General features: G+C 67.4%; 45 protein-coding genes and 1 pseudogene (1 of these 46 running past the window's edge). 30 read left to right on the forward strand and 16 right to left on the reverse strand.

Annotated elements, in window-relative coordinates:
* Both R5H19_RS06455 and R5H19_RS06460 read right to left on the reverse strand, forming a co-directional pair.
* Positions 1-220, reverse strand: a pseudogene (locus tag R5H19_RS06455) (energy transducer TonB); the annotation flags it as partial.
* A gap of 49 nt (positions 221-269) precedes the next feature.
* A complete protein-coding gene (locus R5H19_RS06460) occupies positions 270-1,553 on the reverse strand; it encodes an acetyl-CoA C-acetyltransferase (RefSeq protein ID WP_318158169.1) in 1,284 nt (427 codons plus the stop codon).
* A gap of 114 nt (positions 1,554-1,667) precedes the next feature.
* Between R5H19_RS06460 and R5H19_RS06465 the strand changes: the two genes are divergently transcribed.
* Both R5H19_RS06465 and R5H19_RS06470 read left to right on the forward strand, forming a co-directional pair.
* On the forward strand, positions 1,668-2,807 hold the full coding sequence (locus tag R5H19_RS06465; RefSeq protein WP_318158170.1) for a hypothetical protein: 1,140 nt from the start codon (positions 1,668-1,670) through the stop codon (positions 2,805-2,807).
* Positions 2,808-2,905: 98 nt separating this feature from the next.
* The gene (locus tag R5H19_RS06470; RefSeq protein ID WP_318158171.1) at positions 2,906-5,377 is read left to right on the forward strand and encodes an EAL domain-containing protein; all 2,472 of its coding nucleotides are present in this window, start codon (positions 2,906-2,908) and stop codon (positions 5,375-5,377) included.
* Positions 5,378-5,458: 81 nt separating this feature from the next.
* Here R5H19_RS06470 and R5H19_RS06475 read toward each other — a convergent pair whose 3' ends face one another.
* On the reverse strand, positions 5,459-5,923 hold the full coding sequence (locus tag R5H19_RS06475) for a GNAT family N-acetyltransferase (RefSeq protein WP_318158172.1): 465 nt from the start codon (positions 5,921-5,923) through the stop codon (positions 5,459-5,461).
* 170 nt (positions 5,924-6,093) lie between these two features.
* Here R5H19_RS06475 and R5H19_RS06480 point away from each other — a divergent pair, with 170 nt between their 5' ends.
* Positions 6,094-14,739, forward strand: coding sequence for a glucoamylase family protein (locus tag R5H19_RS06480; protein WP_318158173.1), 8,646 nt, complete (start codon positions 6,094-6,096; stop codon positions 14,737-14,739).
* 30 nt (positions 14,740-14,769) lie between these two features.
* On the opposite strand, the gene R5H19_RS06485 is transcribed toward R5H19_RS06480, so the two are convergent.
* Positions 14,770-15,777, reverse strand: a complete 1,008-nt coding sequence (locus R5H19_RS06485; RefSeq protein WP_318158174.1) for an integron integrase — start codon at positions 15,775-15,777, stop codon at positions 14,770-14,772.
* 1,004 nt (positions 15,778-16,781) lie between these two features.
* On the opposite strand from R5H19_RS06485, the gene R5H19_RS06490 reads away from it, so the two are divergent.
* Complete coding sequence (locus R5H19_RS06490; protein WP_318158175.1) at positions 16,782-17,213, forward strand: hypothetical protein; 432 nt, start codon at positions 16,782-16,784, stop codon at positions 17,211-17,213.
* 537 nt (positions 17,214-17,750) lie between these two features.
* On the opposite strand, the gene R5H19_RS06495 is transcribed toward R5H19_RS06490, so the two are convergent.
* Positions 17,751-17,936, reverse strand: coding sequence for a hypothetical protein (locus R5H19_RS06495; protein ID WP_318158176.1), 186 nt, complete (start codon positions 17,934-17,936; stop codon positions 17,751-17,753).
* A gap of 42 nt (positions 17,937-17,978) precedes the next feature.
* Between R5H19_RS06495 and R5H19_RS06500 the strand changes: the two genes are divergently transcribed.
* The 8 genes from R5H19_RS06500 (at position 17,979) to R5H19_RS06535 (ending at position 23,318) form a co-directional block, all read left to right on the forward strand.
* The gene (locus R5H19_RS06500) at positions 17,979-18,239 is read left to right on the forward strand and encodes a hypothetical protein (RefSeq protein WP_318158177.1); all 261 of its coding nucleotides are present in this window, start codon (positions 17,979-17,981) and stop codon (positions 18,237-18,239) included.
* 1,012 nt (positions 18,240-19,251) lie between these two features.
* The gene (locus R5H19_RS06505; protein ID WP_318158178.1) at positions 19,252-19,617 is read left to right on the forward strand and encodes a hypothetical protein; all 366 of its coding nucleotides are present in this window, start codon (positions 19,252-19,254) and stop codon (positions 19,615-19,617) included.
* A 71-nt stretch (positions 19,618-19,688) separates the two neighbouring features.
* The gene (locus tag R5H19_RS06510) at positions 19,689-20,126 is read left to right on the forward strand and encodes a hypothetical protein (RefSeq protein WP_318158179.1); all 438 of its coding nucleotides are present in this window, start codon (positions 19,689-19,691) and stop codon (positions 20,124-20,126) included.
* Positions 20,127-20,447: 321 nt separating this feature from the next.
* The gene (locus R5H19_RS06515; protein WP_318158180.1) at positions 20,448-20,738 is read left to right on the forward strand and encodes a hypothetical protein; all 291 of its coding nucleotides are present in this window, start codon (positions 20,448-20,450) and stop codon (positions 20,736-20,738) included.
* 54 nt (positions 20,739-20,792) lie between these two features.
* Entirely contained in the window at positions 20,793-21,101 is a 309-nt protein-coding gene (locus R5H19_RS06520; RefSeq protein WP_318158181.1) for a hypothetical protein, read from the forward strand.
* A gap of 55 nt (positions 21,102-21,156) precedes the next feature.
* A complete protein-coding gene (locus tag R5H19_RS06525) occupies positions 21,157-21,447 on the forward strand; it encodes a hypothetical protein (protein ID WP_318158180.1) in 291 nt (96 codons plus the stop codon).
* A 177-nt stretch (positions 21,448-21,624) separates the two neighbouring features.
* Positions 21,625-22,407 carry a hypothetical protein gene (locus R5H19_RS06530; protein ID WP_155950232.1) on the forward strand — a complete coding sequence of 261 codons (783 nt, stop codon included), beginning with the start codon at positions 21,625-21,627 and terminating at the stop codon, positions 22,405-22,407.
* Positions 22,408-22,889: 482 nt separating this feature from the next.
* The gene (locus tag R5H19_RS06535; RefSeq protein ID WP_318158184.1) at positions 22,890-23,318 is read left to right on the forward strand and encodes a DUF4431 domain-containing protein; all 429 of its coding nucleotides are present in this window, start codon (positions 22,890-22,892) and stop codon (positions 23,316-23,318) included.
* A gap of 691 nt (positions 23,319-24,009) precedes the next feature.
* Here R5H19_RS06535 and R5H19_RS06540 read toward each other — a convergent pair.
* On the reverse strand, positions 24,010-25,524 hold the full coding sequence (locus R5H19_RS06540; protein WP_318158185.1) for an IS1182 family transposase: 1,515 nt from the start codon (positions 25,522-25,524) through the stop codon (positions 24,010-24,012).
* A gap of 1,117 nt (positions 25,525-26,641) precedes the next feature.
* Between R5H19_RS06540 and R5H19_RS06545 the strand changes: the two genes are divergently transcribed.
* The 8 genes from R5H19_RS06545 to tkt all read left to right on the forward strand — a co-directional run bounded on the left by R5H19_RS06545 (position 26,642) and on the right by tkt (position 36,558).
* Positions 26,642-27,028, forward strand: coding sequence for a cupin domain-containing protein (locus R5H19_RS06545; RefSeq protein WP_318158186.1), 387 nt, complete (start codon positions 26,642-26,644; stop codon positions 27,026-27,028).
* The gene (locus R5H19_RS06550; protein ID WP_318158187.1) at positions 27,025-27,618 is read left to right on the forward strand and encodes a GNAT family N-acetyltransferase; all 594 of its coding nucleotides are present in this window, start codon (positions 27,025-27,027) and stop codon (positions 27,616-27,618) included. The genes R5H19_RS06545 and R5H19_RS06550 overlap by 4 nt, the downstream gene beginning before the upstream one ends.
* 170 nt (positions 27,619-27,788) lie before the next feature.
* Positions 27,789-29,195 (forward strand): glucose-6-phosphate dehydrogenase, encoded by a 1,407-nt coding sequence (gene zwf, locus R5H19_RS06555; protein WP_318158188.1) that lies wholly within the window; start codon positions 27,789-27,791, stop codon positions 29,193-29,195.
* Complete coding sequence (locus tag R5H19_RS06560; RefSeq protein WP_318158189.1) at positions 29,189-29,905, forward strand: HAD family hydrolase; 717 nt, start codon at positions 29,189-29,191, stop codon at positions 29,903-29,905. The genes zwf and R5H19_RS06560 overlap by 7 nt, the downstream gene beginning before the upstream one ends.
* Positions 29,906-29,943: 38 nt before the next feature.
* Positions 29,944-31,038 carry a transaldolase gene (gene tal, locus R5H19_RS06565; RefSeq protein ID WP_318158190.1) on the forward strand — a complete coding sequence of 365 codons (1,095 nt, stop codon included), beginning with the start codon at positions 29,944-29,946 and terminating at the stop codon, positions 31,036-31,038.
* On the forward strand, positions 31,035-32,669 hold the full coding sequence (pgi, locus tag R5H19_RS06570; protein WP_318158191.1) for a glucose-6-phosphate isomerase: 1,635 nt from the start codon (positions 31,035-31,037) through the stop codon (positions 32,667-32,669). Before tal ends, pgi begins: the two co-directional genes overlap by 4 nt.
* 133 nt (positions 32,670-32,802) lie before the next feature.
* Complete coding sequence (gene pgm, locus R5H19_RS06575; protein WP_318158192.1) at positions 32,803-34,449, forward strand: phosphoglucomutase (alpha-D-glucose-1,6-bisphosphate-dependent); 1,647 nt, start codon at positions 32,803-32,805, stop codon at positions 34,447-34,449.
* A gap of 48 nt (positions 34,450-34,497) precedes the next feature.
* Positions 34,498-36,558 (forward strand): transketolase, encoded by a 2,061-nt coding sequence (tkt, locus tag R5H19_RS06580; protein WP_318158193.1) that lies wholly within the window; start codon positions 34,498-34,500, stop codon positions 36,556-36,558.
* Between the two features lie 90 nt (positions 36,559-36,648).
* Here tkt and R5H19_RS06585 read toward each other — a convergent pair whose 3' ends face one another.
* The gene (locus tag R5H19_RS06585; protein WP_318158194.1) at positions 36,649-37,404 is read right to left on the reverse strand and encodes a Bax inhibitor-1/YccA family protein; all 756 of its coding nucleotides are present in this window, start codon (positions 37,402-37,404) and stop codon (positions 36,649-36,651) included.
* A gap of 122 nt (positions 37,405-37,526) precedes the next feature.
* Here R5H19_RS06585 and hemC point away from each other — a divergent pair, with 122 nt between their 5' ends.
* Positions 37,527-38,444 (forward strand): hydroxymethylbilane synthase, encoded by a 918-nt coding sequence (hemC, locus tag R5H19_RS06590; RefSeq protein WP_318158195.1) that lies wholly within the window; start codon positions 37,527-37,529, stop codon positions 38,442-38,444.
* A gap of 151 nt (positions 38,445-38,595) precedes the next feature.
* On the opposite strand, the gene R5H19_RS06595 is transcribed toward hemC, so the two are convergent.
* On the reverse strand, positions 38,596-39,405 hold the full coding sequence (locus R5H19_RS06595) for a DUF481 domain-containing protein (RefSeq protein ID WP_318158196.1): 810 nt from the start codon (positions 39,403-39,405) through the stop codon (positions 38,596-38,598).
* A gap of 97 nt (positions 39,406-39,502) precedes the next feature.
* Positions 39,503-40,405: a hypothetical protein gene (locus tag R5H19_RS06600; protein WP_318158197.1), complete on the reverse strand. Its 903-nt coding sequence runs from the start codon at positions 40,403-40,405 to the stop codon at positions 39,503-39,505.
* A 107-nt stretch (positions 40,406-40,512) separates the two neighbouring features.
* On the opposite strand from R5H19_RS06600, the gene R5H19_RS06605 reads away from it, so the two are divergent.
* Complete coding sequence (locus tag R5H19_RS06605; RefSeq protein ID WP_318158198.1) at positions 40,513-41,496, forward strand: YafY family protein; 984 nt, start codon at positions 40,513-40,515, stop codon at positions 41,494-41,496.
* Positions 41,497-41,506: 10 nt separating this feature from the next.
* Positions 41,507-42,427: a patatin-like phospholipase family protein gene (locus R5H19_RS06610; RefSeq protein WP_318158199.1), complete on the forward strand. Its 921-nt coding sequence runs from the start codon at positions 41,507-41,509 to the stop codon at positions 42,425-42,427.
* 10 nt (positions 42,428-42,437) lie between these two features.
* Here R5H19_RS06610 and R5H19_RS06615 read toward each other — a convergent pair whose 3' ends face one another.
* From R5H19_RS06615 to ugpC, 5 genes are all read right to left on the reverse strand, one after another.
* Positions 42,438-42,806 (reverse strand): DUF488 domain-containing protein, encoded by a 369-nt coding sequence (locus tag R5H19_RS06615; RefSeq protein ID WP_318158200.1) that lies wholly within the window; start codon positions 42,804-42,806, stop codon positions 42,438-42,440.
* 64 nt (positions 42,807-42,870) lie between these two features.
* Complete coding sequence (locus R5H19_RS06620; protein WP_318158201.1) at positions 42,871-43,587, reverse strand: glycosyltransferase; 717 nt, start codon at positions 43,585-43,587, stop codon at positions 42,871-42,873.
* Between the two features lie 221 nt (positions 43,588-43,808).
* A complete protein-coding gene (locus R5H19_RS06625) occupies positions 43,809-44,678 on the reverse strand; it encodes a ParB/RepB/Spo0J family partition protein (RefSeq protein WP_318158202.1) in 870 nt (289 codons plus the stop codon).
* 3 nt (positions 44,679-44,681) lie between these two features.
* On the reverse strand, positions 44,682-45,560 hold the full coding sequence (locus tag R5H19_RS06630) for a ParA family protein (protein WP_318158203.1): 879 nt from the start codon (positions 45,558-45,560) through the stop codon (positions 44,682-44,684).
* Positions 45,561-45,628: 68 nt separating this feature from the next.
* The gene (gene ugpC / locus R5H19_RS06635) at positions 45,629-46,720 is read right to left on the reverse strand and encodes a sn-glycerol-3-phosphate ABC transporter ATP-binding protein UgpC (RefSeq protein ID WP_318158204.1); all 1,092 of its coding nucleotides are present in this window, start codon (positions 46,718-46,720) and stop codon (positions 45,629-45,631) included.
* A 134-nt stretch (positions 46,721-46,854) separates the two neighbouring features.
* Between ugpC and R5H19_RS06640 the strand changes: the two genes are divergently transcribed.
* Positions 46,855-48,210, forward strand: a complete 1,356-nt coding sequence (locus R5H19_RS06640; protein WP_318158205.1) for a GH1 family beta-glucosidase — start codon at positions 46,855-46,857, stop codon at positions 48,208-48,210.
* A gap of 45 nt (positions 48,211-48,255) precedes the next feature.
* On the opposite strand, the gene rsmG is transcribed toward R5H19_RS06640, so the two are convergent.
* Both rsmG and R5H19_RS06650 read right to left on the reverse strand, forming a co-directional pair.
* Positions 48,256-48,885 (reverse strand): 16S rRNA (guanine(527)-N(7))-methyltransferase RsmG, encoded by a 630-nt coding sequence (rsmG, locus tag R5H19_RS06645; RefSeq protein WP_318158206.1) that lies wholly within the window; start codon positions 48,883-48,885, stop codon positions 48,256-48,258.
* Positions 48,886-49,033: 148 nt separating this feature from the next.
* Entirely contained in the window at positions 49,034-49,483 is a 450-nt protein-coding gene (locus R5H19_RS06650; protein ID WP_318158207.1) for an SPFH domain-containing protein, read from the reverse strand.
* Positions 49,484-49,884: 401 nt separating this feature from the next.
* Here R5H19_RS06650 and R5H19_RS06655 point away from each other — a divergent pair, with 401 nt between their 5' ends.
* The 6 genes from R5H19_RS06655 to R5H19_RS06680 all read left to right on the forward strand — a co-directional run.
* On the forward strand, positions 49,885-50,895 hold the full coding sequence (locus R5H19_RS06655; protein ID WP_318158208.1) for a LacI family DNA-binding transcriptional regulator: 1,011 nt from the start codon (positions 49,885-49,887) through the stop codon (positions 50,893-50,895).
* Positions 50,896-51,066: 171 nt separating this feature from the next.
* The gene (locus R5H19_RS06660; protein WP_318158209.1) at positions 51,067-53,889 is read left to right on the forward strand and encodes a TonB-dependent receptor; all 2,823 of its coding nucleotides are present in this window, start codon (positions 51,067-51,069) and stop codon (positions 53,887-53,889) included.
* A 134-nt stretch (positions 53,890-54,023) separates the two neighbouring features.
* Positions 54,024-55,484 carry a glucoamylase family protein gene (locus tag R5H19_RS06665; RefSeq protein WP_318158210.1) on the forward strand — a complete coding sequence of 487 codons (1,461 nt, stop codon included), beginning with the start codon at positions 54,024-54,026 and terminating at the stop codon, positions 55,482-55,484.
* Positions 55,481-56,794: a sugar ABC transporter substrate-binding protein gene (locus tag R5H19_RS06670; RefSeq protein WP_318158211.1), complete on the forward strand. Its 1,314-nt coding sequence runs from the start codon at positions 55,481-55,483 to the stop codon at positions 56,792-56,794. The genes R5H19_RS06665 and R5H19_RS06670 overlap by 4 nt, the downstream gene beginning before the upstream one ends.
* Complete coding sequence (locus R5H19_RS06675; RefSeq protein ID WP_318158212.1) at positions 56,791-57,669, forward strand: sugar ABC transporter permease; 879 nt, start codon at positions 56,791-56,793, stop codon at positions 57,667-57,669. Before R5H19_RS06670 ends, R5H19_RS06675 begins: the two co-directional genes overlap by 4 nt.
* Positions 57,666-57,671, forward strand: the 5' end (the start) of a protein-coding gene (locus R5H19_RS06680; protein WP_318158213.1) for a carbohydrate ABC transporter permease. The gene runs 816 nt beyond the window's last position; only the first 6 of its 822 coding nucleotides appear in the window; its start codon is at positions 57,666-57,668; its stop codon lies off the right edge, out of view. Before R5H19_RS06675 ends, R5H19_RS06680 begins: the two co-directional genes overlap by 4 nt.

Below are 57,671 nucleotides of genomic sequence, written 5' to 3' on the forward strand. Positions count from 1 at the left end.
CCGGCGGCGGCACGCGCCTCGCCGGTGCCGTGCGCGCGGGGCCGTGCGGGCGGCGCGGGGCAGGGCGGGCGCGCATCGCGGTCGGCGTGTCGACCTGCGCGGTGTAGCGCGCCGGCGGGCCGGGCCAGGCACCGGTCTGCGTGCTGAGCCAGCCGGTGCCGGCGACGCCGATGGCCAGCGCGAGCAGGCTGAGCGTGGTGGTGGTGCGCAGGCGAAGCATGGCGGCCTTTATGCGCCTTGCCGGGCGAATCGCGGCTGAAGCCGCTCCGTCACCGCTCGAGGATGGCGGTGACGCCCATGCCGCCGGCGGTGCAGATCGAGATCAGCCCGCGGCCGGAGCCCTTCTGCTCCAGCAGCTTCGCCAGCGTGGCGACGATGCGCGCGCCGGTGGCGGCGAACGGGTGGCCGACGGCGAGGCTGGAACCGTGCACATTGAGCTTGTCCGGATCGATGCTGCCCAGCGGCGCATCCAGGCCGAGCCGCTGCTTGCAGTAGTCGGCCGACTCCCACGCACGCAGCGTGCACAGCACCTGCGCCGCGAACGCCTCGTGGATCTCGTAGTAGTCGAAGTCCTGCAGGCTCAGCCCGTGGCGCGCCAGCATGCGCGGCACCGCGATGGTCGGCGCCATCAGCAGGCCTTCGCCGTGCACGAAATCCACCGCCGCAACTTCGGCGTCGCGCAGGTACGCCTGCACCTTCAGGCCGCGCTGCGCGGCCCACGCGTCGCTGCCCAGCAGCACCGCCGCGGCGCCGTCGGACAAACCGGTGGAATTGCCGGCGGTCAGCGTGCCGTGGCCGGAGCTCTTGTCGAACGCCGGCTTCAGCGCGGCGAGGTTTTCCAGCGTGGTGTCCGGGCGCAGGAAACCGTCGCGCTTGAGGCCGCGGAACGGCACCAGCAAATCCTCGAAGAAGCCGGCCTCGTAGGCGGCGGCCAGCTTGTGGTGGCTGTCCAGCGCCAGCCGGTCCTGCGCCTCGCGGCTGATGTGCCACGTCCTGGCCATCTGCTCGCAGTGGTCGCCCATCGACTTGCCGGTGCGCGGCTCGGCCACGCCGGGGAACGACGGCTTCAGTTCGCGCAGCGAGAAGCCGCGCAACGCGGTGCGCAGCTTGTCCAGCGGGGTCCTGGCGCGGTTCATCGCCAGCAGGCGCTTGCGCAGGCGGGTGCCGTAGACGATCGGCACGTCGGAGGTGGTATCCGAGCCGCCGGCGATGCCGGCCTCGATCTGCCCGGCGGCGATCTTGTTGGCGATGATGATGGTGTTGTCGAGCGAAGTGCCGCAGGCGCGCGCGGTGGTGATGCCCGGGGTGGTCGGCGCCAACCCGGAGCTGAGCAGCGCCTCGCGCGCCAGGTTCCAGTCCGACGCGTGCTTGATCACCGCGCCCATCGCCACTTCGCCCAGCTCCACGCCATGCAGCCCGAAGCGCTCGACCAGCGTGCCGAGCACCTTCACCGACATGCCGAAGTTGCCGACGTCGGCGTAGGCCGTGTTGTTGCGGCAGAACGGGATGCGCACACCGCCGATCACCCCGACGCGTCTCTGCGTGTTTTCCATGCTCGGAACAGTCCACCACTCAAGTCCGTCAAGGCTAACCCGCCATGCCGCGCGGCGAAAGCCCAAAAGCCTGAATGGTAGAATTGACACTCTTTGTCCGATGGATCGCCACCCGTGGAAGCACAAACACTGTCCGCCCTGCCCGTGGTGCTGGCGTTGGAACCGGTCGCGGGCGAAACGCCGCGAATGACCCTGAGTCGCGACGAGGCCGCCGAACTGGTCGCCCTGGTCGCCGCCGACCTGCATGCGCTGGTGCCGCAGGTCGACGCCGCCCGGCTGGCACTGGCCGGCGCGCTGTTCGACCAGGTCGAGCTGCTGCGACCCGGCTTCCCGGTATGGGCCACGCTGGACGAGCTGGCCCGGCGCGTGCCGCGTGCCCACCTGGAGAACGTGGTGGCGTTCGGCAGCCACGACGGCCACATGCCGGCGCAGCCGCTGGAACCGTCGCCGACGTACGCCGAGGGTCCGATGCGGCTGCTGCCGATGAGCCTGCTGGCGCCGGCGGAACGGGCCGAGGAACTGTCCGAGCAACTGGAGATCCAGCTGGTCGGCCGCGGCGAGGCCGGCACGCGGACCGCCGACTGGCTGATGCGCACGCTCGGCATCCGGCTGGAGCACGTGCGCTATCTCAGCCGCAACGACCTGCTGGCGCTGACCTGCGTGCAGTACGAACACGTCAATCTGGCGCCGCTGTGGGCGCTGCTGGAAGCGGCGCTGCTGACCCCGTACCGCGAGGAGGCGACGATGAGCACGCGCGGGCTGGGCCTGCGCTACGCCGAGGGCAAGGTGCTGGCGCAGTCGCCGTCGCACTGGCTGGCCGCGCAGACCGGCGACGACACGGCGCGCGCGCACGGTTTCGCCGGCATCGTGTTCGAACTGCGCCAGTACGCCGCGCTGCTCGATGCGCATCGGCTGCCGCTGCAGCTGCAGCCGGACCCGGCGCGGCAGACGTCGGCGGCCGATGGCTACCTGCTGGAAACCCTGGCCGCGGTCGAGCCCGGCTTCGACGCGCCGACGCTGTTCGCGCACGAGGCGCCCGGCCTCGGCGTGGTGGCGGTCACCGTGGCCCAGCGCGGCGACGGCGGGCATGCCCGCGCGCTGGCGCACGGCTACCCGCTGCAGCCGCAGGCGCTGGGGCCGCTGCTGGCCCGGCTCGCCGACCATTACGGCATCGCCGCCGAACTGCACGCCGCCGGCCGGATCGTGCTGGACGGCGACGGCCGGCTCGGCGCCCCGGCGACCGCATTGCACTGACCCGTCGGCCGGCCGGCGCTGCCGCCGCTGGGCAGCGGCGGCAACTCGGCGCATGATGACGAGGCGCCGACAGGGGGCGCTCTGCTGACGGAATGACCATGCGGCCGCTCAAGCCTGCCGAGGTATCGCCATCACTTCCGGGCGAAGCCGACTGGCCCGCGCGGGTGGCGCACGGTACGCCCGCGCTGCTGGCCTACCTCGACCTCGAACAGCGCTTCCGTTTCGCCAACGACACCCATCGCCGCTGGCTCGGCATCGACCCGCAGCAGCTGATCGGCCAGCGCCTGGTCGACGTGGTCGGCCGGCGCAACCACGCGCTGGCCGGCGCGGCGCTGGCGCGCGCCTACGCCGGCCACCCGGCCAGCTACGAGGGCGAGCTGTACGACGGCAACGCCCAACGCTACGCGCACGGCAACTTCCAGCCCGACTTCGACGCCGAGGGCCGTGTCCGCGGCATCTTCACCGCGCTGGTCGACATCACCGAACGACGCGCCCTGGAACTGCAGCTGCACGAGAGCGAGCAGCGCTTCTTCGCCGCGTTCCAGCATGCCGCGATCGGCATGGCGCTGACCCGTCCGGACGGCCATTTCCTGCGCGTCAACGCGGCGGTCTGCCAGATGCTCGGCTACCGCGAGGAGGAACTGCTGCAGCTGGACGTCGCCGGCGTCACCCATCCGGACGACCTGGCGGCCGACGCGGAACTGATGGCGCAGCTGCTGGCCGGCCAGCGCGAGTCGTACCAGCTGGAGAAGCGCAATTTCCACAAGGACGGCCGTGTGGTGCACATCCAGCTCAGCGTGTCGCTGGTGCGCGACGCGTCGGGCGCGCCGCTGTACTTCGTCTCGCAAGTGCAGGACATCAGCCAGCGCAAGGCGTTCGAGGACGCGCTGCACCGCGAGCGCGAACTGGCCGAAGTGACCCTGCGCTCGATCGGCGACGCGGTGATCACCACCGATCCGCAGCTGCGCATCACCTCGCTCAACCCGATCGCCGAGGCGATGACCGGCTGGACCGCGCTGGAAGCACAGGGCCGGCCGATCGAGGAGATCTTCCAGCTGTTCGACGCGCGGCGCGGCCACCCGGTGGCGAACCCGCTGCGCGCGGCGATCGAGCACAACACCATCGTCGACCTCGCCGGCAAGGCGCTGCTGCGCCACCGCCACGGCTTCGACACGCCGGTGGAGGATTCCTCCGCGCCGATCCACGACCACGCCGGCAACGTGATCGGCGGCGTGCTGGTGTTCCACGACGTCAGCGAGACCCGCGCGCTGGCGCTGAAGATGATCCACCTGACCCAGCACGACACGCTCACCGGCCTGCCCAACCGCAGCCAGCTGCACCAGCAGATCGGCCAGGCGATCGCCACCGCGGGCCGGCGCCAGCAGCGCGCCGCGCTGCTCTACCTCGACATCGACAACTTCAAGCAGGTCAACGCGCTGCATGGCCACGGCGCCGGCGACCGCGTGCTGCGCGCGGTCGCCGGCCAGCTGCAGGGCTGCCTGTCCGGCGACGAGCTGCTCAACCGCTACGGCGGCGACGAGTTCGTGGTACTGCTGCCGCACCTGGAAAGCGTGGGCGAGGCAGCCAGCCTGTGCCAGGTGCTGATCAACCACGGCGAGCAGACCCGCGTCGACGGCCTGCCCGGACTCGACCTGCACTTCAGCATCGGCATCAGCGTGTACCCGGACGACGCGACCGCGCCGGACGACCTGCTGCAGCATGCGGAAACCGCGCTGGTCGCGGTGAAGGCGCAGGGTCTGCACGGCTACCGCTTCTTCACCGCGTCGATGAGCGAACGGGCGCGGGCGCGCCGGCGGATCGAGACCGCGCTGCGCCAGGCGCTGCCGCGGCACGAACTGGAACTGCACTACCAATCCAAGGTGGACGCGCACAGCGGCCGCATCGTCGGCGCCGAGGCGCTGCTGCGCTGGCAGGCGAACGGGCGCGAGCCGTACGTGCCGGACCAGTTCATCCCGGTCGCCGAGGACACCGGGCTGATCCTGCCGATCGGCGCCTGGGTGCTGCGCCAGGCCTGCCGCCAGGCGCGGCAGTGGCTGCACGCCGGCCACCGGATCCCGCTGTCGGTGAACGTGTCGCCGCTGCAGTTCCAGCACGCCGAGTTCTGCAACTGGCTGGACGAGGTGCTGGACGAAAGCGGCCTGGAAGCCGACCTGCTCGAACTGGAACTGACCGAGCGCATGGTGATGTCCGGCGGCGACGCCACCACCGGATTGCTGCAGCGGATCAAGCGCCGCGGCGTGCGGCTGTCGCTGGACGACTTCGGCACCGGCTACTGCAGCCTGTCCTACCTGAAGCATTTCCCGATCGACGCGCTGAAGATCGACCGCGTGTTCGTGCGCGACATCACCAGCGACCGCGACACCGCCACCATCACCAGCGCGATCATCGCGATGGCACGCAGCCTCGGCAAGCAAGTGATCGCCGAAGGCGTGGAGACACGCGCGCAGGGCGCCTTCCTGCGCCACGCCGGCTGCTCGCAGCTGCAAGGCTTCCTGTACGGCGCGCCGATGCCGGCGACGGAGTTCAGCAAGCTGCTCGAATCCGCCTGAGCACACCTGCACCTGTAGGGCGGGCACCGCCCGCCGGCTCTTGCCCCGCGCTACGCCACGACACGGCGGGCAATGCCCGCCCTACGCAGCGGGCTCGGCCAGCAGCGCCTCGTACATGAAGTAGTGGCAGCGCTGCATGCCGAGCCCCTCGTAGGTCGCCTGCGCGCGCTGGTTCTCGGTCTCCACGTACAGACGCAGGCCGACCGCGCCGGCGGCCGCCGCGCGACGCGCCACTTCGGCGTACAGCGCGCGGAACGCGCCGCCGCGACGCGCCGCGGGAACCACGTACACGCTCTGGATCCACCAGAAATCGCCGCCGCGCCAGTCGCTCCATTCGTAGGTCACCAGCAGGCAGCCGAGTGCGGCGCCGTCGCGCTCGGCCACCAGGTAGAAGCCGCGCCGCGGCTGCTCGAACACGCCGCGCACGCCGCGTTCCAGCGTCGCCGGATCGAGCTGCCTGTGCTCGGTTTCCCGGGCCATCGCCGCGTTCCAGGCGACCAGGTCGGATACGTCGGCGAGAGTGGCGGCGCGGATCTGCAGTGGCACGGCGTGGCTCCGGTAGGGGCGGGCGCCCATCGTAGCGCGCGCCATCTTCACATGCCGCCGCGTAGGGTCGGAGCGAGCCGGCGGTCGCAGCCTTCACTCGGGTTCCCGCCGGCGCTGCGCCCGCATGGATGCCTCGTGGCCGATCCCGCGAGGCCCAAGGAAAACCGCTTTTGAACATCGGCAACTTGCTCGACCTGCTCAAGCTGCGAAGGCTGAATGCGTTCCGCCGGCGCCGCGCCGCCGCCCGCACGCAGCCGGAGCAGGAGCCGGCGCTGCGCGCGGAGCTGTTCAGCGCCGAGCAGATGGAACGGCACGGCCGCGCCCTGGCCGGGCAGCACCGGATCGACCCGCGGATCGGCGCGGATTCGCTGCTGACGCGGCTGGCCGACAACGAGGCGGTGCTTGCCCACACCTGCGAGCGGCTGACCGCCGCCTCCCGCAAGCGGCTGCGGATCACCCCGGCCGCCGAGTGGCTGCTGGACAACTTCTACCTGGTCGAGGAGCAGACCCGGATCGCCCGCCGGCACCTGCCCAAGGGCTACAGCCGCGAACTGCCGCGCCTGGCCAGCGGTCCGTCGGCCGGGCTGCCGCGGGTCTACGACATCGCGCTGGAAATCATCTCGCACGGCGACGGCCGGGTCGACACGCACATCCTGCAGCGCTTCATCGACGCCTACCAGGAAGTGACGCCGCTGAAGCTGGGCGAACTGTGGGCGATCCCGATCATGCTGCGGCTGGCACTGATCGAGAACCTGCGCCGCGTGGCCGCGCGGGTGATGGCGGATTGGCGCCATCGCGGCAACGCCGCGCGCTGGGCCGACAGCATGACCGCCACCGCCGGGCGCGAACCGAACTCGGTGGTGCTGGTGGTGGCCGACATGGCGCGCTCGGATCCGCCGATGAACAGCCCGTTCGTGGCCGAGATGGCGCGCCGGCTGCAGGGCCAGAGCCCGGCGCTGGCGCTGCCGCTGAGCTGGATCGAGCAGCGCCTGGCCGCGTCGGGGCGGAGCATCGAACACCTGGTGCAGCTGGAAGCGCAGCAACAGGCGGCCAACCAGGTCTCGATCAGCAACAGCATCGGCAGCCTGCGCACGCTGTCGGCGATCGACTGGCGCGACTTCGTCGAGCACTGCAGCCTGGTCGAGCAATGCCTGCGCGGGGACCCGACCGGCGTCTATGCGGCGATGGATTTCGCCACCCGCGACCGCTATCGCCACGTGGTCGAGGCGATCGCGCGCCGGCACCGGCTGACCGAGCTGCAGGTGGCCGCGGCGGCGATCGCACTGAGCCAGGCCGCGGCGCCCACCGACTGCAGCGTGCCGTTGCCGCAGCACGTGGGCTACTACCTGATCGACCGCGGCCGGCGCCGGCTGGAACAGCAGCTGGGCCTGCGCCCGCCGCTGCGCGAGCGTCTGCGCCGCGGCTTCGACCGCGCACCGCTGCCGATCTACCTGGGCCTGCTGGCGCTGCTCACGTTCGCCTTCGCGCAACCGCTGGTCGCCACCGCCGCGCACGACCGCTGGCCGACCTGGGCGCTGATCGCGCTGGCGGTTCCCGCCGCGATCCTGGCCAGTCAGCTGGGGCTGAGCCTGCTCAACTGGATCGCCACGCTGTCGATCGCGCCGCAACAGCTGCCGCGCATGGACTACTCGCACGGCATCCCGGCCGCCGCGCGTACCCTGGTGGCGATCCCCAGCCTGATCGCCAGCGTGCAGGACGTCGAGGAACTGACCGAAGCGCTGGAAGTGCGCTTTCTCGGCAACCGCGACGAGCACCTGCACTTCGCCCTGCTCACCGACTTCGCCGATGCCGACCACCAGACCCTGCCCGGCGACGATGCGCTGCTGCGCCTGGCGCAGCGGCGCATCGAGGCGCTCAACGAGCGCTACGCCAGCGCCAAGGCCGACCGCTTCTTCCTGTTCCACCGGCCGCGCCGCTGGAATCCGGGCGAACAATGCTGGATGGGCCACGAGCGCAAGCGCGGCAAGCTGGCCGACCTCAACGCGCTGCTGCGCGGCAGCGCGCACGACCGCTTCATGCTGATCGTGGGCGACATCGCGGCGCTTGGTCCGGTGCAGTACGTGATCACCCTGGACACCGACACCGAGCTGCCGCGCGACGCGGCGCAGGCCTTCGTCGGCACCATCGACCACCCGCTCAACCGCGCCGTGTACGACCCGGAGCAGCGGCGCGTGGTCAGTGGCTACGCGATCCTGCAGCCACGCGTCGGCATCAGCCTGCCCAGCACCGCGCGCTCGCGCTACGCGCAGCTGTACGGCAGCGACGCCGGCATCGATCCGTATACGCAGATGGTTTCGGACGTCTACCAGGACGTGTTCGGCGAAGGCTCGTTCATCGGCAAGGGCATCTACGCGATCGACCCGTTCGAGCGCACCCTGGACGGCCGCTTTCCCGAGAACCGCATCCTCAGCCACGACCTCGTCGAAGGTTGCCACGCGCGCTCGGGCCTGCTCAGCGACGTGCAGCTGTTCGAGACCTACCCGGCCCGCTACGGCGCCGACGTGAAGCGCCGCCATCGCTGGATCCGCGGCGACTGGCAGCTGCTGCCGTGGCTGCTGCCGTGGGCGCCGACCGCGCACGCCGGCTGGCGCCGCAACGCGCTGACCGCGCTGTCGCGCTGGAAGATCCTCGACAACCTGCGCCGCAGCCTGGTGCCGGTGGCGGTGCTGGCGCTGCTGGTGGTTGGCTGGCTGGCGATCACGCCGGTGCTCTCGTGGACCGTGGCGGTGCTGTCGATGGTGCTGCTGCCGCCGCTGCTGTCGGCGTTGCTGGAACTGGTGCAGAAACCGCGCGAGGTGCAGCTCGACCAGCACCTGCGGGCCGGTTTCCAGGCCGGCATGCAGCATCTGGCGCGGATGGCGCTGGGGCTGGCGTGGTTGCCGCACGAGGCGCTGTACCACCTCGACGCGATCGTGCGCACGCTGTGGCGGATGACGGTCAGCCAGCGCCACCTGCTGCAATGGCAGACCTCCAGCGAGGTCGAGCGGCGCAGCGGCAACGCGCCGGTCGCACTGTGGCGACTGATGTGGATCAGCCCGGCGCTGGCGCTGCTGCTGGGCGTGGCACTGGTGCTGCAGCGGCCGTCGGCACTGTGGCTGGCGCTGCCGCTGTTGCTGCTGTGGCTGGGCTCACCCGCGCTCGCGTGGTGGATCAGCCAGCCGCGCACCCCGGACACGTTTGCGCCGAATGCGGCGCAGCGGCGTTTCCTGCGCACGCTGGCACGGCAGACCTGGGCCTTCTTCGACGTCCACGTCGACGCGGCCGAGCACTGGTTGCCGCCGGACAACCTGCAGGAGCAGCCCGGCCCGACGGTCGCCCACCGCACCTCGCCCACCAACATCGGCATGGCGCTGCTGGCGAACCTGGCCGCGCACGACTTCGGTTTCCTCGGCAGCGGCCGCCTGCTCGAACGCACCCGCCACACGCTCGCCACGATGCAACAGCTGCCGCGCCATCGCGGCCACTTCTACAACTGGTACGACACGCAGAGCCTGCAGCCGCTGGCACCGCTGTACGTGTCGGCGGTGGACAGCGGCAACCTCGCCGGCCACCTGCTGACCCTGCGCCCCGGGCTGGAGGAACTGCCCGATCAGCCGGTGTTCCGGCCGTGCGTGCTGGACGGCCTGCGCGACACGCTGGCGCTGCTGCGTGACACGCTCGACGCCGACGCCGCACGCGCACTGGACCCGCTCGAGCAGCAACTGCGCGAAAGCGTGGCCGCGCCGCCGGCCCGTCCCGGCGCGGCCAGCACGCTGCTGCGGCAGCTGCGCGGGCACGCGCAGGCACTGCTGCCGCGGCTGGACACCGAGCCCGGCAGCGACGCGCGCTTCTGGCTCGACGCGCTGCTGGCGCAGTGCGAAGAGCTGTGCGCCGAGGCCGCCGCGTTCGAGCTCGATCCGCCGGCGGACGACCAGGCGGCCGGCTTCAGCGGCATGCCCACGCTGCGCCAGCTGGCGCGGATCGAGCCGCTGGCGTGGCCGGCCGAGGCCGACGCCGAAGGCGTGCGCGAACGCGCCCGCGCACGCCTTGCCACGATCGAGCAGCTGGCGCAGCTGGCCGGCGAACTGGCGCTGGTGGACTATCGCTTCCTGTACGACAGCACGCGCGACCTGCTGGCGATCGGCTACAACGCGGACCAGCGCCGGCTCGACGCCGGCTACTACGACCTGCTGGCGTCGGAGGCGCGGCTGGCCAGCTTCGTCGGCATCGCCCAGGGCCAGCTGCCGCAGGAGAACTGGTTCGCGCTGGGCCGCCTGCTCACCACCGTCGGCGGCGAACCGGTGCTGCTGTCGTGGACCGGCTCGATGTTCGAGTACCTGATGCCGCTGCTGGTGATGCCCGGCTACGAGGGCACCTTGCTCGACCAGACCTGCCGCGCCGCGGTGGCGCGGCAGATCGAATACGGCAGCCAGCTCGGCGTGCCGTGGGGCGTGTCCGAATCGGGCTACAACATGCTGGACGCGCACTTCACCTACCAGTACCGCGCATTCGGCGTGCCCGGGCTGGGCCTGAAGCGTGGCCTCGGCGACGACGTGGTGGTGGCGCCGTACGCCAGCGCGCTGGCGCTGATGGTGGCGCCGGCAGCGGCCACGCGGAACCTGCAGCGGCTGGCCGAGGCCGGTGCGCGCGGCCGCTACGGCCTGTACGAGGCGATCGACTACACCCCGGCACGGCTGCCGCTGGGCCAGGACTCGGCACTGGTGCGCCAGTTCATGACGCATCACCAGGGCATGAGCCTGCTGGCGCTGGGCCACGCGCTGCTGGACCGGCCGATGCAGCGGCGCTTCGAATCCGACCCGCAGTTCCAGGCCACCGCGCTGCTGCTGCAGGAACGGGTGCCGCGGACGGCGGCCGAATACCTGCACGCCTCCGGCTTCCCCGAATCGGACGGCAGCCCGCGCCCGGCCGAGGCGCGGCTGCGCGTGTTCGCCGACCCGAACCGCCCGCGCCCGGCCGTGCAACTGCTCTCCAACGGCCACTACCACGTGATGCTCTCCAGCGCCGGCGGCGGCTACAGCCGGCGCGGCGAGATCGCGCTGACGCGCTGGCGCGAAGACATCACGCGCGATCCCTGGGGCATGTTCTGCTACCTGCGCGACGTCGCCAGCGGCGAATACTGGTCCACCGCGTACCAGCCCACGCGGAGGAAGACCGAGCAATTCGAGGCGATCTTCTCCGACGCGCGCGCCGAGTTCCGCGTGCGCGAACGCGAGTTCGACGCGCACACCGAGATCGTGGTGTCGCCGGAAGACGACATCGAGCTGCGCCGCACCCGCATCACCAACCGCAGCCGCCTGCGTCGCACGATCGAGCTGACCAGCTACGCCGAAGTGGTGCTGGCGCCGCCGGCCGCCGATACAGCGCACCCGGCCTTCAGCAAGCTGTTCGTGCAGACCGAGCTGGTGCCGGCGCTGCAGGCAATCGTGTGCACGCGCCGGCCGCGCGCCGCCGGCGAGCACGTGCCGTGGATGTTCCACCTGCTGGCAGTGCACGACGCCGACATCGACGCGATCTCCTACGAGACCGATCGCGCCCGCTTCATCGGTCGCGGCCGCAGCACGGCCGAGCCGCAGGCGCTCGACCGCGAGCAGGCGCAGCTGTCCGACAGCGCCGGCCCGGTGCTCGACCCGATCGTGGCGATCCGCTGCCGCATCACGCTGGAGCCGGAGCAGTCGGCCACCATCGACTTCGTCACCGGCTACGCCGAGCAGCGCGACGGCTGCCTGCAGCTGATCGGCAAGTACCGCGACCGTCACCTCGCCGACCGCGTGTTCGACCTGGCCTGGACGCACAGCCAGGTGCTGCTGCGCCAGCTCAACGCCAGCCTCGCCGATGCGCAGCTGTACGAGCACATGGCCACCGGCATTTTGTTCCCGAACGCCAGCCTGCGCGCCGAGCCGGCGGTACTGCGCGGCAACCGGCGCGGCCAGTCCGGGCTGTGGGGGCAGGCGATCTCCGGCGACCTGCCGATCGTGCTGCTGCAGATCGCCAGCCCGTCGCGGATCGAACTGGTGCGCCAGCTGGTGCAGGCACACGCGTACTGGCGGCAGAAGGGGTTGGCGGTGGACCTGGTGATCTGGAACGAGGACCGCGCCGGCTACCGGCAGGAACTGCACGACCTGATCATGGGCCTGATCGCCTCCGGCAGCGAAGCCAGCCTGCTCGACCGCCCCGGCGGCATTTTCGTGCGGCCGGGGCAGCAGCTGTCCGGCGAGGACCGGCTGGTGGTGCTGGCCAGCGCGCGGATCATCCTCAACGACGGTCGCGGCAGCCTGGCCGAGCAGATCGGCCGGCGCCAGGTGGAAACCCACGCGGCGCGCTTCGAGCCGAGCCGGCCCCGGCGCATCGCCAGCGCCACGCTCGCCACCAGCGCCAGCGCCCCGGCGACGCTGCAGCTGGCCAACCCGCACGGCGGCTTCAGCGCCGACGGCCGCGAGTACGTGATCACCCAGACCGCCGGCGACAGCACGCCGGCGCCATGGTGCAACGTGCTGGCCAACCCGCAGTTCGGCACGGTGATCTCCGACAGCGGCAGCGCCTACAGCTGGGCCGAGAACGCGCACGAGTTCCGGCTCAGCCCGTGGCACAACGACCCGGTCGCCGACGACGGCGGCGAGGCGCTGTACCTGCGCGACGAGGAAACCGGCCAGGTGTGGTCGCCGACGCCGCTGCCGTGCCGCGGCAGCGGCAGCTACGTCACCCGCCACGGCTTCGGCTACAGCGTGTTCGAGCACCACGAGGACGGCATCCACTCCGAGCTGTGGGTCTACGTGGCGCCGGACGCGCCGGTGAAATTCTCGGTGCTGAAACTGCGCAACGACTCCGGAGCGCCGCGCCGGCTCAGCGTCACCGGCTACGTCGAATGGCTGCTCGGCGACCTGCGCGAGAAAACCGCGATGCACGTGGTCACCGAATCGGACCCGGCCAGTGGCGCGCTGTTCGCGCGCAACGCGTACAACACCGAGTTCCCGAACCGGGTGGCGTTCTTCGACGTGGACGACCCCGCGCGCGGCATCGACGGCGACCGTGGCGAATTCCTCGGCCGCAACGGCAGCATGCGCGCGCCGGCCGGGCTGGGCCGCGCGCAGCTGTCCGGCCGGCTCGGCGCCGGGCTGGACCCCTGCGCGGCGCTGCAGTCGCTGGTGAACCTGGACGACGGCGGGCAGCACCAGCTGATCTTCCGCCTCGGCGTGGGCCGCGACGCCACCGAGGCCGCGGCGCTGGTGCAGCGCTTCCGCGGCAGCGGCAGCGCCGCCGACGCGCTGGAGCGGGTACGCGCGCACTGGGCGCGCACGCTGGGCGCGGTGCAGGTACACACGCCGGAACCGGCGCTCGACGTGCTCGCCAACGGCTGGCTGCTGTACCAGACCATCGCCTGCCGGCTGTGGGCGCGCAGCGGCTACTACCAGTCCGGCGGCGCGTTCGGCTTCCGCGACCAGCTGCAGGATTCGATGGCGACCGTGCACGCCGCGCCGGAACTGGCGCGCGCGCAGCTGCTGCTGAGCGCCGCGCACCAGTTCCCCGAGGGCGACGTGCAGCACTGGTGGCACCCGCCGCTGGACCGCGGCGTGCGCACTACCTGTTCCGACGACTACCTGTGGCTGCCGCTGGCCACCGCGCACTACGTGCTGGCCAGTGGCGATCGCGGCGTGCTGGACGAAGACGTCGGCTACATCGAGGGCCGCGCGCTGCACGAGGGCGAGGAGTCGTACTACGACCTGCCGCAACCCTCGGCCCTGCGCGAAACGCTGTACCGGCACGGCGTGCGCGCGATCGAGCGCAGCCTCGCCCGGCGCGGCGCGCACGGCCTGCCGCTGATCGGCGGCGGCGACTGGAACGACGGCATGAACCGGGTCGGCGAACAGGGTCGCGGCGAAAGCGTGTGGCTGGGCTTCTTCAGTGCCAGGGTGCTGGCCCGCTTCGCCGAAGTGGCCCGGCTGCACGACGACGCGGCGTTTGCGCAACGCTGCGACGAGGAAATCGCGAAGCTGCGCAGCGCGCTGGAACAACACGGCTGGGACGGCGCCTGGTACCGCCGCGCCTACTTCGACGACGGCACCCCGCTCGGTTCCAGCGGCAACGACGAATGCCGCATCGACTCGATCGCGCAGAGCTGGTCGGTGCTGTCAGGCATCGCTTCGCCGGAACGCCGGCAGCAGGCGATGGATGCACTGGACACGCACCTGGTGCGCCGCGACGCCGGCCTGGTGCAACTGCTGCGGCCGCCGTTCGACAAGTCCGCGCTCGACCCCGGCTACATCAAGGGCTACCTGCCCGGCGTGCGCGAGAACGGCGGCCAGTACACGCATGCGGCGATCTGGGCCACCATGGCGTTCGCCGAACTGGGCGACAGCGCGCGCGCGTGGGAACTGCTGCGCATGATCAACCCGGTCAACCACGGCCTCGACGCCGCGCAGATGGACGTCTACAAGGTCGAACCCTACGTGGTCAGCGCCGACGTCTACGCGGTCGCGCCGCACGTCGGCCGCGGCGGCTGGAGCTGGTACACCGGTTCCGCCGGCTGGATGTACCGGCTGATCGTGGAATCGCTGCTCGGCCTGCACCTGGAAGCCGGCAAGCTGCGCTTCGCGCCGGTGCTGCCGCCGGAGTGGGAAGGCTTCTCCGTCGACTATCGCCAGCACGGCACGCTGTACCGCATCCGCCTGCGCCAGAGCGACGCCGGCACGCCGAGCACGCTGTGGCTGGACGGCGAAGTGCAGCCCGACGGCCGCATTCCGCTGGCCGACGACGGGGCGGAGCACAGCGTGGAGCTCAACTGGCCGCGCCGTGCATGAGAAACCAGTCCTGGCTGCACGACCCTGTCCTCAGCGATCCAGCGGGCTGACTACGCCGTGCCCGCCGCGGTTGAGCACGTGGGTATAAATCTGGGTGGTGGCGACATCCTTGTGGCCGAGCAGTTCCTGGATGGTGCGGATGTCCTGTCCCGCCTCAAGCAGATGGGTGGCAAACGAATGGCGCAGGGTATGACAGGTGGCGGGCTTGACGATGCCGGCACGATCGCGTGCTGCCTTGATCGCGCGCTGCAGGCGTGACTCGTCCACATGATGGCGACGTTCCACCCCATCGCGCGGGTCAATGCTGCGTGCCGCGGCGGGAAACACGTACTGCCAGCCCCAGTCCCGTGCCGCGCCGGGAAACTTCCGCGCCAGCGCATCGGGCATCCAGACCCGTCCGAACCCAGCCGCCAGATCCCGCTGGTGAATCCGCGCCGCCTCGGCCAACTGCGCCTGCAACGGTTCACCGAGCGAGCGCGGCAACATGGTGCGGCGATCCTTCGCGCCCTTGCCCTGACGCACCACAATCTCGCCGCGCTCGAAATCCACGTCCTTGGTGCGCAAGCGCACGCATTCCATCAGCCGCATGCCGGTGCCATACAACAAGCTGCCCATCAGCCAATGCAGGCCGGTGAGTTCGCCCAACAAGGCGGTGACCTCCGTCTTGGTCAACACCACCGGCAGCCGCTGCGGTCGCTTGGCTCGCTCGATCCCGTCCAGCCACGGCAGTTCGACCCCCAGCACCTGCTTGTACAGGAACAGCAGGGCCGACAAGGCCTGGTTCTGGGTAGCCGCGGCGACCTGCCCGTGCACCGCCAGCGCGGTGAGGAATCGCTCGATCTCCAGCGCGCCAAGCTCGGTCGGGTGGCGCTTGCCATTGGCCAGGATGAAGCGGCGAATCCAGCCCACATAGGCCTCCTCGCTGCGCTTGGACATGCCCAATCGGCGCATCCGCTCGCGTACCTGATCAAGCAGCTTCGGCGAGGGCCGGACAACCTCGCCGCTTGTCCGTTTCCCGGCTCCGTGAAAGGATGTCATCCATGCCCCCAGTCTGTAGACATGGCGAGATTAGGCTGCCGAATTAGGCTGCGCCAAGGAGGGCAAGTCGTTGATTTGAGTAGGCCGACAGCTCGACCTGAGCAAGGAATACAGGGATTAGGCTGCTGGATTACACTGTATTTTGAAATCTACTTAGCGTTAGTCGGCAGCTTGTGTGGGTTTGTCGTATCGTGTGTTTCGTCCAGCTTCGCGCTGGCTTGTCGCCTGTCGCCGCAGCAGCATTTCGCGCGGCGTCATCGCAAGTCTGAGCCTTCAGAGCTGGTAGTTTGGGGGTAGTCGGCTGTTCAAGCTTCGCGTTCGTCGTGCACCCGCATCGTCGCCCGAGCGTGCTGCGTCGCAACCGTCTAACTCCTCGTCCAAGCGGACGGCTTCGCCGCCGCTTAACTCAGGCGTTAGTCGGTAGCTCGGGGGGGGGGGCTCTTCGTGTGGTGTGTTTCGCCCAGCGTCGCGCTGGCTTGTCGTCCGTCGCCGCAGCAAGTTTTCGCGCGGCATCGTCGTAAGCCTGGGCATTCAAAGCTGGCAGTTTTGGGGTAGTCGGTTGTTCAAGCTGTGCGCTCATCGTGGCAGTCGTTGTCGCCCGAGCATGCAGCGTCGCAACCGTCTAACATCTCGTCCAAGCGGACGCGCGAAAAGCCGCGCGCCGCTTAACTCAAGCGTTAGATCCCATGGGCAGAACCTGCGACAGTTCGATGCATAGAAGCCGGCTTCTCGCCAGCGAAATGGCTGTCTGCTACTACTGCTTCGCCGAATTTCCACCGTCCGCTATAACTGAGTGGTGTGACGTCATGGGCGAGGAGCAGGGACAAACTGCAATCTGTCCTCAGTGCAGCGTAGATGCGGTTGTTGGCTTCAACGGTCCAGTCGATGCTGCATGGGTTCAAGCTGCGCATAAAAAGGGGTTCGGCTAGCATGGGTTCTAACTACTCGTTCAAGGCGGACGGCTTCGCCGCCGCTTAACTCCAGCGTTAGATGAGGAGGCTTCCGTGCGCACCTATATGCTCTTCTTTACGGCAGTTCTACTACTGGGCACCGCAGCGCAAGCTACGCAGCCTTATTCCGAGCAGTTTTCCGCCAAGTTCAAGACGGCGGTAGACAATGCAATGAGCCAACCGACTGCTGATGACCGGACCAAGCTTCTAATGGAGGCCATGCGCCGCGGGACCGACAGCGAAGTGTTTTTTGTCTTTCCACTACTTTTCCCTCGCAGGGTCATAGATGCTGCTCAAAACGCGCATGTATGTGTTGCCGAGATTTCGTCTTCAATCAATAACGGTAAAGCGTACTTGGCTGCCACTCCGGCTGAGCGAGAAGATTTTCCTCACACGCAGGCAAAGAAAATTCGCTCTGACACAGATCGTCTGATCATGTGTCTTGATCAATACTATGCCAATGGCCAGTTGCGACTTCCTTCGTAAAATCATCTAACTGATCGTTCAAGGCGGACGGCTTCGCCGCCGCTTAACTCAGGCGTTAGTCGGTAGCTCGTGTCGGTTCTTCGCGTGGTGTGTTTCGCCCAGCTTCGCGCTGGCTTGTCGTCCGTCGCCGCAGCAGCTTTTCGCGCAGTGTCGCCGCAAGCCTGAGCTTTCAGAGCTGGTAGTTTTGGGGTAGTCGGTTGCTCAAGTTTCGTGTTCGTCGTGCGCCAATATCGTCGCCCGAGCGTGCCGCGTCGCAACCGTCTAACTCCTCGTCCAAGCGGACGGCTGCGCCGCCGCTTAACTCAGGCGTTAGAGGTAGAAATGCCAGCGTTCTGCCAAGACTGTAACGCCGCCATCGATGTAACTCCGGATGCTGTGGGAGCACCTCGACCATGTCCAAGCTGCGGCTCTCTTCGACAAGTTTCCGAAGAGTCGCTAACGTCCGGATTCGTTGCCGGCGCGGAGATGCGTACAAAGGGTTACGCCGGCGGTTTGTCACGGAGCAAGGGGCTTCTCTTCGAATCTGTCAACGGCGACTCATGGAGCGTGTCTCTTCGTCGCTTCGTCAAAGTTGACCAGCTTGTTGATCACGTAGCCAAGCGTTACATCAAAAAAGTTGTAGATCCTGTCACTGGCGATGTGCTCCGCGAGGTGGATGAGCCACTTCCAGAACATCAAGGCCGGGGTTCCGCTAAGCCGCGTGACCTCTAACATTTCGTTCAAGGCGGACGGCTTCGCCGCCGCTTAACTCCAGCGTTAGGCCTTATGGATATCGACTCAATCGCACGAACGATTCTCTTAGAACTCCGAGCGAGAGTTGAGGCCGGTGGAGAGGGTGGCATGTACGGGGACCGTGGCAGGGCTCTCCACGACATAGACGCGCTCCTAGCCAACCCCTCAACAGACCAAGTGAAGTATCTGCTCCTTCCCACGGCCAACCTTCAGGAGCTCTCGATGGAGTGCGGATGGGGCCGCGAGTTCAACGAGCTCGCAACTAAACTTGAGGGTGTTTTAGATATAGCGTAGCGGGCAAATGTAGGCCGAGGCAGGCCTAACAACTCGTTCAAGGCGGACGGCTTCGCCGCCGCTTAACTCTAGCGTTAGCCCTCATGAGCCGATTCGCATATACCGTGATTCTTACGACCGTGGGCCTCCTACTCGGCGCTCACTACGTCGTTGCTGGCGGCGTCGGTCTTGGCGAAATTACGGACGCTCAAGGCAATGCGCTAATCGCTTTTTTTCAAGGCGACACCGCCCACATCGGAGATATCAAAGGTTTGCCCTTGGCTTCTCCAAGTGAGCTTGAGCCTATCCTGGTCACAACGGGCGTTCATTGCGTCCTAGCATCCAGTGCCGAGTCGCTACATCAGGTTCAATACCTGGTGGGCTCTGGAGCCACGTCACACCGTTTGGTGGTTTCCTTCACTCTGTCGCCACCGGTAGCGCCGGGACATGGTGGGGCTAGTCTCGCTTCGCTGTTAACCCACAGGCAAGTGACTCAGTATCAAATTTGGTCTTCGTCATCGTCTGTCGACCCACACGATCATGTCGTAAGCTTTAGCTCCCGTTCAAAGCATAGCGGTTGCGGGTACGCAGGCTAACCACTCGTTCAAGGCGGACGGCTTCGCCGCCGCTTAACTCCAGCGTTAGGCCCTATGAGCATGGCAACACGAATCCTTGTTCTGGCGCTCGCGCTATCGCTTCCTGCTTGGTCAGCGGCGGCTCCAGACACTCTCGAATCGAATTGGCTCGGTCTTATCAAGACAGGCCTTGGGTCGTCGTGCGCTGTATCGCTCACAAAAGTCGGCACAGTCGTTTCGGGCAACAGCGGCTTCCGCAGTGAGCAATGGTTCTTGCAAACTTGTCGCGGTCAGGCAGAGTACTGGGTTTCGTACTTTCCACCCGCAATTTTTCCAAAACGTGCTAGTCCCTACGAGGTAAAGCAGGCCTCTCCGAGCAGCTCTGCGGGCAGGCCTAACCCGTCGTCCAAGCGGACGCGCGAAAAGCCGCGCGCCGCTTAACTCCAGCGTTAGGTGCCATGGGAAGTTCGCTCGCCATTGCAGCATTCCTCGTCGGGTCATGGTTCCCCATAGCGGGCGGCACATGGACTCCCGATCAAGGTGCTGTGGCTCAGTTGCGAGCAGCGCTGCAACCATACGTGGTTGCCCAAGCGCGCGACCAGCGCCGTGAACTCAAACCTTGGTCAAGCTACTCGTTTCAGTTTCAAGGTCGTGGCAATCGAGACGGCAAATTCATCTTCATCAACGCCTTCTGCAGCGCTCCTGACGCGTATGCGGCCAAACGGTTCTTGCAAGTGCTAGACGGTGGCACCTGCTACTTCGAACTCAAATACAATCCAAAGACCAAGACGTTTTACGACCTTGGGTTCAACGGCGTAGCGTAGCGCGCTGTGGCACCTAACCCGTCATCCAAGCGGACGGCTGCGCCGCCGCTTAATTCCAGCGTTATGCCTCTATGAGCCAACATCGTCGTCCGATCTGGTTTGCCGTGCTGGTTACGCCATGGGCTGTACCGCTCACTTTTGTCCTTTGGTCAGTTTTCGCCGTTCTCTTTAAAGAGGGTACTGGCGGTCTCAAAGACTGGCCTGTTCTGTTCGCCTTCTTCGTTGTCGTTCTTGCGGTCACCTACGCGGCCATGCTCATCTTCGGCCTTCCTTACGTACTGTGTCTCAAGGCACTAGGTGTACTCACCTTTCCCCTTGTTTGCAGCGGTGCAGTCCTTGCAGCAATTATCGCCATACCATTTTTTGGCTGGCTAACTGGTCCGCACATTCCACCCAGCGGGGCAAGCATCCTGTTGTGTGGCGCGTTAGGCTTGCTTTCGGGCTTGGTCTTCTGCATCGCGGCAGGCATAACATTTCGTCCAAGCGGACGCCGTACCGGCGCCGCTTAACTCCAGCGTTAGGCCCCACAAGAAAAGGAAATCGATGCCCATGGTTCTTCTCAGGTTCTGGTTGCGGCGCTTCACTATCGTGTTCTCAATTGCGTGCACAGCGCTGGCACTTCTGGAATGGCTTCGGCACGGCGACAACCCGTCGTACCTCAGCGCACTTGGCTGGGCCGGTGCCACGGGATTGGTAGCAGCTTCAATCGCCACCTATTGGGCGTACAAGCATGGTTGTGCCATTCCTCGCCAAATATCGTAATGGTGGGGCCTAACAGTTCGTTCAAGGCGGACGGCTTCGCCGCCGCTTAACTCTAGCGTTAGAACTCAATGGCCACTGCACGCAAGATTGTTCTTCATTCGTTGCAAGGCTACCGCCCCGAACTTAGCGTGATCGTTTCGCAGTGGATCCAGGAGCGGGTCAAATATGTGGGCATCTGTGGCGTCGATGCCTCACAGATCGAGGATGTCATCGACGATCTTTGTGTCGGTGATGGTTCAAGTCCCTACTTCATGCTTACGGCGTCTCACGGCCCAGACGAAAGCCTTCAAGATGCTATCTTTCTTGCAGAGCAGCTCTCGGGTGAGCTCGCCGGCGATGTACACGTCGTTGAGTTCTAACATTTCGTTCAAGGCGGACGGCTGCGCCGCCGCTTAACTCCAGCGTTAGGCAACATGGACACGTTCCTTCTCACGGCTATCGAAGACAGCGTCCTAGCCATGGCAGAGGACGAGTTCGTCCACTTCAAGACAGCTCGGCCGGTGCTCGGCACCTACTACGAGCGCAACGTCAGCTTTCAAGAACTGTCATCCATCACCGGGCGCTTATCCGCGCTAGGACTCATACGCTGGCGCATCAATCAGCAAGGTCGCGTCTACTTCCGCACCCGGGCACCAATCAGTTCACAACACAATTGCACGGCTGCATTCACCGCCACTGCCAAAGGCAAAGAGCATCTTGCTCAGCCCCGGCACGTGGCCTAACAATTCGTTCAAGGCGGACGGCTTCGCCGCCGCTTAACTCCAGCGTTAGAACTCAATGGCCACTGCACGCAAGATTGTTCTTCATTCGTTGCAAGGCTACCGCCCCGAACTTAGCGTGATCGTTTCGCAGTGGATCCAGGAGCGGGTCAAATATGTGGGCATCTGTGGCGTCGATGCCTCACAGATCGAGGATGTCATCGACGATCTTTGTGTCGGTGATGGTTCAAGTCCCTACTTCATGCTTACGGCGTCTCACGGCCCAGACGAAAGCCTTCAAGATGCTATCTTTCTTGCAGAGCAGCTCTCGGGTGAGCTCGCCGGCGATGTACACGTCGTTGAGTTCTAACATTTCGTTCAAGGCGGACGGCTGCGCCGCCGCTTAACTCCAGCGTTAGGGCGCTACCAAATCTGGCACGATCATTGCGTGTGAAAAGTAGGTGCGTGTGTTGTTGCCACGTATCCAATCACTGCGTGGCCGCGCCGTCGGCACGCGGTCCAGACGCCTTGCACAAGGGGAATCGCCGTGAAGCTTTTAATGTTGGGAGCCGTTGCGCTCGTTCTTTGTAGCCTACAGGGTTGCGCCACCTACGGTTCACTGACCGCCGTGCCATCCCGTGGTGAGCGGTCTGTCTTTCAAGACGGCCAAAACACGATCATATCCACACAGCTAAACACGGTTGCCGTGACGCCGCGTAGCAACAGGATTAAAAGTGGGGATCAGGGTGCATTCGTAATCGCCGTACACAACGGGCTGACAAATGACTTGGTCTTCTCAACGGAAAACGTATCTGCGTCCGATACGGTAAATGGGCGAGTGGAAGCACTACACGTTTATACCTACGACCAGCTAGTAGCACAAGAAAAGCGGCGTCAAGCATGGGCGGCATTTGCCGTCGCGCTCGCTGGCGCTACGGACTCAATAAACGCAGCGAATGCTGGGTATTCACATACCTACGGAACCTATTCGGGGTCCGCATATGCCAGCAATGGTGTAAGCGCCTACGGGTATGGAAATTATTCGAGCACCACATACAATTATGCCGCAGCGCAGGCGGCGCAAAATGTAGCAAATGCCAACACTAGCGCACGATTTGCAGCATTGGCAGAACAAGGGCAGGAGAACTTACGGGCCTTATCGTCAACGATACTCAAGAAGCAAACCGTGTTTCCTGGGACGTGGTACGGTGGCGTTGTGATGGTGTCGTTACCGAGTGTTACCAGCACACGGCAGCAGGTCCGATTGGACGTGGAAGTCGGTGGCGAGCATCACGAGTTTCTGTACAACCTCGAAAAGGCGAGCAACTAATGCGCGCCTAACTATTCGCTCAACCGGACGCAAACCCGCTGCGCGGGTTCGCGCCGGTTAGCTCAAGCGTTAGGCCGCTAAACAGCATCGCAAGGGGGATAACATGCTTAAGACATCGCTACTCAGAACAGCCGTTGCCGCTTCCGTAGTTCTGTCGTTAACAGCTCTCGCCGGCTGCACTACCGTGACCCGCCGAGATGGATCTACCGTCCGGATACCTGCGGCCGGATATGTCGGCTCAATGGCTGCGGCAAACATATCCTGCCAAGACAACGTGCAAGCACTTTCTTCCGAGAACGCAACCCTCCGCGCACAGGTAGCGGAGTTGCAGGCCAAGCTCGCCGTATCCCATCCATGACACTTGGCGGCCTAACATTGCGTTCAAGCCGAAATTGCATCGCTACGCCGTCAACATGGCAGGTACAGCTTGCCATGTTGACGGCTACGCGCTGCAATTCGGCTTAACTTGAGCGTTAGCGCCGATGAAAACCCAAAACTTCTTCTTTGCTGCCGCAATCTTGCTTGCCTTTACACCGCAAAAGGTGATTTCGGCATGTTTGTCATACCCGCCCGCTATTTCTGTCATAACCGGGACGCTCGTGCGGCTAACATTTCCAGGCAGACCAAACTTTGAAAGCGTCGGAGCTGGAGACGAGCCCGAGACTGGCTTCTACCTCCAATTGAAGTCTCCGATCTGTACCATTGGCGAGTTGGGCTCAAGCGTTTCCGAGCCAAGGCAGAACGTCACCTTGGTGCAGCTCATCTTGCAACAGCGACAGTACGAGCAACTAAGTCCAGAGCTGGGTCAGTCCGTGACTTTAGAGGGTAAACTTTTATCAGCGTTTACAGGCCACCACCACGCGCCGCTCCTGTTGGATAACCCGTCACTTGTGCAAAAAGCCGTGCGCTAACAATTCGTTCAAGGCGGACGGCTTCGCCGCCGCTTAACTCCAGCGTTAGGCCGCTATGGATAAATTCTGGTGAACCAAGCCCTCGCAAATGAAATTCTCCGGCTCGGCGGCGACCCGACAGATGAAATTTGGCTTTGGCTTGTAACCCGCGGGCCACAAGGCCCTTCCTTCACGTGGGGCCAGACACGCAGCGAGCCCGCCGGTTACGTCGGCGTCACTCACCTGCAAGACATTGTCGGAGAGCTCGCCTCATCAATTCCGTCCTTTAAAGAGCGCGCTGTTCTTGCTGTCAACGCTGCCATGCAATCGGAACTACCTGAACTGGCTAGGCGCGCCATCCAAGTCGCAGCAGTGATTGGTGGCAACCGCGAGCTGCAGCTCGTCAAGGACCTTGCGTCCAGCCAAGACTCAGCCGTAGCCTCTGACGCTAGGGCTTGTGCCTTTTACCTCAAGGGTCGCTGCTAGCGGCCTAACAATTCATTCAAGCCGACGCCGCTTCGCGGCGCGGCTTAATTCAGGCGTTGAGGCTGTAGAAAAACCCCTTTGCACGGACGGACAGACGGCCAAAATAACGGCTGTTGCATCTCGTCACTCGACGGCGTGGTTTCCAGGGACTTCGCGTTGCGGGTTGCCGGCTTGATCTGGCGCGGTGGGTAGGCGTCCAAGGCGGCCATGGCGCGCCTTGTGCCGCTCAGGCCGCCTTGCGGCAGTTCGCCCACTTCTCGATGTTGTGGACCAATGCAAACAACTTCCATTGGCCATCCACCTTCGCCTGGCCGCGAAGGGTGAAGCGGTTGAGTCGCTTGTTGGCGCGCACGTTGCCGAAGACGGGTTCGACGGTGGCGAATCGTCGCCCGTACTGTTCGCGTCCCCACGCGCTGTCGATGCGCTCGCGCATGCGCTGGCTGTGGGTGGGTTCGGCCTTGCGGGTGAGTACGGCGACTTGTCGCGAGCGCGTGGTCTCAGGTTTTCGCAAGCACGTCGTACGCAGCGGGCAACCTTGGCAGGCAGCTTCTGGTGCGCGGAACTTGATCGCGGCATAGCCGCCGATCGTGCAGTCCTTGCCGTTGCGATGCAGGCGTTTCCCGGCCGGGCAGATCGCATAGGTCTGGTCCGGCGCGATGATGAAATCCTCGCTGCCGAACAGGCGCGGCTTGGTCGGTTGGCGTGTCTTGTCGTGCAGTGGATCGGGCTTGGCCAGGTGCTTGTCCTGCCCGGCGAAACGTTCGTCGCGCCGGCGCATGGCGTTGTCGGCGATCAACGCGTCGATGTGCTTTTCGGCCAGCGCCACGAGGTTGGCCTCGGAGTGATAGCCGGCATCGGCGGTGATCAGCGTGGTGGCCGTGCGCTGCCCGGCGCAGGCTTCCAGCACAGGGAGCAACAGTTCCTGTTCCGCGCCGGTACCGTGAGCCGAAGCCTCGACGATGACCTGATGCCTGGCATCGACCACGGCCACGCCGCAGTAGCCCTGGATCACGCCCTTGTCGGTGGCCAGCTTGGCCGATTCGTTGTCGGTGCGATTGGACTTGCGAACCTTGCCGCGCGAACCGGGTCGATCTTCCGGATGATCGGCCAGCCATCGGCGAATCTTCGTTGCCTCGCGAGTAAGGCGCTCGATGCGTTCGGCGGCCTTGGCATCCCGCGCGCCTTCGGCCGCGCCGGCATCGTTGAGCTGGTGGCGCTCCAGCATGGTGGTCGCCGCGCGCTCCATCTTCTGCGCCTGCGCGAGGAACTCGGCGCGGGTGCCGGAGCGATGTTTGGAGGCGTTGGAGGGCAGCTTCACGCCATCGATGGCGAACATCTCGCGACCGATCAGGCCTTCTCCATCAAGCAGGGCGAGCACCTGGGCAAAGACGCTCGCGATCGCCTCGCGCGAGCGGCTGACGAAGTCCGCGATGGTGGTGAAGTGCGGCTTGGCGTCGCCGGTCAGGGCGATGAACAGCACGTTGTCGCGGCAGGCGCGCTCGATCGCGCGGGAGCTCACCATGCCTTGGGCATACGCCAGCAGCACGGCCTTGAGCAACATCGTCGGCGCATGGGCCGGCGCGCCGCTGTCGTCATTGCGGTAATGCGCATCGAAGGCGGACAGATCCAGCTGATCGACCCGGTGGTGCACGGCATGGGCAAATGATCCCGGCACCAGCTGCGCCTGCAGATCCACCGGCAACAGCCGCGGACTCATGTCGATGTGCCGGTAACGCGCCATGCCGATCCCCTTGTCCACGTGGGGGTATTGAAGCAAGATCGGCGGAGGTTTTTCTACAACCTCGTTAGCTCTGACATGATCCTCCGCCAAGCCAGCTTCTATGTCGCACTGTTAGCCACGTCAGCGGCTTGTCATGCGACAGATTCAGCGCAGCAAGATGTGCCGGTGCTTTCGGCTATCGCGCAGGCAGAGTGTTCTCGTGCCACAGGACAACCTGACGGCAAGTATCAAGTTATCCCGGACCAAACTGACACAATCGTCGTTACGTCGTTCCCGGAAACCCTTGACCGTGATGCCATAAAGTCGTTAAGAGCGCGCAACACATCCCCGCATCGGCTCCCGAACATAAGCCTCTGTCCATCAGTCAGGCTGGCCTCTGATCGCAGCTTAAACAGCGCAATGAAGCGAAAGACGGTAGATGGCACCCGTGCGGGATGGGATGGCTTCTACCGAACCTTTCCAGGGTCAAGCGGCATCCTCAGCCTGTCGTTGCCTGGTTACTCAGCGAATGGCAACCTTGCAATTGTTCAAGTTGCTTACGCCTGCGGCCCTCTTTGTGGTGCCGGATTCTATTGGGTTCTCGAATATGTCGAGGGGCGGTGGGTCATCAAGGAGCGTAGCTCGGCTTGGATTAGCTAACTAATCGTCCAAGCGGACGCGCGTCCCGCGCGCCGCTTAACTCCTCCGTTCCGCAAGGGGATTTCCTTTGGTCATAACCGGTCTTGCTGAGTCGATGCTGCCGACCCGGACCTATGGATAAACCGCACCCGAAGACCTCTTTCGTTCATCGGACTGTCCGGTGCCCGGGGATCAGCCGAAGCGCCGTTTGGACGTCCATCTAGTTAGTCAGGTTCTCCTCTGGTCGGTCTGAACCGTTTTTACCGTGCGGCGCTGACGGTGGAATGAAAGCGGATGGCTCGGATCGCCCGGCGCGTTGGCGCACGGGATGGACCAGGCATGAGGCTTTCACGCCGGGCCCGCAGGCCGCTGGCGGTCGACACGTCGTGCCCGAGTGGCGTCGTGCACGCCGGTGCCGCGAGGGTTCGACGCGTGTCAGACTGCATCCGTGCGCACTGCATGCGCAGCGCGCCGACCGAGGAATCGCACCGGAGGCACCATGGGCAAACAGACCACTGCTGCTGAAACGCGGGGCGTCACGGTCCAGCTGCTGGCGAGCATGGACCTGGGCGCGGAAATCGAGGGCATGGCGGGACGCCAGTTGCGCATGCGCAAGGTCACCATCGCGCCGGGCGGAGTGTTCGGGCCCGTGCACGATCACCGGGACCGGCCAGGCCTGGTCTACATCCTGCAAGGGACGATCACCGATCATCGCGACGGCGTCGCCACCGACTACGGCCCCGGCCTCGGCTGGCCGGAGGACCGGCACACGCTCCACTGGCTGGAGAACCGCGGTGCGCTGCCGGCGGTGGAAATCTCCATCGACATCGTGCGGCAACCGGCGGAGCCGGCGGCCAAGGCCGACGCTGCCGGACCGGCCCGGTGAGCGCTGCCGACGCGGGGCAGGGCGTGGCCGGGCGGATTGCGACGAGCTGCCTGCTGCGCGAAGGGGACGTCGTCGTCCGGCCACTGGCGCCGGCCGATGCGGAACCGCTGTACCGGGCGGTGCGCAGTTCACTGGAGTCGCTGTCGTACTGGCTGCCCTGGTGCCGCCACAACTACGCGCTGACGGATGCAACCGCCTGGGTCGAGCACAGTCTTGCGTGCTGGGCGGCCGGGTCGGAGTTCCCCCTGGGCGTGTTCGATGCGGCCGGCGCGCTGATCGGCGGCACCGGGGTGAGCCGCATCGACCGCGCGCACGGCGTGGGCAACCTCGGCTACTGGGTGTGCGACGGCGCAAGGAATCGCGGCGTGGCCACGCGGGCCGCCCGCGCCGCCGCCCGGCTGGGTTTCGACGTGCTCGGCCTGACCCGGCTGGAGATCGTGGTGCTGCCGCACAACACGGCCAGCCAGCGGGTAGCGGAGAAGCTGGGCGCGCTGCGTGAGGTGGAGGCGCGCAACCGCGTGCTGTTCCATGGCCGGCCCGAGCGCGCGGTGGTCTACTCGCTGATTCCCGACGATCTGGTCGATGGCTGACGCGCATGGTCGGCCACGCCGGCAAGGCCTGGCTTATGCATCGACTTAACCTGCCGCCGCGCACGCTGCCACGCGAACCTGGTGTCCGGCAGCGCGGTGCAGCGCCGCCGCGGCGCACCGACTGACCCGCGCCGGCCCCGCGCCGCCGCTCCCAAGGAGTACACCCCGCCATGCCGACTCCCCGCTCGGATGCCCTGGTCTTTTTCGGCGCCACCGGCGACCTGGCCTACAAGAAGATCTTTCCGGCATTGCAGGCGATGGTGCTGCACGACGGGCTGGAGCTGCCGATCATCGGCGTGGCGCACTCGGGCTGGACCACCGAGCGGCTGCGCCAGCGCGCGCACGACAGCCTGGCGCAGGCGGCGCGCGAGCAGGGCGGCGCGGTGGACGAGGCCGCCTTCGCGCAGCTGGCGGCGCGGCTGCAGTATGTGGACGGCGACTACAACGACGCGGCCACGTTCGCGCGGCTGAAGCAGGCGCTGGGCGCGGCGCAACGGCCGCTGCATTACCTGGCGATCCCGCCGAAACTGTTCGCCGTGGTGGCGAAGAACCTCAAGCAGGCCGGCTGCGCGGAGAACGCACGGATCGTGGTGGAGAAGCCGTTCGGCCGCGACCTGGCCTCGGCGCAGGCGCTCAACCGCACGTTGCACGCGGTGTTCCCGGAGGAGGCGATCTTCCGCATCGACCACTACCTGGGCAAGGAGCCGGTGCAGAACCTTCTGTATTTCCGCTTCGCCAACACGGTGCTGGAGCCGGTGTGGAACAACCGCTACGTGGACCGCGTGCAGATCACCATGGCCGAGCAGTTCGGCGTGGACGGCCGCGGCGCGTTCTACGAAGGCGTCGGCGCGATCCGCGACGTGCTGCAGAACCATCTGCTGCAGGTGACCTCGCTGCTGGCGATGGACGCGCCGATCGGCAGCGATCCGGCGGCACTGCGCGCGGAGAAGCTGCGGCTGTTCCGCGCGATGCGCCCGCTCGACCCGGCCGAGGTGGTACGCGGCCAGTACAAGGGCTACCGCGTGGTCGACGGCGTGGCCGCCGATTCCCAGGTGGAGACCTTCGTGGCGCTGCGCCTGCACATCGACACCTGGCGCTGGGCCGGCGTGCCGTTCCACATCCGCGCCGGCAAGAAGCTGCCGGTCACCACCACCGAGGTGATGGTGGACATGAAGACGCCGCCGCTGTCGGTGTTCGACGCCGTCGGCGCGGCGCAGTCGAACTACTTCCGCTTCCGGCTCAGCCCGCAGGTGGTGATCGCCGCGGGCATGCGGGCGAAGCTGCCCGGCGAGGAGATGCGCGGCGAAGCGGTGGAACTGGTCGTGCGGCACGACCAGGCACCGGAGAAATCGCCGTACCAGCGCCTGCTCGGCGACGCGATCCGCGGCGACAACGCGCTGTTCACCAGCGACGAATGCGTGGAGGCGGCGTGGGCGGTGGTGGATCGCGTGCTGGCCCACGAGGGCGCGGTGGACGTCTACGAGCCGGGCAGTTGGGGCCCGCCCGAAGCGGCGCGCATCGTGCGCGGCGACGAAGGCTGGCACGACCCGCGGGCGGAGGCGGGCACGCCATGCTGAGCAGCCCTGCCGCCGAAGCCGCCGCGGTGGTGTTCCTGCTCGACGTGGACAACACCCTGCTCGACAACGACCGCTTCGGTGCCGACCTCGGCGCCACGCTGGAGGCGGCGTTCGGCGCCGGCGAACGCGAGCGCTACTGGGCGATCTACGAGGCGCTGCGCCGGGAATCCGGCGTCGCCGACTACCTTGGCGCGCTGCAGCGCTTCCGCGCCGGCCTGGACAACGACCCCTCGCTGCTGCAGATGTCGGCCTACCTGCTGGAGTACCCGTTCGCCGACCGGCTGTACCCGCACGCGCTGGAAACCGTGGCGCACCTGCGCACGCTGGGCCCCACGGCCATCCTTTCCGACGGCGACGTGGTGTTCCAGCCGCGCAAGATCCAGCGCGCCGGGCTGTGGGCCGCGCTGCGCGGCGAGGTGCTGATCTACGTGCACAAGCAGCAGATGCTGGTGGCGATGCAGCAGCGCTACCCGGCCGCACACTACGTGATGGTCGACGACAAGCCGCAGGTGCTGGCCGCGATGAAGCAGCACCTGGGCCGCAAGCTGACCACGGTGTTCGTGCGCCAGGGCCATTACGCGGCCGCCGGCGCCGGTGAAATCGTCGAGCCGGCGCCGGACCTCACCATCGCGTGCATCGGCGATCTGCGCCGGCGTAAGCTTGAAGACTTCCTGCCGAGCGCGCCCGCGATCAACCTGCCGGCAGACTGAAATCATCGTATCGATCGAATCGGAAACACGGAGCAAGCATGAAAGCGACCCGCCAATTGCACGACCTCGGCCAGAGCCTGTGGCTGGACAACATCACCCGCACCTTGCTCGACGACGGCACGCTGGCGCGCTACATCGCCGAGGACTCGATCACCGGACTGACCTCCAACCCGAGCATCTTCGATGCGGCGATCGGCGGCGGCGACGCCTACGACGCCGGCATCCACGCCAAGACGCTTTCCGGCATGGGTGGCGAGGCGCTGTTCACCGAACTGGCGCTGGAAGACCTGCGCCGCGCCGCCGACCTGTTCAAGCCGGTGTTCGACGCCAGCGGGCAGGTCGACGGCTGGGTCTCGATGGAAGTCTCGCCGCTGCTGGCCGCCGATACCGCCGGCTCGATCGCCGCGGCGCGGCACATCCACCACCAGGGCCGGCGCGACAACCTGTTCGTGAAGATTCCCGGCACCCCGGAAGGCGTGCCGGCGATCGAGGAGGCGATCTTCCTCGGCATCCCGATCAACGTGACCTTGCTGTTCTCCTGCGCGCAGTACCAGGCCGTGGCCGAGGCGTACATGCGCGGCATCGAGCGGCGCCTGCAGGCCGGACTGGACCCGCGCGTGGGTTCGGTCGCCTCGCTGTTCATCAGCCGCTGGGACGTGGCCGCCAACAAGCAGCTGCCGAACACGCTGCACAACAAGCTCGGCATCGCGGTGGGCCAGCAGACCTACCGCGCCTATCGTGAGCTGCTGGCCTCGAAGCGCTGGCAGAAACTCGCCGCCGCCGGCGCCCGGCCGCAGCGCCTGCTGTGGGCCAGCACCGGGGTCAAGGATCCGTCCGCACCGGACACGCTGTACGTCAGTGCGCTGGCCGCGCCGGACACCATCAACACGATGCCGGAAAAAACCCTGCACGCATTCGCCGACCACGGCCAGCTGCACGGCGTGCTGGCCGACGACGGCGGCGACGCGGACGCGGTGCTGGCGCAGATCGCCGCCGCCGGCGTGGACCTCGACGCGCTGGCGCTGAAACTGCAGCGCGACGGCGCCGAGGCGTTCGTGAAATCGTGGCAGCAGCTGCTGCAGCGGATCGCCGACAAGGCCAGCGCGCTGGACAAGGAATCCGAGCTGCCATGAGCGCACCGCGACTGACCCGCCTGCCCCAGTGGCAGGCGCTGCAACGGCATGCCGACGCGATCGGCCAGCGCCACCTGCGCGAGTGGTTCGCCGCCGATCCGCGGCGCGGCGAGCGCTTCGCGCTGGAGGAGGTCGGCCTGTACCTCGACTACTCCAAGCAGCGCGTGGACGACGACGCGCTGCGCCTGCTGCGCGAACTGGCGACGGCGCGCGGCCTGCTGCAGCGGATCGAGGCGATGTTCCGCGGCGAGCGCATCAACACCACCGAGCAGCGCGCCGTGCTGCACGTGGCGCTGCGCGCACCGGCGGCGGAGAAGATCCTGCTCGACGGCCACGACGTGGTGGCGGACGTGCAGGCGGTGCTCGAGCGTATGGCGGCGTTCACCGAGCGGGTGCACAGCGGCGCGTGGCGGGGCCATGACGGCAGGCGCATCCGTCACGTGGTCTCGATCGGCATCGGCGGCTCCGACCTGGGCCCGGTGATGGCGTACGAGGCGCTGCGCGCCTACAGCCGGCGCGAGATGACCTTCCATTTCGTCTCCAACGTGGACGGCACCGATTTCGCCGAGGCGGTGCGCGAGCTGGACGCGGCCGAGACGCTGTTCATCGTCTGCTCGAAGACCTTCACCACGCTGGAGACGCTGGCCAACGCGCGCGCCGCGCGGGCGTGGTGCGTCGAAGCACTGGGCGACGAGGCGGCGGTGGCGAAGCACTTCGTGGCGGTGTCCACCAACGCCGACGAGGTGGCGAAGTTCGGCATCGACACCGCCAACATGTTCGGCTTCTGGGACTGGGTCGGCGGGCGCTACTCGATGGATTCGGCGATCGGCCTGTCCACCATGCTGGCGATCGGCGCGGAGCATTTCCGCGCGATGCTGGCCGGCTTCCATGCGATGGACGAGCATTTCCGCCATGCGCCGTTCGAGCGCAACCTGCCGGTGCTGATGGGCCTGCTGGCAGTGTGGAACAACAACTTCCTCGGCGCCGCCAGCGTCGCGGTGCTGCCGTACGAGCAGTACCTGAAGCGCTTCCCCGCCTACCTGCAGCAGCTGACCATGGAGAGCAACGGCAAGCGCGTCACCCTGGACGGCGCCGCCGTGGACTACGCCACCGGGCCGATCTACTGGGGCGAACCGGGCACCAATGGCCAGCACTCGTTCTACCAGCTGCTGCACCAGGGCACGCGGCTGGTGCCGTGCGACTTCATCGGCTTCGGCCAGAGCCTCAACCCGCTCGACCAGCAACACGACCTGCTGCTGGCGAACCTGATCGCGCAGGGCGAGGCGCTGGCCTTCGGCAAGACGGTCGAGGAAGTGCGCGCCGCCGGCACCGATGCCGCGCTGGCCCCGCACCGCACCTTCCCCGGCAACCGCCCCAGCAGCACCATCCTGGCGCAGCGGCTGACGCCGCACGTGCTCGGCAGCCTGATCGCGCTGTACGAGCACAGCGTGTTCGTGCAGGGCGTGATCTGGGACATCGACTCGTTCGACCAGTGGGGTGTGGAATTGGGCAAGCAGCTGGCCAAGACCACCATCGCCGAGCTGACCGCGAAGGACGAGCCGCCGCTCGCCCACGACAGCTCCACCAACGCACTGATCCGCCGCTATCGCCAGCTGCGCGACACCGCCTGAACTCCCTCCCCTGCTTTGCAGGGGAGGGTTGGGGTGGGGTGCTCTTGACCGGCTTTCGCCAGTCCGCGCCACCCCTCCCGACCTCCCCTTGCGAGCAGGGGGAGGGGCATGCCAACAGTCACTCGAGAGACCCATGAGTCAACACATCAGTCCCCTCGCCGGCCAGCCGGCCCCGTCCTCGATCCTGGTCGACATCCCGCGGCTGCTGGCCGCGTACGCGGACCTGCAACCCGACCCTTCGGTGCCGGCGCAGCGGGTGGCCTTCGGCACTTCCGGCCATCGCGGCAGTTCGTTCGAACGCAGCTTCAACGAGGCGCACATCCTGGCGATCAGCCAGGCGATCTGCGAGTACCGCCAGGGCAAGGGCATCGACGGCCCGCTGTTCATCGGCGCCGACACTCACGCGCTGTCGCAGCCGGCGTTCGAGAACGCGCTGGAAGTGCTGGCCGCCAACGGCGTGCAGACGATGATCTCCAGCGGTGGCGAATACACGCCGACGCCGGCGGTGTCGCACGCGATCCTGGTCTACAACAAGGGGCGCTCGAACGGCCTCGCCGACGGCATCGTGATCACGCCCTCGCACAACCCGCCGGACAACGGTGGCTTCAAGTACAACCCCAGCAACGGCGGCCCGGCCGACAGCGACATCACCAAGTGGGTGGAGAACCGCGCCAACGCCCTGCTCGAAGGCGGCCTGAAGGAAGTGCGGCGGATGCCGTACGCGCAGGCGCGCAAGGCGGCCACCACGCACGAGCACGACTATCTCGACAGCTACGTCGCCGACCTCGCCAACATCGTCGACTTCGACGTCATCCGCGGCGCCGGCGTGCACTTGGGCGTCGACCCGCTGGGCGGCGCGGGCGTGCACTACTGGGCGCCGATCGCCGAGCGCTACAAGCTCGACCTCACCGTGGTCAGCGAGACGGTCGACCCGCAATTCGCCTTCATGAGCGTGGACTGGGACGGCAAGATCCGCATGGATCCGTCGTCGAAGTACGCCATGCAGCGGCTGATCGGCCTGAAGGATCGCTACGACGTGGCCTTCGCCTGCGACACCGACCACGACCGCCACGGCATCGTCACGCGCTCCAGCGGGCTGATGGAAGCGAACCATTACCTGTCGGTGCTGGTCGACTACCTGTTCCGCCACCGCCCGCAATGGGGCACGCACGCGGCGGTGGGCAAGACCGTGGTCAGCACCGCACTGATCGACCGCGTGGCAAAACGCCTGGGACGTCGACTGTATGAAGTGCCGGTCGGTTTCAAATGGTTCGCGCCGGGCCTGTTCGACGGCTCGCTCGGCTTCGGCTGCGAGGAAAGCGCCGGCGCCTCGCTGCTGCGCCGCGACGGCACCGCGTGGGCCACCGACAAGGACGGCCTGGTGCCGGCGTTGCTGGCGGCGGAGATGACCGCCCGCGAAGGCCGCGACCCGGGCGAGCTGTACGCGCGCCTGACCGGCGAACTGGGCCGGCCGTACACCAGCCGCGTCGATGCCGCCGCCACGCCGGCGCAGAAGGCGAAGCTGGCGAAGCTCTCGCCCGGGCAGTTGAAGAGCGACCGGCTCGCCGGCGAGAAGATCGAGCAGGTGCTGGACCACGCGCCCGGCAACGGCGCCGCGATCGGCGGGATCAAGGCGATCGCCGCCAGCGGCTGGTTCGCCGCCCGGCCGTCCGGCACCGAGGCGATCTACAAGGTCTACGCCGAAAGCTTCAAGAGCGAGGAGCACCTGCAGGCGCTGCTGAAGGAGGCCCAGGGCATCGTCGACGCTGCGCTGGCCTGAGCATCGCCAGCGGGCTCCTACCAGACACATTCCACCGGAGGTATCACCATGACCCACGCCCTCGACCAGCAATGCATCGACCTGCTGCGTTTCCTGTCGGTGGACATGGTGCAGAAGGCCAACAGCGGCCACCCCGGCCTGCCGCTGGGCGCCGCGCCGATGGCGTACGCGTTGTGGACGCGGCAGCTGAAGCACAACCCGGCCAATCCGCACTGGCCCGACCGCGACCGCTTCGTGCTCTCCGCCGGCCACGGTTCGGCGCTGCTGTACAGCCTGCTGTTCGCCACCGGCTACGACCTCACGCTGGACGACTTGAAGCAGTTCCGCCAATGGGGCAGCAAGACGCCGGGGCACCCCGAATACGGCCACACGCCGGGCGTGGAGGTCACCACCGGCCCGCTCGGCCAGGGCCTGGCCAACGCGGTGGGCATGGCGATCGGCGAGGCGCACCTGGCCGCGCGCTACAACCGCGACGGCCACACGGTGATCGACCACCGCACCTGGGCCATCGTCAGCGACGGCGACCTGATGGAGGGCGTGGCCAGCGAGGCGGCCTCGCTGGCCGGGCACCTCAAGCTGGGCAAGCTGGTGTGCCTGTACGACGACAACTACGTGACGCTGGCCGGCGGCACCGACATCACCTTCTCCGAAGATCGCGGCAAGCGCTTCGAGGCGTACGGCTGGCAAGTCATCCACGTGGCCGACGGCAACGACCTGGCAGCGATCGACGCCGCGCTCGAGGCCGCCCGCGCCGACACCGCGCGGCCCTCGCTGATCCTGGTGCGCACGCATATCGGCTACGGCTCGCCCGAGCAGGACACGTTCAAGGCGCACGGCTCGCCGCTGGGCGTCGAGGACGTCAGGAAGACCAAGGAGAAACTGGGCTGGCCGATCGAACCGGACTTCCTGCTGCCGACGCCGGCGCTGGCGCATTTCCGCGAGGCGCTGGACCGCGGCGTCGAGGCCGAGCGCGCCTGGAACAGCCGTATGGACGGCTATACCCACGCCTTCCCGGAGCTGGCGCGCGAACTGCAGAGCCGCCTGGATGGTGCGCTGCCGGTTGGCTGGGACGCGGACATCCCGACGTTCCCCGCCGACGCCAAGGGCCTGGCCACCCGCGTCGCCGGCGGCAAGGTGATGAACGCCATCGCGCCGAAACTGCCGGCGCTGGGCGGCGGCTCGGCCGACCTCGACCCATCCACCCACACCGCACTGACGGAGCTGGGCGACTTCAATCCGCCGCTGGCGCCGGGCGAAGACGCGCAAGGTTCCGATGGCGGCGGCTGGAGCCACGCCGGGCGCAACCTGCACTTCGGCGTGCGCGAGCACGCGATGGGCGCGATCGCCAACGGGCTCGCCGCGCACGGCGGCTTCATTCCGTATGGCGCCACCTTCCTGATCTTCTCCGACTACATGCGCCCGGCAATCCGCCTGGCCGCGCTGATGGGCCTGCACGTGGTGCACGTGTTCACCCACGACAGCGTGGCGCTGGGCGAGGACGGTCCGACCCACCAGCCGGTGGAGCAGCTGGCCAGCCTGCGCGCGATCCCCAATCTCACCCTGATCCGCCCCGCCGACGCCAACGAGACCGCGGTGGCCTGGAAGGTGGCGCTGGAAACGAAGCGGCGGCCGGTGCTGCTGGCGCTGACCCGGCAGAACGTGCCCACGCTGGACCGCACGCGCCATGCCGCCGCCGACGGCCTGCGCCGCGGCGCCTACGTGCTGCGCGACGCGCCGGACGGCAAGCCATCCCTGATCCTGATCGCCAGCGGCTCCGAGGTCGGCCTGATCGTCGCAGCCGCCGACCAGCTGCAGGCCGACGGCGTCGCCGTGCGCTGCGTGTCGATGCCGAGCTGGGAGCTGTTCGACGCGCAGCCGCAGAGCTACCGCGACACCGTACTGCCGCCCACTGTTTCGGCGCGGCTGGCGGTGGAACTGGGCTCACCGCAGGGCTGGGACCGTTACGTCGGTCCGCGCGGCGACGTGCTCGGCATCGACCACTTCGGCGCCTCCGCCCCGGCCGACGTGCTGCTGCGCGAGTTCGGCTTCACGGTGGACAACGTGGTGGCGCGGGCGAAGAAAGTGCTGAACCCTGCAGGAAACATGTAGGAGCGCACCGTGTGCGCGATGCTCTTCCATCACGTGACGGAAGGCATCGCGCACACGGTGCGCTCCTACAACAACAACTGTCGCGATCGCTCAGTTGCGCGACTGCAGCTTCGACAGCAGGCGCAGCAGTTCCAGGTACAGCCAGACCAGGGTGACCACCAGCGCGAACGCGCCGTACCACTCCATGTACTTCGGCGCGCCGGACTGGGCGCCGGTCTCGATCAGGTCGAAGTCGAGGATCAGGTTGAGCGCCGCGATCACCACCACCACCACGCTGAACGCGATGCCGACGCCGCTGCTGCCGTTGATGAAACCCATCGAGTGGCCGAAGAAGCCCATCGCGAAATTGGCCAGGTACAGCAGCAGGATGCCGCCGGTGGCGGCGACGATGCCGAGCTTGAACTTCTCGGTGGCGCGGATCAGCCCGCTGCGATAGGCCAGCAGCATCGCGGCCATGGTGCCGAAGGTCAGCCCCACCGCCTGCATCACGATGCCGGGGTAGCGCATCTCGAAGATCGCCGACAGCGCACCGATGAACAACCCTTCCGCCACCGCGTACAGCGGCGCGGTGATCGGCGCCCAGGTCTTCTTGAACACGGTGACCAGGGCCAGCACCAGACCGCCGATCGCGCCGCCAAGCATCAGCGGCAGCATCGCCGGCAGGCTCTCGGGGCCGGCGAAGCGGCTCCAGCTGACCATCGCGCCGACCAGCACCAGGATCAGCAGCAGGCCGGTCTTGTTGACCGTGCCGTTGATCGTCATCGCCTCGCTGTCGCGGGTGAAGACCGCGCCGCTGGCGGCGTCGAGGAAGGTGTTCTTGTTGAGCGCCGGATTGCCGCTTTGCATGATCTGCCTCCGTGGTTTGCCACCCATCCTAGCGGCTTTGCCGCCGCCCTGCGCCAACGTGTCGTTACCGCCGCGCGCAAACTACGCGACAATGTGCGCCTGTCGAACGTCGCGGAGCCCCGATGAACCCTTCCACCCTGCGCATCGCCACCCGCAAGAGCGCGCTCGCGCTGTGGCAGGCCGAACACGTCGCCGCGCGGCTGCGCGCCACGCACCCGGGGCTGGCGGTGGAACTGGTGCCGCTGTCCACCCGCGGCGACGAGATCCTCGACCAGCCGCTGGCCACCATCGGCGGCAAGGGGCTGTTCCTGAAGGAGCTGGAGGTGGCGATGCTGGAAGGCCGCGCCGAGCTTGCCGTGCATTCGCTGAAGGACGTGCCGGCGCAGCTGGAGCCGGGCTTCGTGCTGCCGGCGATCCTGCCGCGGGCGGACGCCGCCGATGCGTTCGTCAGCAACCACTACGACAATCTCGACGCGCTGCCGCAAGGCGCGCGGGTGGGCACCTCGTCGCTGCGGCGGCAGGCGCAGTTGCGCGCGTTGCGGCCGGACCTGGTGCTGCTCGACCTGCGCGGCAACGTCGGCACCCGGCTGGGCAAGCTCGACGCCGGCGCCTACGACGCGATCGTGCTGGCCTGCGCCGGGCTGGAGCGGCTGGGCCTGGCTGCGCGCATCCGCTCGCGGCTGGCCGCGCCGGCGTGGCTGCCGGCGCCGGGCCAGGCGGCGATCGCGATCGAGGCGCGCGAGGGCCAGGCCGGCGTGCTGGCGTTGCTGGCCGCGCTGGACGACGCCGACACCCGGCTCGCCGTCAGCGCCGAGCGCGCGATGAACCAGGCGCTGGGCGGCAGCTGCACGGTGCCGGTCGGCGCCTGGTGCATGCTGGGCGAACGCGGCCTGCACCTGCGCGGCATCGTCGGCGACGCCGCCAGCGGGCGGCTGCTGCACGCCGAGGCCAGCGGCCCCAGCGACCAGGCGATCGCGCTGGGCCGGCAGGTGGCGGCGGACCTGCTGGCGCAGGGTGCGGGCGACTTGCTGGAACGGTGACCGCGCGAAGAACAGCGGGCTCGGTAGGGCGGGCACGGCCCGCCGCCTTTCGCGTTGCATGGCAAGAGCGGCGGGCGGTGCCCGCCCTACAAGAACAAACGGCCCCGCCGCTCGCGCGACGGGGCCGTTTGCGTACCGGTGACGCTCGAACTCAGAAGCTGTAGACCAGATTGGTGGTGGTCAGCGTGTCGGTCTTCTTGATGCCCGGCAGCACGTCGCTGTTGTGGCGCACCTGGAAGCCGACCTTCAGTGCCAGCTTGCGGGTCATGCTGACCGCCACGCCGGCGTCGTTCTGCAGGTAGGTGTTCTTCGAGCCCGCTTCCATCAGGAAGGTGTCCTCGAACGCGGTGTTCTCGGTGAGCTTGTACTTGTAGTTGGCCAGACCGCGGGCGACCATTTCGCTTTCGGTCGGCTGGCGCTGGTGCTCCACCACGCCGTTGACCACGACATCGACGTCGGCCGGGCGGTAACGCTTGTAACCGGGACCGATTTCGAACGACAGCTCGTTGCGACCGTCCTTCAGCGCGATGTAGCCGTAACCGAGCGAGACGATGCCCTGCCACAGGTTCGCGCCGAAGTCGTCGTGCTCGTAGCGGGCCGCGCCCACGATGTAGCTGCGCGGGTCGAGCTTGAGGCCGACCGAGGCGCCGCCGTCATAGCGGTTGGCGGTGGTGTTGAACTGCTTCAGGGTGTTGCCGTTGGTGTCGACCACGGTCTGCTGGCTCTTCGAGCGCAGGCCGTCGAGGAAGAAGTTGTTCTTCCACTGCTCGTTTTCCTGGCTCAAGCCGAGCTTGGCGTTGACGTTCTCGGCACGCGAGTTGCCGGTGGACGAGGCAAAACCGAATTCGCCCGAGCCGGTCCAGCCGCCGTTGCTGGCCGGGTTGGTGTCGGCATCCTGGGCCTGGGCAGCGAAGCTCGCGAAGGCGGCCAGCAGCAGGCCGGCGATCAAGGTCTTTTTCATCGGGGACGGTCCAATCGTTAAACAAAGGTAAGGGCGCTACCTTAACGGGACGGCTTGAATTTGCCATGAACGGCGCCGCCACGCCATCCGCACCACTTCAGCCGGCGGCCGCCAGCCCGCCCGCCAGGGCCGTCTCGTAGACGCGTTGCTCCAGCATCTTGCCGAGCAGGCAGCTGGCCACCGCCACCGCCGCGGCCGGCAGGCTGCCGCCGTAACGTTCGGTCAGCAGCAGCGCGACGCATGGCAGCACATAGATGAGGATCGCCGCCACGAAGCGTGCCGGCGGCACGGGGTGCGCCTCCATGTCGCCACCCGCACCGTGCGGCAAGCCCAGCAATTGCCAGCGCATGCCCTCGAGCAAGCCCAGCAGCAGGGCCAGTGCCAGCAGCAGCAGGACCCACGGGTACGCGCGGTGCGGCGACTCCGGCCCGCCCTGCGCCATCGTGCACAGCCACAGCCACAGCCCGCCGCCGTACCAGGCGGTGACCAGCCGGCTCACCGGCAGCGACGACGACACCCGCTGCAGCCCGGGCGACAGGCGGCGGCGATAGCGATAGGCGGTATAGACCAGACTGACCAGGCTGCACAGCATCAGTGCCACGCCAGCCAGACGCATCGCCGGGACATGGCCGTGGCCGTCGCCGAGGATGATCACCAGCAACACCGGCAGGAAGGTCACCAGCGCCATCAGCACCGCGCGCCGGGGCCAGCGGTGGTATTCGGGTTGCCAACCGTACCAGTCGGTCGTGGCGGACGGCCGCAGCTGGACCAGCAGCAGGCCGGCGCCGACCAGCGCGGTGCCGAGGAGCAGCGGCATGCGCATGCCGCAGCGGCCGATTTGCTCCATCCCCAGCGCCAGCGCCATGCCGAGCCAGATCCACAGGCCGTAGCCGCTGATCGCCAGCACCCGCAGCAGGATCTCCGCATAGCCCGACGGTTGCGCGCCGGCGACAACGGCATCGGGCAGGGCGTCCTCGGGCAATTCGCGGGTCAGCGGCATGAAGACGTCCGATGAGCGTCGGGAGCGGGCGTGGCGTCGACTTGCGACCGCCACGGGCCGCCGCCATGCTACACAAAGCCTCTTCCCCACGATATGCCGACGCCCCCATGGATCGCTACGAACGCATACTGACCCTGCACCGGCTGCTGAAGTCGGCGCACTACCCGATTCCGTTGTCGCGCCTGCTCGGCGAGCTGGAGTGCTCGCGCGCCACGCTGTACCGCGACGTGGCGTTCCTGCGCGATGCGCTGGGCGCGCCGGTCGAGAGCGCCGGCACTGACCAGGCCGCGTTCCGCTACGAGGCCGGCGAGGGCGAGAAGTTCGAACTGCCCGGGCTGTGGCTGACTTCCGACGAACTGGCCGCGTTGCTGGCGCTGAACGAGCTGATCGGCCGCTCCGGCCCCGGCGTGCTGGCCGGCGCGCTGGCGCCGTTCAAGTCGCGCATCGAGGGTCTGCTGTCCAGCCACGACAACGGCAAGACGCTGCCGATCGAGCGGATCCGGGTGATTCCGTGGGGCGAGCGCAAGCTGGACCAGCAGGTGTTCCGCATCGTCGCCGGTGCAGTGCTGGAGCGCAAGCAACTGCGCTTCCGCTACCGCGCACGCACCACCAACGCGGACAGCCGCCGCACGGTGTCGCCGCAGCGGCTGACCCACTACCGCGACAACTGGTACCTCGACGTGTGGGATCACGACCGCCACGCGCTGCGCAGCTTCGCGGTCGACCGCATCGCCGACGCACAGGCGCTGGACACCCCCGCCACCGACGTCGCCGATGCCGAACTCAACGAACTGCTCGCCTCCAGCTACGGCATCTTCGCCGGCAAGCCGAAGGCGTGGGCGACCATCCGCTTCTCGCAGCACGCCGCGCGCTGGGTCGCCGACGAGCACTGGCACTCGCAGCAGAAGGGCGAGTGGCTGGCGGACGGCCGCTACGAGCTGAAGCTGCCGTACTCCAACTCGAAGGAGCTGCTGATGGACGTGCTCAAGTACGGCCCGGACGCGGAGGTGGTGGCACCGCTGTCGCTGCGCGAGGAGATGAAGATCCTGCTGCAGCTGGCGCTGGGCAGCTACCAGCAGCAGCCGCGCTGAGCGGGCGCCGGTGGCCGACGCCGCGCCCGTCGCACGCAAGCCGACCGTGGCGCTGGCACTGGGCGCCGGCGGCGCGAAAGGGCTGGCGCACATCGGCGTGATCGAGGAGATCGAGGCGCAGGGCTACGCGATCGTGGCAATCGCGGGCAGCTCGATGGGCGCGCTGATCGGCGGCATCCATGCGGCGGGCAAGCTCGACGTGTATCGCGACTGGGTCTGCGCACTGGCCAAGCTCGACGTGCTCAAGCTGGTCGACTGGAGCTTCTCCGGCGGCGGCCTGATCAAGGGCGAGAAGATCATCGAGACCATGCGCGGGCTGGTCGGCGACGTGCGGATCGAGGAGCTGCCGCTGGCGTTCACCGCGGTGGCCACCGACCTCGAGCGCGGCCGCGAGGTGTGGCTGAGCCGCGGCGGCCTGTTCGACGCGATCCGCGCCTCGATCGCGATCCCCACCGTGTTCCGCCCGCACACCATCGACGGCCGCCGGCTGGTCGACGGCGCCCTGCTCAATCCACTGCCGGTGACCCCGCTGATCCGCGAGAGCGCCGACTACCTGATCGCGGTCAGCGTGGACGGCCCGGCGGTGACGGCCACGCCGCCGGAACCGCCGGCCCAGCCTACGATCGCGCAGAACGGTTACCGTCATCGCATCGGCGAGTTCATCGGCCGGGTCATCCCGCGCGGCGAAAGTCGTCCGCGCGAGCCGGGCACGCTCGAGCTGCTGACCCAGGCGATGGACCTGATGCAGGCGAACCTGTCGCGCCTGCGCCTGGCCGCGTACGCGCCGGACCTGCTGATCCAGCTGCCGCACAACATGGCGCTGGCCTACGAGTTCTACCGTGCGCGCGAACTGATCGAGCTGGGTCGCGCGCAGGCGCGCGCGACACTGGCGAACTGGCCGCGTGCCGGCACGCCGCAGCGCGAGGCCTGAGCGGTGCGCGTCAACGCGGACCGTGCGAATGCAGCCAGTTCTCCAGATACGCCTTCAGCGCCACTGCATTGTTGTGCTCTTCGTCGCGGGCGCCGAAGAGCAGGGTGACGTGATGCCGCGCGGCCCGCTCGGCCAGCGGCTGCCAGTGCTCGGCCAGCGCATCCAGCTCGCCGGCATAGCGATGACGGAATCCGTCCCAGCGTGCCGGGTCGTGGCCGAACCACTGGCGCAGGGCGGTCGAGGGCGCCAGTTCCTTCGCCCACAGATCCAGCGGCACCGCCTCCTTCTTCAGTCCACGCGGCCACAACCGGTCGATCAGCACGCGGTAGCCGTCGGCCTTCGCGGCCGGCTCGTAGACACGCTTGACGGCGATGCTCATGGGCGGTCTCCCGGAAGAAAGACTCCCAGCATACGACGGTCGGAACCGCGCAGCTTGATCCGGATCAGAGCTCCTCGACCCGGGTGACCTTGCCGCGACGCATCAGCCAGGCCACGCCGCGCAGGTCGGCCAGGCCGACCCACAGCCGGTCCAGCATGCCGTACTTGGACACGCCGGCGGTGCGCGGACGGTGGCCGACCGGCACGCTCTGGCTGGCGAAACCGGCGCGCTTGACCAGCGCCGGCAGGTAGCGGTGCATGTGGTCGAAGTAGGGCAGGCGCAGGAACACCTCGCGCTCGAACAGCTTCAGGCCGCAGCCGGTGTCCGGGGTGGCGTCCTTGAGCATGCGCGAGCGCACCGCGTTGGCGACCTTCGACGAGATGCGCTTGTTGAAGCTGTCGCGACGGGTGGTGCGCCAGCCGGCGAACAGCTTCACCTCGGCCGCGGCACCGTCGCGCGCGGCCAGCAGTTTCGGGATGTCGGCCGGGTCGTTCTGGCCGTCGCCGTCCAGCGTGGCGATCCACGCGCCGCGCGCCGCGCGCACGCCGTTCCACACCGCCGTGCTCTGCCCGCTGCGGGTGACGTGGTGCAGCACGCGCAGCTCCGGGTGCAGCGCCTTCTGCGCGGTCAGCACGGCGCGACTGTCGTCGCTGGAATCGTCGTCGACGTAGACCACCTCGTAGTCGACCTTGCCGCGCAGCGCGGCAGCGATCTCGGCCAGCAGCGGCGGAATGTTGTCGCGCTCGTTGAAGACGGGGACGACGACGGAGAGTTGCGGCATGGGGAGGCCTTTCAGCGAAGACAGATGCCGCGCCGAACGCAGCAGGAACGCAGTTTAATGCCAAAGCGCGTACTGCTCCTCCCCCTGCGCAGCAGGGGGAGGCTGGCGACCGCAGGGAGTCCTTCAGGTGAGGGGGTAGGGCTTTTGACTTTAAAGGCAAGATCAAGAGCGACCCCTCCCCAACCCTCCCCTGCGTTGCAGGGGAGGGAGCAAAACCGCGTCTAGCGGAGCTTGCCGAGGATGCCGTCCAGCTCGTCGTTGCTGTGGTAGTGGATCACCAGCTTGCCGCGGCCGCCGCGGCCCTGGGCCAGCTCGACGCGGGTGGCGAAGCGTTCGGCCAGTTCGCGTTCCAGCGCGGCGACGTTCGGGTCGCGCGCGGGCGCGTGCTTGGCCTTGCCTTTCGGCGCGGTCTGCGCACGGCGCGCAGCCTCTTCCAGCTCGCGCACCGACCAGCCCAGGGTGGAGGCCTGGCGCGCCAGCGGCACGGCGATGGATTCCTCCAGCGTGAGCAGGCAGCGGGCGTGGCCCATTTCCAGCTTGCCATCGTCGAGCAGGCGCTTGATCGCCTCCGGCATCTCGGTGAGCCGCAGCATGTTCGACACCGCGGCGCGCGAGCGACCGACCGCGTCGGCGGCCTGCTGGTGGGTGAGGTCGAAGTCGTCGATCAGCCGCTTCAGCGCGTCGGCCTCCTCCAGCGGGGTGAGGTCCTGGCGCTGGATGTTCTCGATCAGCGCCATCGCCGGCACCGCCGCCTCCGGCACGCTCTTCACCAGCGCCGGAATCTCGCTCATCTGCGCGCGCTGCGCGGCCCGCCAGCGGCGCTCGCCGGCGATCAGCTCGTAGCTGTTCCGGCCGGTCTCGCGCACCACCACCGGTTGGATCAGGCCCTGCGCCTTGATCGACGCGGCCAACTCGTCCAGCGCCTCGTCATTCCAGTGCCGCCGCGGCTGGTACTTGCCGGGCTGGATCTGCTGGATCGGCAGCGTGCGCAGCTCGCCTTCCTGTGCCAGCACCGACGGTGCGGCGTCGCCGTCGCCGCCGAGCAGGGCGTCCAGCCCGCGTCCGAGTCCACGTTTTTTCGCTGCAGCCATGCCTTAGTCCTGGTGGTTGGCGGCCGGCGCCTTGAGCGTCGGGCCGCTGTCGCCGTGCGCAGGCAGCGGCGGTTCGATGTCGTCGACCGGATCGACCGCGGGCACGGCGCCGCGCGACAGCCCGCGCTCGCGCCGGATCACCTCGCCGGCCAGGCCGATGTAGGCGATCGCGCCACGCGAGCTGCGATCGTACAGATGGATCGGCTGGCCGTGGCTGGGCGCTTCGGCCAGGCGCACGTTGCGCGGGATGATCGAGCGCAGCACCTTGTCGCCGAAGTGCTGGGTGAGCTGGGCGGAGACTTCGTTGCCGAGGTTGTTGCGCACGTCGTACATGGTGCGCAGCAAGCCCTCGATCTCAAGGCGGGGGTTCAGCCGATGGCGCACCGCCTTGACCGTGTCGAGCAGACTGGACAGGCCTTCCAGCGCGAAGTATTCGCACTGCACCGGAATCAGCACGCCGTCGGCCGCAGTCAGCGCGTTGAGCGTGAGCAGGTTCAGCGACGGCGGGCAGTCGATCAGGATGGTGTGGTAGTTCGGCGCGATCTTCGCCAGCTGTTCCTTCAGCCGGTGCTCGCGCGCCAGCGCATCCATCAGCTTCAGCTCGGCCGCGGTGAGGTCGCCGTTGCCCGGCAGCAGGTCGTAGTGCGCGTCGGTGGGCACGATCGCCGCGGCGATCTCCACTTCCTCCAGCAGCACCTCGCAACCGCTCGCCTTGATGTCGCGCTTGTTGACGCCCGAGGCCATCGTGGCGTTGCCCTGCGGGTCCAGGTCGACCAGCAACACCTTGCGCTTCGCGGCGGCCAGCGCAGCAGCGAGATTGACGGCAGTGGTGGTCTTGCCGACGCCGCCCTTCTGGTTGGCGACAGCGATGATGCGGGCCATGGATGGATAGCTACCGTACGCGGGAGAGGGCTAGTGTAATGCCTCGCCCCGCCCGGCGCTGCCCGTGCTCAGGCGCCGATCCGCGCCCCGCTGGCGGCGTCGAACAGGTGCAGCCGCTCGGCTGCCAGGCCCAGCGCCAGCGTGCTGCCCGGCTCGGGCAGGGTCCGCGGCGACACCCGCGAAACCAGCGCATGATCGCCGTGACGCAGGTTCAGGAAGACCTCGTTGCCGACCGGTTCGAGCACCTCCAGCCGCGCGCTGAACGCAGCCTCGCCGGTGTCCCGCGGCTGCAGGTGTTCCGGGCGGATGCCCAGCACGACCTGGCGATCGCGCCACGGTTGCCACGCCGCCGCCTGCGCCGGCTCGCCCAGTGCGATGTCGCCGTCGGCGGTGGCCAGTGTCCAGCCGCGGTCGCGGCGCAAAGTGCCGTGCAACTGGTTCATCGCCGGGCTGCCGACGAAGCCGGCGACGAACAGGTTGGCGGGTTTTTCATACAGGGCCATCGGCGTGTCGATCTGCTGGATCACGCCGCCGTCCAGCACCACGATGCGCTGGCCCAGGGTCATCGCCTCGATCTGGTCGTGGGTGACGTAGATCATGGTGGCCTTGAGCTGGCGATGCAGCCGCGCGATCTCCACCCGCATCGACAGGCGCAGCTTGGCGTCCAGGTTGGACAGCGGCTCGTCGAGCAGGAACACCTTGGGATCGCGCACCAGCGCCCGGCCCAGCGCCACGCGCTGGCGCTGGCCGCCGGACAGCGCGGCCGGGCGCGAAGCCAGCCGCGTCTCCAGTTCCAGCGTCTTCGCCGCCGCGGCCACGCGCCGGTCGATGTCGGCCTGCCTGTGGCCGCGCAGCTTCAGGCCGAAGCCGAGGTTCTCGGCCACCGTCATGTGCGGGTACAGCGCGTAGTTCTGGAACACCATCGCGATGTCGCGATCCTTCGGCGCCACCGCGTTGACCACGCGGCCGTCGATGCTCAAGGTGCCACCGCTGATCGACTCCAGCCCGGCGATCATGCGCAGCAAGGTGGTCTTGCCGCAGCCCGACGGCCCCACCAGCACGAGCAACTCGCCATCGGCGATCTCGAAGCTGGCGTCGGCCACGCCGACGTGGCCGTTGGGGTAGACCTTGCGCAAGCGGTCCAGACGTACGACAGCCATGGGCATCTCCAGTGGGGGTTGGCCACGACGGCCCGTCTTCGCCGCAGCATGCGCCTGTCTGCACATTGGCGAAACATTCGGCTATTCTGCCGATGTAATCGTTTACATCAAGCACTTTGATCGCAGGAACCCTCATGACGCCCCCCCGCTTCCGCTTTCCCGACGGCTTCCACTGGGGTGCCGCCACCTCGGCCTACCAGATCGAGGGCTCGCCGCTGGCCGACGGCGCCGGCCCCAGCATCTGGCAGCGCTTCGCGCATACGCCGGGGATGATGGTGAACGGCGACACCGGTGACGTCGCCTGCGACCACTACCGCCGCTATCGTGAAGACGTGCAGCTGATGAAGGCGCTGGGTCTGCAGGGCTACCGCTTCAGCATCAACTGGGCGCGCGTGCTGCCCGAAGGCACCGGCCGGGTCAATCCGAAGGGCCTGGATTTCTATTCGCGGCTGGTCGACGAGCTGCTGGAAAACGGCATCGCGCCGAACGCCACGCTGTTCCACTGGGACCTGCCGGCGGCGCTGGACGACCGCGGCGGCTGGCTCAACCGCGACATCGCGCACTGGTTCGCCGAGTACGCCGAGGTGATGTTCAAGGCGCTGGACGACCGCGTGCCGCGCTGGTCCACGCTCAACGAACCGTGGGTGGTCACCGACGGCGGCTACCTGCACGGCGCACTCGCGCCCGGCCACCGCAGCAAGTACGAGGCACCGATTGCCGCACACAACCTGATGCGCGCCAGCGGCGCCGGCATCCAGGCGTACCGCGCACACGGCAAACACGAGATCGGCGTGGTGTTCAACATCGAGCCGAAGTACCCGCACTCGGACAGCGCCGAGGACCTCGCCGCCACGGCCCGCGCGCACGCCTACATGAACCAGCAGTTCGCCGACCCGGCCCTGCTCGGCAGCTACCCGCCCGAGCTGAAGGAGATCTTCGGCGACGCCTGGCCAGATTTCCCGCAGGACGATTTCAAGCTGACCAAGCAGAAAGTCGACTTCGTCGGCATCAACTACTACACCCGCGCCGTGGTGAAACACGACCCGAACCAATACCCGCTGAAAGCCTCGCCGGTGCGCCAGCCGAACAAGACCTACACCGAGACCGGCTGGGAAGTGTTCGAGCAGGGCCTGACCGACACGCTGACCTGGTTCAAGGGCCGCTACGGCGACATCCCGCTGTACATCACCGAAAACGGCTCGGCGTTCTACGACCCGCCGGTGGCCGAGGCCGAGGTGCTGGAAGATCCGCTGCGCACGAACTACCTGCGCAGGCACCTCAAGGCGCTGCACCAGGCAATCGAAGCAGGCGTGAACCTCAAGGGCTACTACGCGTGGTCGCTGCTGGACAACCTGGAATGGTCGCTCGGCTTTTCCAAGCGCTTCGGCCTGTACCACGTCGATTTCGCCACCCAGCAGCGCACGCCGAAGGCCACCGCAAAGCTGTACGCGCAGGTGATCGAGAGCAACGGCGGCGTGCTGGACGGCTGATCGTCGCCCGAGCCACGTCCGCAGGAGCCCGCGGGCCAGCCGGACTCAGGTGCGGCGGAGCACCAGCAGCTGCCGTTCGGCATCGAGCCCTGGCACGTGCAGGACGTGCCGCTCGCGCAACTCGAAACCCGGCGGTACGCCCGGCAGTTCCTCTTCCACCGACTTGCCCTTCATCGCCAACCACACGCCGTCCGGCGCCAGCAGGTGGCCACCCCAGCCGAGCATGTCGGCGAGGCTGGCGAACGCGCGCGCGGTGATGCAGTCGAACTGGCCTTGCACGTCTTCCGCCCGTGACTGCACGGCGCGCACGCCGTCGAGTTTCAGCGTGCGGATCGCCTCGCGCAGGAAGCGCACCTTCTTGCCGTTGGAATCGACCAGCAGGATCTCCCGCCCCGGCGCGGCGATCGCCAGCACGATGCCGGGCAGGCCGGGGCCGGTGCCGAGGTCGGCCAGGGTCTGGCCCTGCACGTAAGGCAGGATCGCCAGCGAATCGAGCATGTGGCGGGTGACCATCTGCGCCGGGTCGCGCACCGCGGTGAGGTTGTAGGCCGCGTTCCAGCGTTCGAGCAGGGCCTGATAGTCGAGCAGCCGCGGCACCGCGTCGGCCGGCAACTGCAGGCCCAGGGCGGCAATGCCTTGTTCAAGCCGTGACTGCAAGGCATCACGCGTGGTCATGGGTTCGCTCGGGGAAGGGGACGCAAAGTATCCGCGGCCCGCGCCGGCATTGCCAATCCCGACAAAAGAAGACCCGCCGAAGCGGGTCGAAGGCTTGCAAATCCCCTGCGACGCGGACGCTCTCGGACGCCCTGACGCGAACTGCGACTCAGGCCACGTCGAGCTCGACCCGGGTCACCATCATGCCGCGCTCGCGCAACGAGCTGTTCAAGGTTTGCTTCACTTTTGCGCCGAGGTCGCGGCGATCGGCAACCGGCTCGCTGCGCAGGGCTTCCTGTGCGCCGCGGCGGATCAGCTGGTCGACCTGCTCGAACACCGCATCGGCGCGCTCCGGCTCCAGCACCTGCCAGTACACCGTGCCGCGCACGTCGCGCGCGTCGGCCAGCGGCTCCTCGAAACGCAGGGTCTGGCCGGCCAGGTCGATCTTGTGCGCGACCCGGTCCAGCACGGGCAGCACCAGGTGCGTGCCCGACTGCAGCACGCGCACCAGCTTGCCGTGGCGATACAGGCTGTAGACCTGCCCGGCCGGCACGCGCCTGACCGCGCTGGCAAACAGCACGGCGAGGATCGCAAGCAGCAGGGTCAGTAGCGTCATCATGGCCTGAAAAACAATGCGTTACATGCGGTTTCTTCAAAACTCGCGGTAGCTTGAGAGTACAGCTGCCTGAGCCCACAAAGATTAACCTTCATTTAACAGCAAACCAAATGTTTAACAACAGGTGCCAAGCCTCATTTTGGCGACGCCATTCACGACTTTGGCAAATCCATCCTCAGGCATGCCGGAACCGTGCCAACCAGCCGTCTGCTGCAGCGCCGTAGCGCACTTTCCACGGATCGTTGGCGTCATCGCTGGCAGGCGTGCCCGGCAGGACGGCCTCGCACGCCAAGGACTGCGGCGGTGCAGCAGGGAAGTTTGTTTTACAAGCACTTTACAATGCGACATGAAAACGTTTACGTTGCCGTTGCAATGCGGTTTTTGGCCTCTCCCGGACACCTCACATGTCGGCAGCCACCATCAAAGACGTAGCGCGCGAAGCCAGGGTTTCCGTGGCCTCGGTGTCGCGCGCATTGAATGGCGGCCATGGGGTGACCGCCGAAACCAGCCGGCGCATCCATGAAGCCGCGCAGCGCCTGCACTACGTGCCGCACGCCGCGGCGCGCATGCTGATCACCCGCCGCACCAACACCGTCGGCGCGTTGCTGCCGGACCTGTACGGCGAGTTCTTTTCCGAGCTGATCCGCGGCATCGACCTGGCCGCGCGGGCACGCGGCCTGCACCTGCTGGTGTCCAGTTCGCACGACGATGCCGAGGCCGCCGCGGTCGCGCTGCGCGCGATGCAGGGCCGCGTCGACGGCCTGCTGCTGATGTCGCCGCACGCCGATGCCGACTTCCTGCGGCAGAACCTGCCGCACGATTTGCCCACCGTGCTGATGAACACCCGGCTGGCCGGCAACGACTACTGCGCGCTGTCGGTGGACAACGACGGCGGCGCCCGGCTGATGGTCGAGCACCTGCTGGCGCAGGGCCACCGGCGCCTCGTGTTCATCCAGGGCCCCCCCGGCAACCGCGACGCCGTCGAGCGGGAACTCGGCTACCGCGAGGCGCTGGCCAGCCATGCGCCGGGCTGCCCGGTGCTCACCCTGGCGGGCGATTTCAGCGAGGAGTCCGGCTATCGCGCCGGCCAGCAGGTGCTGGCGATGCGGCCGCGGCCGGATGCGGTGTTCGCCGCCAATGACATGATGGCGATCGGCTGCATGGCGGCGCTGCGCGACGCCGGGATCTGCGTGCCGGAAGAAATCGCCGTCGGCGGTTTCGACGACGTGCCGATGGCGCGCTACGTGACGCCGCCGCTGACCACGATCCAGGTGCACATCGCCGAACTCGGCAGCCAGGCGATGGAACTGCTGGGCGAACAGATCGACCAGCCCGGCAGCGTGCCCGCCGGCACCCGTCGCCACGTCGGCGCCGAGCTGGTGGTACGCGCATCCAGCGGAGCGGGCATCGCCTAGCGGAACGACATCTTGCCGATGCGGGATCGCATCGGAGCAAACCGCCCTGGCACGACCGGGCGGCTGGCGCGGAGGGATCGGGGGAATATCCGTCCACGGGCAACACCACAGCAACGCGACAGCAGAAACATCCCAAACCATTTGCAACAACATACGGGAGAGGATCAGGTCATGGCCAATCAACGCACATTACCCAGGCACATCTCGCTGGCCCTCGCCGGCCTGCTGGTCACCACGTTCGCACTGCCGGGCGCGCAGGCCCAAACCAGCACGGCGATCCTGCGTGGGCACGTCAGCGCACCGCAGGGACAAGTACCCACCGAGGTGGTCGCCACCAACGTCGCCACCGGCTTCGTCAGCAAGGCCAAGGTCGGCGCCGACGGCAACTACACCCTGGCCGGGCTGGCTCCCGGCAGCTACACCATCGTGGCCAGCGGCAACGGCAGCCGCGCCAGCCAGACCGTTACCGTGCAGGTCGGCCAGTCGCTGAACCTGAACCTCGACGCCGCCGCCGCGCCCAGCGCCGCCAACGCCGCCAACCTGCAGGGCGTCACGGTGAACGCGACCACGCTGGTCGAGACGCGCACCTCGGAAGTGGCCACCAACGTCACCCAGAAGCAGATCCAGACGCTGCCGCAGAACGAGCGCAACTTCCTCGATTTCGCCAAGCTGGTGCCGGGCGTGGTCACCTCGCGCGACCCCAACACGAAAACCTTCTCGTCGGGTGGTCAATCGGCCGAGAATGTAAACGTTTTCATCGACGGCGCCAGCCTGAAGAACAACGTGCTCAAGGGCGGCATCGCCGGTCAGGACTCGACCCGCGGCAACCCGTTCTCGCAGGAGGCGGTGCAGGAATTCCGCGTGCTGACCAACAACTACAAGGCCGAGTACGAACAGGCCGGCACCGCGATCATCACCGCGGTCACCAAGTCGGGCACGAATGAATTCCACGGCTCGCTGTACGACTACTACCAGAACCAGGGGATGATCGCGCAGAACTCGTTCGACAAGAAAAACCACGTCAAGAAGCCCGACTACAAGCGCGAGCAGCGCGGCTTCACGCTGGGCGGCCCGATCATCAAGGACGTGGCGCAGTTCTTCATCAACTACGAGGAACGCAAGGACACCGCCAACAACACGGTGCAGATCAACGACCCGCGCTTCGCCCAGTACAACGGCACCTTCTCGGCGCCGTTCAACGAGAAGACCTTCTTCGGCAAGCTGAGCTGGCAGCCGAACCAGAACAACAACGTCGACCTCAGCCTGACCACCCGACGCGACAGCGAGCAGCTCGGCTTCGGCGGCAACACCGCCTACAGCGCGCGCAGCAACCGCAAGAACAACGTCGACGACCTGCTGGTGAAATGGCAGTCGCGCGGCGACAGCTGGACCAACGACCTGCTGCTCGACGCCGGCACCGCGAAATGGCACCCGACCTCGGCCGAATCCGGCTCGGTGCGCCGCATCTACGATCCCGGCATCGCGGTGATCGGCAGCGGCAGCGACCTGCAGGACAAGGGCCAGAACCAGCGCACGATCCGCAATGACTTCACCTGGTTCGGTCTGCCCAACCACACCATCAAGGCGGGCATCAAGTACGCCGCGTACGGCATCACTCTGGAGCAGAACAGCGCGACGGTGCCGACCTACTATTTCAGCGAGGACGCCGCCTACCCGGGTGGCTTCAATTCGCCCTACAAGGCGGTGTATTCGCCCACCGGCGCCAGCGCCAACCTGCACACCAACCAGCTCGGCCTGTACGTGCAGGACGACTGGGACATCACCGAGCGCCTGCAGCTGAACCTGGGCCTGCGCTGGGACTACGAGACCAACGCGCTGAACAAGGATTACGTGACGCCGGCGGTGCAGATCCCCACGCTCGAATACCTGGGCCTGCAGGATTACATCAGCAACGGCCACAACCGCGACGGCTACAAGGGTGCGATCCAGCCGCGTCTCGGCTTCTCGCTGGACGTCAGCAAGGACGGCGACCAGAGCACCACCATCTTCGGCGGCGCCGGCCGCTACTACGACCGCACGCCGTTCGACTGGGTCAGCCAGGAAGAGCTGCATTCGCTGGTGCCCAACTACACGTTCCTGTTCAGTCCTGGCGGGGTCACCCCGGGCACCATCGCGTGGGATCCGAGCTACCTCACCCCGGCCGGCCTCAACGGTTTGCTGGCGTCCGGCTCGCCCGGCTTCAGTTCCGAGATCGACGTGATCAACAACAAGACGAAACCGCCGCACACCGACCAGTTCAGCCTGGGCGTGCGCCAGGTGCTGGGCGACTGGACCGCGTCGCTGACCCTGGCCCGCGTGCTCGGCTATGACCAGTTCACCTGGGTGTGGAACCGTCTGCCGGAACCGGGCTTCGTGCTCAACCAGATGCCCGGCAGCCCGTACGGCGTGGTGCTGCACAACACCGACAAGAAGACCCAGTCCAGCAGCGTGCTGGTCAGCATCGACAAGCCGTATACCGAGGCCTCCGGCTGGGGCGTGGGCCTAGCCTACACCTACCAGCGCGCGCGCCAGCAGGGCAACGACAACTACTCGCTGGATTACGTCGATCCGGCCGGCTACCCGGCCGGGCACGTGGGCGAGAAGCAGCACCTGGTGCTCAATGGCATCGTGCGCGGCCCGTGGGACACCCGCCTGACCGGCATCTTCACCTACGGCTCCGGCCTGCCCTACGACTACTTCGCCAACGTGCCGGGCTGCGACTACAACTGCATCTTCTACAAGAACGGCAAGTATGGGCAGAAGTACCTCAACCTCGATCTGTCGATCGCCAAGGAATTCCGCTGGGGCGAGAGCCAGGCGCTGGAGCTGCGCTTCGACGTGATGAACGTGTTCAACCGCGACGTCGACAACGGCTACGTCAACAACCAGTACAACTGGGGCACGACGACCCCGAACCCCGACTTCGGCCGGGCCACCAGCGCCGATCCGAACCAGACCCGCCGCTTCCAGATCGGCGCACGCTACACGTTCTGATCCATCCGCGGCAGCCGGCACCGCCGCTTCACCCGTCCGCCCGCAGGCTGCGCGCAGACGTCTGAATGGCCATGCGAATCCGTGCCCGGGCACGGGTTCGCATGGCCGCCAACGCAAAGTACGGCAGACCCATCATGACGTTCTTCCATCGGCCCGCGTGGCTTTCCTCGTTCCTGCTCGGCCTCGCCCTGGTCGTCGCAGCCCCGGCCACTCCCGCCTGGCAGGCCCGCCCGGCTCCCACCGCGCAAACCAGCGCACCGGTCGTTCCGGCGCTGGTCAACGACCTCGAACAGCGCAGCTTCCGTTTCTTCTGGGACAGCGCCAACCCCGCCAACGGGCTGATTCCCGACCACTACCCCGGCGAATCCTTCTCCAGCATCGCCGCGGTCGGCTTCGGCCTGACCGCGTACGGCGTGGGCGTGGAGCGCGGCTACATCACGCGCGCACAGGCGATCGAACGCACCCTGGCCACCCTGCGTTTCTTCGACACCGCGCCACAGAACGACAGCGAGGACGACGCCAGCGGCTACCGCGGCTTCTTCTACCACTTCCTCGACATGCAGAGCGGCAAGCGCTTCGCGCGCTGGACCGAGCTGTCCAGCGTGGACACCACCTTGCTGCTCGGTGGCGTGCTGTTCGCGCAGTCGTACTACGATCGCGACACGCCGGCCGAACACGAGATCCGCACGCTGGCCGACCGCATCTACCGCCGCGTCGAGTGGCCCTGGCTGCAGGTGCGCGCGCCGCTGGTCAGCATGGGCTGGACGCCGGAGGGCAAGTTCATCCCGCACGACTGGGAGGGCTACAACGAGGCCATGCTGTTGTACGTGCTGGCGCTGGGCTCGCCCACCCACCCGATCGGCGCCGACGCATGGCCGGCGTGGACGAGTACCTACGACCGCCACTGGGGTCAGTTCCACGGCGTGCAGCTGCTGAACTTCGGACCGATGTTCGGCCACCAGTACAGCCACGTGTGGATCGACTTCCGCGGCATCCGCGACGCCTGGAACCGCCAGCACGACCTCGATTATTTCGAGAACAGCCGCCGCGCGGTGATCGCCCAGCGCAACTACGCGATCGCCAACCCCGGCGGCTGGACCGGCTACGGCCCGAACGTGTGGGGGCTGAGCGCCAGCAACGGTCCCGGCGGCATCATCGTCGAGGGCCAGCGCCGGCGCGAATTCCACGGCTATATCGCACGCGGCGCGGGACTGGGCTGGGACGTCGACGACGGCACCATCGCGCCGACCGCGGCAGGCGGCTCGATCGCGTTCGCGCCGGAGCTGGTGATTCCCGCACTGGAGGAGATGAGGCGCCGCTACGGCAAGGACATCTACGGCGAATACGGTTTCCTCGACGCGTTCAACCCCAGCTTCCACGTGCAGACCGAGCTGCGCACGGGCAAGCTGCGGCCGATGGGCTGGGTCGACAACGTGTACCTCGGCATCGACCAGGGCCCGATCGTGCTGATGATCGAGAACTGGCGCAGCGACTTCGTGTGGAACGTGATGAAGAAGAATCCGTACATCCGCAAGGGACTCGAACGCGCCGGCTTCCAAGGCGGCTGGCTGAGCGCGGGGACACCGGAAAAATGACCCGCGGCGCGCGCCCGCAGCGATCGCGGCGCGGCCCGTGGCTGGCTTGCCTCACCCTGTGCAGCGTGCTGCTGGGCAGCTGCGCGCCGGCGCCGACGGGGCAGCAGCTCACGTTCTGGACGATCGGCCGCGAGGGCGAGGCGATCGTCAAGCTGCTGCCGGCGTTCGAGCGCGCGCACCCGGGCATCCGCGTGAAAGTGCAGCAGCTGCCGCTGACCGCGGCGCACCAGAAGCTGCTCACCGCATTCGCCGGCGGCTCCACGCCAGACCTCAGCCAGCTCGGCAACACCTGGTTGCCCGAGCTGGCCGCGCTGCACGCACTGGAGCCACTGCAGGCGCGCGTGGACCGCTCGGCGGTGGTGCAGCCGCGCGACTACTTCGCCAGCATCTGGGCCACCAACGTCATCGACGGCACCCTGTACGGCGTGCCGTGGTACGTCGACACGCGGTTGCTGTTCTACCGCAGGGACCTGCTCGGGAAAGCCGGCTTCGACGCGCCGCCGCGCACCTGGGTCGAGTGGCGGCGCCAGCTCGCCGCACTGAGCGATCCGTCGCAGCATCGCTACGGCATCCTGCTGCCGACCAACGAGTACGAGCAGCTGATGTCGCTGGCGCTGCAGCAGCCCGAGCCGCTGCTGCGCGACGGCGGCCGCTACGGCAACTTCGAGAGCGCCGGCTTCAAGCGCGCGCTGGCGTTCTACGTCGACACGTTCCGGCTGCGCCAGGCGCCGGCGATCACCAATGTCGAGGCCGGCAACCCGTGGACGGAATTCGGCCGCGGCGTGTACGCGTTCTACCTGTCCGGGCCATGGAACATCGGCGAGTTCCGCTCGCGCCTGCCGGCAACGCAGCAGGATGACTGGGCCACCGCGCCGCTGCCCGGCCCGGACGGCGCCGGCGTCGGCGTGGCCGGCGGTTCCAGCCTGGTGGTCTTCCGCGCCTCGAAGCACAAGGACGCCGCCTGGCAACTGATCGAATATCTCTCGCAACCGGCAGTGCAGCAGCAGTTCTACGACCTGCTCGGCGACATGCCGCCGCGACGCAGCTCGTGGGAAGGCGGCGCCCTGCGCGACGACCCGAAGGCGCACGCGTTCCGCGAGCAGCTGGAACAGGTGAAGCCGACCCCGCCGGTGCCGGAGTGGGAGCGCATCGCCAACGAGATGCAGCTGGTCGCCGCCGAGGCGATCGCCGGCCGGCTGACCATCGACCAGGCCGCCGCCGAGATCAACCGGCGTGCCGACGCGATCCTGGCCAAGCGCCGCTGGGTGCTCGACCATGCCGCGCCCCATCATGCGGAGCACAGCCGATGAACCCGCAGCGCAGCGCCTGGCTGTTCCTCACTCCGGCACTGGTCGTGCTGGGCGTGTTCTTCCTGCTGCCGGTGCTGGCCGCGCTCGCGCTCAGCCTGACCGACTACGACCTCTACGCGCTGGCCGATATCCGCAACCTGCGCTTCGTCGGTTTCGCCAACTACTGGGAGCTGCTGCAGCGGCCGCTGTTCTGGTCGGCGCTGGGCCACACGGTGTATTTCGTGGCGGTGGGCGTGCCGCTGTCGATGGGTGCCTCGCTCGGCGCGGCGATGTTGCTGAATTCGCCGCTGGCGGCGGCCAAGCCGCTGTTCCGCACCGCGCTGTTCGCACCGGTGGTGACCACGGTGGTGGCGGTGGCGGTGATCTGGCGCTACCTGTTCAACACCAAGTACGGCATGGCGAACTACGTGCTGGGCCTGCTCGGCATCCATCCGGTCGACTGGCTGGGCGATCCGCACTGGGCGATGCCGACGATCATCGCGTTCGCGGTGTGGAAGAACTTCGGCTACAACATGATCATCTTCCTGGCCGGCCTGCAGGCGATCCCGCCGGACCTGTACGAGGCCGCGCGCATCGACGGCGCCTCGGCCTGGCGGCAGTTCCGCCACATCACCCTGCCGATGCTGAAACCCACCATGCTGATGGTCGGCATCCTCACCGTGTCGGGCTACTTCCAGCTGTTCGCCGAGCCCTACGTGATGACCGAGGGCGGCCCGCTGCAGAGCACGGTGAGCGTGTTGTACCTGATGTACGACGAAGGCTTCAAATGGTGGAACCTCGGCTCCGCCTCGGCGGTGGCGTTCCTGCTGTTCCTCATCATGTTCGCGGTGACCGTGCTGATGGTGAAGCTGTCGCGGCGTGGAGACGAGACATGAAC

The organism is Rhodanobacter sp. KK11 (assembly GCF_033345435.1).
Lineage (GTDB): Bacteria > Pseudomonadota > Gammaproteobacteria > Xanthomonadales > Rhodanobacteraceae > Rhodanobacter.

Excerpts from the sequence above, each read along its gene's own strand:
- R5H19_RS06605 (WP_318158198.1), top strand. The coding sequence starts at position 40,513 with ATGGATCGCTACGAACGCATACTGACCCTGCACCGGCTGCTGAAGTCG.
- R5H19_RS06625 (WP_318158202.1), bottom strand. The coding sequence starts at position 44,678 with ATGGCTGCAGCGAAAAAACGTGGACTCGGACGCGGGCTGGACGCCCTG.
- R5H19_RS06545 (WP_318158186.1), top strand. The coding sequence starts at position 26,642 with ATGGGCAAACAGACCACTGCTGCTGAAACGCGGGGCGTCACGGTCCAG.
- R5H19_RS06620 (WP_318158201.1), bottom strand. The coding sequence starts at position 43,587 with ATGCCGCAACTCTCCGTCGTCGTCCCCGTCTTCAACGAGCGCGACAAC.
- hemC (WP_318158195.1), top strand. The coding sequence starts at position 37,527 with ATGAACCCTTCCACCCTGCGCATCGCCACCCGCAAGAGCGCGCTCGCG.
- R5H19_RS06470 (WP_318158171.1), top strand. The coding sequence starts at position 2,906 with ATGCGGCCGCTCAAGCCTGCCGAGGTATCGCCATCACTTCCGGGCGAA.
- rsmG (WP_318158206.1), bottom strand. The coding sequence starts at position 48,885 with ATGACCACGCGTGATGCCTTGCAGTCACGGCTTGAACAAGGCATTGCC.
- R5H19_RS06510 (WP_318158179.1), top strand. The coding sequence starts at position 19,689 with ATGAGCCAACATCGTCGTCCGATCTGGTTTGCCGTGCTGGTTACGCCA.
- R5H19_RS06540 (WP_318158185.1), bottom strand. The coding sequence starts at position 25,524 with ATGGCGCGTTACCGGCACATCGACATGAGTCCGCGGCTGTTGCCGGTG.
- zwf (WP_318158188.1), top strand. The coding sequence starts at position 27,789 with ATGCCGACTCCCCGCTCGGATGCCCTGGTCTTTTTCGGCGCCACCGGC.
- R5H19_RS06665 (WP_318158210.1), top strand. The coding sequence starts at position 54,024 with ATGACGTTCTTCCATCGGCCCGCGTGGCTTTCCTCGTTCCTGCTCGGC.
- R5H19_RS06650 (WP_318158207.1), bottom strand. The coding sequence starts at position 49,483 with ATGATGACGCTACTGACCCTGCTGCTTGCGATCCTCGCCGTGCTGTTT.
- R5H19_RS06485 (WP_318158174.1), bottom strand. The coding sequence starts at position 15,777 with ATGACATCCTTTCACGGAGCCGGGAAACGGACAAGCGGCGAGGTTGTC.
- R5H19_RS06595 (WP_318158196.1), bottom strand. The coding sequence starts at position 39,405 with ATGAAAAAGACCTTGATCGCCGGCCTGCTGCTGGCCGCCTTCGCGAGC.
- R5H19_RS06560 (WP_318158189.1), top strand. The coding sequence starts at position 29,189 with ATGCTGAGCAGCCCTGCCGCCGAAGCCGCCGCGGTGGTGTTCCTGCTC.
- R5H19_RS06525 (WP_318158180.1), top strand. The coding sequence starts at position 21,157 with ATGGCCACTGCACGCAAGATTGTTCTTCATTCGTTGCAAGGCTACCGC.
- R5H19_RS06675 (WP_318158212.1), top strand. The coding sequence starts at position 56,791 with ATGAACCCGCAGCGCAGCGCCTGGCTGTTCCTCACTCCGGCACTGGTC.
- R5H19_RS06630 (WP_318158203.1), bottom strand. The coding sequence starts at position 45,560 with ATGGCCCGCATCATCGCTGTCGCCAACCAGAAGGGCGGCGTCGGCAAG.
- R5H19_RS06670 (WP_318158211.1), top strand. The coding sequence starts at position 55,481 with ATGACCCGCGGCGCGCGCCCGCAGCGATCGCGGCGCGGCCCGTGGCTG.
- R5H19_RS06600 (WP_318158197.1), bottom strand. The coding sequence starts at position 40,405 with ATGCCGCTGACCCGCGAATTGCCCGAGGACGCCCTGCCCGATGCCGTT.
- R5H19_RS06655 (WP_318158208.1), top strand. The coding sequence starts at position 49,885 with ATGTCGGCAGCCACCATCAAAGACGTAGCGCGCGAAGCCAGGGTTTCC.
- tal (WP_318158190.1), top strand. The coding sequence starts at position 29,944 with ATGAAAGCGACCCGCCAATTGCACGACCTCGGCCAGAGCCTGTGGCTG.
- R5H19_RS06515 (WP_318158180.1), top strand. The coding sequence starts at position 20,448 with ATGGCCACTGCACGCAAGATTGTTCTTCATTCGTTGCAAGGCTACCGC.
- R5H19_RS06660 (WP_318158209.1), top strand. The coding sequence starts at position 51,067 with ATGGCCAATCAACGCACATTACCCAGGCACATCTCGCTGGCCCTCGCC.
- tkt (WP_318158193.1), top strand. The coding sequence starts at position 34,498 with ATGACCCACGCCCTCGACCAGCAATGCATCGACCTGCTGCGTTTCCTG.
- pgm (WP_318158192.1), top strand. The coding sequence starts at position 32,803 with ATGAGTCAACACATCAGTCCCCTCGCCGGCCAGCCGGCCCCGTCCTCG.
- R5H19_RS06640 (WP_318158205.1), top strand. The coding sequence starts at position 46,855 with ATGACGCCCCCCCGCTTCCGCTTTCCCGACGGCTTCCACTGGGGTGCC.
- R5H19_RS06585 (WP_318158194.1), bottom strand. The coding sequence starts at position 37,404 with ATGCAAAGCGGCAATCCGGCGCTCAACAAGAACACCTTCCTCGACGCC.
- pgi (WP_318158191.1), top strand. The coding sequence starts at position 31,035 with ATGAGCGCACCGCGACTGACCCGCCTGCCCCAGTGGCAGGCGCTGCAA.
- R5H19_RS06535 (WP_318158184.1), top strand. The coding sequence starts at position 22,890 with ATGAAAACCCAAAACTTCTTCTTTGCTGCCGCAATCTTGCTTGCCTTT.
- R5H19_RS06520 (WP_318158181.1), top strand. The coding sequence starts at position 20,793 with ATGGACACGTTCCTTCTCACGGCTATCGAAGACAGCGTCCTAGCCATG.
- ugpC (WP_318158204.1), bottom strand. The coding sequence starts at position 46,720 with ATGGCTGTCGTACGTCTGGACCGCTTGCGCAAGGTCTACCCCAACGGC.
- R5H19_RS06505 (WP_318158178.1), top strand. The coding sequence starts at position 19,252 with ATGGGAAGTTCGCTCGCCATTGCAGCATTCCTCGTCGGGTCATGGTTC.
- R5H19_RS06500 (WP_318158177.1), top strand. The coding sequence starts at position 17,979 with ATGGATATCGACTCAATCGCACGAACGATTCTCTTAGAACTCCGAGCG.
- R5H19_RS06615 (WP_318158200.1), bottom strand. The coding sequence starts at position 42,806 with ATGAGCATCGCCGTCAAGCGTGTCTACGAGCCGGCCGCGAAGGCCGAC.
- R5H19_RS06460 (WP_318158169.1), bottom strand. The coding sequence starts at position 1,553 with ATGGAAAACACGCAGAGACGCGTCGGGGTGATCGGCGGTGTGCGCATC.